Origin of the sequence: Dorea hominis (genome assembly GCF_014287705.1) — a bacterium.
GTDB lineage: Bacteria > Bacillota > Clostridia > Lachnospirales > Lachnospiraceae > Dorea_D > Dorea_D hominis.
The window spans coordinates 1-57,671 of record NZ_JACOOY010000017.1; the positions used below are offsets into that span (position 1 = coordinate 1).

Here is a 57,671-nt window from a genome sequence, read left to right on the forward strand (position 1 = left end):
AGACCCCTTGAAGACGACGAGGTAGATAGGTCAGAGGTGGAAGTGTGGTAACACATGGAGCTGACTGATACTAATCGGTCGAGGGCATGACCAAGCAAGGTGATAGGTAAAGGATGAAGAATATTTCTTGTATGCAGTTTTGAAGGTACATAACCTTTATATGGCCCAGTGGCTCAGTTGGTTAGAGCGCCGCCCTGTCACGGCGGAGGTCGAGAGTTCGAGTCTCTTCTGGGTCGTTTATATGGGATCATAGCTCAGCTGGGAGAGCATCTGCCTTACAAGCAGAGGGTCATAGGTTCGAGCCCTATTGGTCCCATAGATATGGATGGATTCCCGAGTGGCCAAAGGGGGCAGACTGTAAATCTGTTGGCAACGCCTTCGAAGGTTCGAATCCTTCTCCATCCATTAGCCAACATGGCTTGTGCCGATGTGGCTCAATTGGCAGAGCAGCTGATTTGTAATCAGCAGGTTATCGGTTCGAGTCCGATCATCGGCTTTATCATGAAAATGATAGAATTAAATATTATCGCGGGGTGGAGCAGTCTGGAAGCTCGTCGGGCTCATAACCCGAAGGTCGTAGGTTCAAATCCTGCCCCCGCAATTCTGCCCAGATAGCTCAGTCGGTAGAGCAGAGGACTGAAAATCCTCGTGTCGCTGGTTCGATTCCGGCTCTGGGCATTTGTCTTAGTAAGACATTTGGTACGGGCGTGTAGCTCAGGTGGTAGAGCACTTGACTTTTAATCAAGTTGTCCGGGGTTCGAATCCCCGCACGCTCATAGGAATGAGAGAGAAGTAGTATTAATTTAATACTGCTTCTTTTTTATATATGAAATCAAACAAGAGAAAATCTGCATAATTGTTTATAGAATTATTATTGACAAAAAGAAAAAATTTGTATATTCTAATAACACAATGATAAAAGGGAGTAACTGGCATCAATTAATGATGTTTACGACGTCGTCAGTACGATGAGTGATCATCCGTGTCGTAATGAAATGGTGAGACTTTTATTGCATATTTTATATGCAATAAGGTCTCTTTTTTGTTATGGCGACGAGGAAAATGCGCCATGCTTGCATGGCAGCATTTGACGACCGCTAATCAGCGAATAAAACTCGCAGAGCGTGTTTTATCGCTGTTATAGCGACGAGGAAATTTATGAAGAAAAGCATTTAACATCATAAAAAAGTGAATACTAAAAGAGATATTATTGCAGGAAAGGTAGAATGAATATGTTGACAAATGAACAGGCAAAAGAAAATCAAAAAAAATATGGATGGAACGAATTGGCAGAGGGAAGGAAAAAAAGCTGTATTACATTATTTTTGGAGCAGTTTAAAGATTTTCTTGTAATTATATTGATCATATCTGCAATAATATCCGGAATTCTGGGTGATGCAGAGAGTGCTGCAGTTATTTTCCTAGTTATTACAATGAATGCCATTTTAGGAACAGTACAGACATTAAAAGCGGAACAATCTTTAAAAAGTCTGAAACAATTGTCAGCACCGGAAGCGAAAGTAGTCAGAGACCATGCGGTGATACAGATCCCGGCAAAAGAAGTTACGATAGGGGATGAAGTGCTTATTGAAGCGGGGGATTGTATTCCGGCAGATGGTAAATTGATAGAAACGGCAAGTTTAAAAGTAGATGAGAGTGCATTGACGGGAGAAAGTCTGTCGGTGGAGAAGAATCTGGAAGATGTTCCGGAAAATGCAGCAATCGGGGATCGGACGAATCAGGTATTTTCAGGAAGCTTTGTGACGTATGGTCACGGACGTTATGAAGTGACAGCAATTGGAATGAATACAGAGATGGGAAAGATTGCTTACCTGTTGAAGAATACTTCTGAAAAAATGACACCATTACAGAAGAATCTGGATGATTTCGGAAAGAAGTTATCCATAATGATTTTAATATTATGTGGAATATTATTTATTTTAAGCATTTTACGTGGGGATAACATTTTAAATGCATTCCTTTTTGCTGTAGCATTGGCGGTTGCAGCAATCCCAGAAGCTTTAAGTTCTATCGTGACAATTGTTCTTTCATTTGGTACACAGAAAATGGCAAAAGAACATGCAATTATAAGAAAATTACAGGCAGTAGAAGGACTTGGAAGTGTTTCTGTAATCTGTTCTGATAAGACCGGAACCTTAACACAAAATAAAATGACAGTAGAAGACTATTATATTTATCCAAAGCGAATCTCCGTGTCTGAGCTCAATTTTGAAAATGATTCGGAAAAGGAATTGTTGATTTCCAGCATTTTGTGTAATGATGGAATGATCACAGATGGAGAGCAGATTGGAGATCCTACGGAAACGGCATTACTCGCAGTTCTGCAGGAAAAAAAGTATATAGAATATTCGTTTTCTGATGTCAGAGCAGCCTGTCCGAGATTATCGGAGATACCATTTGACAGTGACCGGAAAATGATGTCAACGGAAAACAAATGTGATGGAAGATATGTAATTTATGTAAAGGGTGCAGTAGATGTTCTTTTAAAGAGAATTACACATATCCGAAAATATGGAAGTGAAAAGCCGGAATTGATCAATGAGGAAGACAGATTATATATTGAAAAACAGAATCTTGAATTTTCACGAGAAGGGCTTCGTGTGCTGGCATTTGCGTACAAAGAATTAGATGCAGAGAAAGAACTTACTTTAGAAGATGAAAATAATCTGGTATTTTTAGGATTGATTGCAATGATGGATCCGCCACGGCAGGAGTCAAAACAGGCAGTCAAGGAGTGTATTAAAGCGGGAATCCGCCCGGTCATGATTACTGGTGATCATAAAGTGACGGCTGCTGCGATAGCAAAAAGAATTGGTATTATTAAAAATGAATCGGAGGCATGTGAAGGGGCAGTTATTGAAGAAATGTCAGATGAAGAACTGAGGACATTTGTAGAAGGAATTTCAGTATATGCGCGTGTTTCGCCGGAACATAAGATCCGGATCGTGCGTGCTTGGCAGGAACGTGGAAATATTGTTGCAATGACCGGTGACGGTGTGAATGATGCACCTGCATTGAAGCAGGCTGATGTCGGAGTTGCAATGGGAATTACGGGAAGTGAAGTATCTAAAGATGCTGCCGCAATGGTGCTTACAGATGACAATTTCGCAACGATTATAAAGGCAGTGGAAAATGGAAGAAATCTTTATCAGAATATAAAAAATGCCATTCAGTTTTTGCTTTCAGGAAATTTAGCAGCAATTCTTTCGGTATTATATGCATCTGTTGTTAATTTACCAGTCCCATTTGCACCGGTTCATTTACTTTTTATCAATCTGCTTACGGACAGCCTTCCGGCAATTGCACTGGGGTTGGAGCCGCACACAAAAGCGGTGATGGAAGAAAAACCAAGACCAATGAAGGAGTCAATTTTGAATAGAAAATTTCTTACAGATATAAGTGTAGAAGGTCTGGTTATTGGAATTATGACGATGACGGGATATTTTATTGGCTATAGTGAGAGCGGTGCGCTGCTTGGAAGTACAATGGCATTTGGAATCTTGTGTACCAGCCGTCTGATACATGGATTTAATTGTAAATCCAGAAAACCAATTTTATTTACAAAGAAATTTTTTAATAATCCATATCTGATCGGAGCATTTGGAATGGGATTGCTATTGATCACAGGAGTATTAATGATCCCTGGATTACATGGGATTTTCCAGGTGGCAGCATTAGACTGGCAGCATTTATTGATAGTATACGGTCTGGCATTGCTTAATTTACCGGTTATACAGGGAATAAAATTAATTCGTGTGGGACGAGTTTAATTTTCATATCACTGTTAGCTGCCTTATCATTCGGAGAAAGGTGTCGGTGGCAGATTGTGTGTGTATAAAAGAGATTATGGAATGAAGGAAAATTTTAGGAGCGCAAAAGTAAAGAACATAAGGAGTAAAGAAATTATATGGAATTAAACCGGGAGAATATGAAAAAAATACGAGAATTAATTTTGTTTACAGCAATTGTAATTGTCTGCTTGTGGAAATTTAATATGGTATTGCAAGTGTTATTGAAAGGATTAAATATATTCATTCCTTTTCTTTTAGGCGGAGCAATTGCATTTGTGTTAAATGTCCCGATGAATTTTGTGGAAAGACATTTATTTTCAGAGGATAAAAGAAAAGGAAAACGCTACATGCAAAAGGCAGCACGACCGTGTAGTATGATTCTTGTATTGATCTTTGTATTTGGAGTTGTAGCTGCGGTGATGTTTGTTTTAGTTCCACAACTGGGAAATACTTTTTCAAATCTAGGGAAAAATGTTCAGATATTTCTTCCACATGTACAGGCATGGGCAAAACAAGTTTTCCACAATAATAAGGAAATTATGAACATTGTGAATAATATTGAATTTGACTGGGATAAGATTATGAATACCGGAATCGGTTTCTTTAAAAATGGTGCCGGAAGTGTGCTGGATTCCACGATAACAGCGGCAAAAAGTATCGTGAGTGGAGTCACAACATTTTTTATTGCATTTGTATTTGCTATCTATATCCTTTTGCAAAAAGAGAAGCTGGAAATCCAGGCTAAAAAAGTATTATTTGCTTTTGTACGAAAAGGACGTGCAGAGGCAATAATTGAAGTATGTTCTCTGACATATAAGACATTTTCCAGTTTTCTGACAGGACAATGTCTGGAGGCAGTGATTTTAGGTTCTATGTTTGTTGTTGCAATGACAATTTTCCGTCTGCCTTATGCATTGCTGATAGGAATTGTGATAGCATTTACTGCACTGATTCCGATATTTGGAGCATTTGTTGGGTGTGGAATAGGAGTTTTACTTATTTTTATGGTAAATCCGGCAAAAGCAGCTATTTTTATCGTACTGTTTCTTGTATTGCAGCAGATAGAAGGAAATCTTATTTATCCACATGTTGTTGGAAATTCAGTGGGGCTTCCGTCTATTTGGGTACTTGCAGCGGTTAGTGTCGGGGGAAGTCTGATGGGAATTACAGGAATGTTGATATTTATTCCAATTGTATCTGTGCTATATGCATTGTTTCGGGAAGTTGTATATTTAAAATTGAAGAAAAATAAGATCGATCCGGGGAAGATCCGCTAGCAGGAAAAAGATTGTCTGAGACATTGGTTTTGCAGAAATAATGCGATATAATATACTCCAAAGTAGTAATTTGGGAGGTATTTATGAAGAAGAGAGTAATTACAGTGCTTTTGTCAGGAATGATCGCCATGGCATGTACGATTGGCATGAATCCGGTAGAAAGTCAGGCGCAGGAGAAAGTTCATACAGAGAATCAGATTGCAGTACAGGATGCAGAAGAGACGGATGACAGTGTCATTACTGTAAGTGCAAAGAATGGATCTGATATAGCAAGGGAATTAGATAATGCTTTAAAAGAGGCAAGAGATACAGCTACAGACAGCAATCCGGTTACAGTAAAGGTAGTGGCAGGAAGCTATAAGCTGAGCTCCACGTTACATATTTACAGCAATACGACACTGGATCTGACGGAAGGCGTAACATTTACTTATTCAAGAACATCCAGTAATATGATAGAGACAGGAACAAATGGTACTTATAAAGGACATTCAGATTTTAATGCAAGTTTAGCTTGTAAAGGATATAGCGGATTCCGAAATATTTCTATTATAGGTGGAAAATGGCTTGGAAATAGCAATTGTGATTCTTCTTTGATTCGTCTTTTTCATGCAAAGAATATTAAACTGGAAAATGTAACAGTATCAGGTGGAGGATGTGCACATCAGGTAGAACTTGCTGCAATTGATGGACTGAAAGTTAATAAATGTACGTTCAAAGATCTGGCAAGGAGAAAAAGCAGTGGCAATTTAAAACAGGAAGCTTTGCAGTTTGATATTCCATGTGATACATCTATTTATAAAAGTACATATTTGGATGGAACAACAATGAAAAATGTGGAAGTTACGAATTGTTTGTTCCAGAATGTACCACGTGGAGTAGGTACTCATACTCTTCTTAATGGCGCTTACCATGAAAATATTAAGATTACGGGAAATATTTTTAAAAATATACAGGAAGAAGCAATCATTGCATTAACATATTATAACTGTGAGATAAAAAATAATGTCATTGAAAATTGTGGCGGTGGTGTGTTAATTCAATATTTCAAACCACTTTCCAGTTCGGTAATGTCTACAATCTTTGATGGAAAGAAAGTTTACAAAGGACAGGTTCGCCATAATGCTAAAATGGTCGTTGAAAACAACCGTATGACGATCAAGTATACGAAATACAGTGATGAAGTATGCGGAGTTAAAGTTTACGGCAGAAAAGTTAGTACTACAGAAAAAGATAAGAAAAATAAAACAATCCCGAAAAAAGATTATTATATTAGTGGAGTAAAAGTAAGAAATAATGTAATTACTACAGCCGGACATGGTGTCCATATGATGGATGTACAGGATAGTGAGGCAACAGGTAATAAAATTACAGGAAAAAATTATTATGCTAAAGATCCAAGAAGGAAGAAATATGATGGCGTATTTGTAGATTTAGGATCAAAAAGAATTACTACAAATTCTAATATAATAAAAAATATGGCTCGAAGCGGTGTGTTTACACAGAATTACAGTACATCAATGATTATTACAAATAATCAGATTTCCGGCTGTAAACAGCATGGTGTACAGATGTTCAATAAGAGTACCTGCGGAAAGCTTTCCAGAAATGTGATCAGTAATATAAAAGAGCATGCAGTACATATTACAAAATCAACAGCCAATATTAGTGGAAATACAATCTCCGGAGTACCATATGGAGTATTTGTATCTTCTGATGCAAAAGGAAAGATTTATCAGAACACATATAAGAGTGGTGTAAAGAAAAAGGTTTATGTTGGTGGTAAGACGTCTGGAATAACATCAAAAGCGCCAAAGATAACAAAGAAATCCGGAAGTAAGACTTCTATGACTGTGAAATGGAAAAAAGTATCCGGTGCAGGAGGATATGAAGTGCAGTACAGCACGGATCCGAAACTTGTTTCGGGTGTGAAAAGTGTATCCTTATCTGCCAAGAAGACATCTGCTTCTATGAAAAAGCCGGCAGCAGGAAAGACATATTATGTGAAGGTGCTGTCTTATAAGAAAGTGAAGGGAATGCAGATGTATAGTTCTGCGAAAGCGATGAAATTATAAAGCCATTCGGAATGCGCTACGGCTACTTCCTCATGACGGCTGTTGCCCAATAAGCCAAAGCCGAGCCAGCTCCAACGCGAAAAACGCGTCGTCGCTGTAGGGCTGTCGCCCAATAAGCCTAAAAATAAAGACGCTGGGAATTGGATGTAAGTACATCCTTTCCCAGCGTCTTTATTTTTATCCTTACTCGGCTTGTAGCTTAGCCAAAGTATCTCTTAAGCAGTCCTTCGAATGCTTTTCCGTGACGTGCTTCGTCTCTTGCCATCTCGTGTACCGTGTCGTGGATTGCATCCAGATTTGCAGCTTTTGCACGTTTTGCAAGGTCGAATTTACCAGCTGTCGCACCGTTCTCAGCGTCTACTCTGAGCTCAAGGTTCTTCTTAGTGCTGTCTGTGATAACTTCTCCGAGGAGCTCAGCGAATTTAGCAGCGTGTTCAGCCTCTTCGTAAGCAGCTTTTTCATAGTATAATCCAATCTCCGGGTATCCTTCTCTGTGAGCAACTCTTGCCATTGCCAGGTACATACCAACTTCTGAACATTCTCCTTCGAAGTTTGCTCTTAAATCAGCAAGGATGTCTTCGCTTACACCTTTAGCTACTCCTACTACATGCTCAGCAGCCCATTCTCTCTCACCTGTCTGCTCTTTGAACTTGTCAGCACCTACTCCGCAGACTGGACATTTCTCCGGTGCAGCTTCTCCTTCGTAAACATAACCACATACTGTACAAACAAATTTTTTCATAATGTTGATCTCCTTTTCTTATAATTAATTTTTATTGTGTTTTGCAATATCAATATTAGTAATTGTTACTGATATTAATCTACCATACTTATTGAAAAATGTCAATCATTAAATTAACTTTTTTCATTAATTTTTGCCTTTTTTGAAGCATGCTGGACAAATACCAGAAAACAATGTTGTGTGAGATTCTATCAAGCCATCAAAGTTCTTACCTGCAGCTTCGTTCATCTCGTGGAAATACTTTACATCCATATCCAGATCAATGACTGCACCACAGGAAGTGCAGGTAAAATGATAATGTGGCTTCGTACATCCATCAAAACGATCTCCGCCATCCAGCGTAGTGATCTTGAGTGCTTCGCCCATGTCGGCTAAAAGATTCAGATTGCGATATACGGTACCAAGGCTGATGCGCGGAAATTCTTCTTTTACATGCTCATAAACAGTATCTGCAGTAGGATGTTCCGTTGTATGCATAAGATATTCTTTGATACACTCTCGCTGCCTGCTATATTTTAATGTAGCCATAAGCAATCTCCTTTCAATAATAGTAATAATTATTATAATTAGTATAAGATAATGATACAAGATTGTCAACAAGCAATCTGAAAATGTAACAATTTGTAACAAAATACTACATGGAAATGTCGTAGTATATCAAATACTGTAGTGTGATAGAAGCTTAAAAAAGCGTAAATAAGGTTGACATGATTGCGTTTGATGATATAATAATCACGTAACATATGTAACAATTCTGTAATATTTACAAAAGATAAGAAAACATAAAGGAGGGAGTTTATGGATTCTGTTCTTAAGAAAGGATTGTTCTTAGTTACTATAAGTAGCCTTGTGATGGGAATTTCTCCGGAAGTACAGGCTGCGGATACAGATTCTGTTTTACCCGGTGCAGGGATAGAGGAAGTTTTGAATGATTATGATGCTTCTGATCATAAAGTACAGGTAAAAGAGTATCTGGTTCCAACAGAGAAGGGTGAGTATTCAGATATGGCATTTGCGAATGTTCATTCGTTTCTTTATATAAGAAGTGAACCAACAAAGCAAAGCAAGTGGGTCGGCAAGCTTTATCCGGATTATGCAGCGAAAATAAAAGGTCCGGTAGGAGAGTGGACGAAGATCAAATCTGGTGATGTAACCGGATATGTATATTCACAATATATTACAATAGGAAAAAAAGCCCAAAAAAAAGCAAAAGAGATGAAAAAATTTCATTATGCGAGATCCAGAAAAGAGGAAGAAGCAATCCTGGCAAAACAGCGGGAAGCAAGTACAGTCGAAACGAACGATGCGGACGGTGGCAGAGCAGGCAGTGGACAGGCGGTTGTGGAGTATGCCAGCCGTTTTATCGGAAATCCTTATGTATGGGGTGGTACAAGCCTTACACATGGTGCTGACTGTTCGGGGTTTGTACAGTCGGTATATAAGCATTTCGGTATACAACTTCCAAGAACATCGTCTCAGATGCGCAGTGCGGGAAGAGCCGTCAGCTACAGCAATGCAAGACCTGGAGATGTTATCTGCTATAATGGACATGTAGGAATTTATAAAGGAAACGGGCAGATTGTAAATGCGATTAACCGGGCGCGGGGAATCGGAATCTTGTCGGCTACTTATGCTAATATTATAACAGTAAGAAGATTGTTATAAATTATGAAAATGTAAGACAATAAAGGTGAAAGAAATGAATAATTTCTTTCACCTTTTTTTTGTGCTGTAAAGGAAAAAATCAGAAATAGCAAATTGTACAAAAATGTCATATTTTGAAAAAAGCGACGAAATAAAGTTATCCAAGTTATCCACATCAAAATATTGAAAAAAGGTGGAAAAATCGTACTTTGTTGCAATTTATCCACATTATCCACATTATTCACATCGAAAACGGGGGATTATTTTATGTTAAAAAAAGAACGAATGTTTTGTGGAGTTATAATAAAATTCGATTTTTGTCGAAAAAACTCGGCAAAAATGTTGACATTTAAGATGTCAAATATTAATAGTAAATTATAGGAAAATGTTTATACAATGGGAGCGAAAAGAAATGAGAATATCCAGAAGAGGAATTTACACGAGGAATTACACGAGGAAATCCCCTGAAAATGTTTACATGATGAAGAAAAACGGATATAATAAATACCACTGAAGAGAAAAGGAGGTGTCATGATGGCACAGGTTTCTAAAGATATGACAATCGGTGAAGTTCTTGCTATGAACCCGGAGGTAGCTCCGATCCTTATGGAGATTGGAATGCACTGTCTTGGTTGCCCGGCTTCTCAGGGAGAAAGTCTTGCTGAGGCTGCTATGGTTCACGGAATCGACAGCGATTTATTAGTAGAAAAGATTAATGCATTTCTGGCTGCACAATAAGCCAGAATATAAAAGCAGTTTTCGATAATTATCGAAAACTGCTTTTTTCATGCTTAAAATTCCATATTCAAACTGTAATCTGTGGGATGTACAATTAAATAGCTGCGAGCAGCTGGATTGCATTGTCTGCAACAAGTGCTTCGCAATGTTCTTCGAGAAAAGCAAGGATAACTCCGGATGTCTTCTCGGAAGTACCGTATTCTGTCAGCATATTACAGATACGGTTGAAATCGTTAGCAGAATGTTCAGACTGGGATAATGCCAGAATATAAAGGTCTTCTGCCTGATCTTTGTATAAGGTGTTGGAACCGGTGTACATCGTGTTCAAAAGACGAGATGCTAAAAGCACATTGTCCATTGTGGCAAATGAAAACAAGCGAATCTTTGCTACCGGAGAATCTTCAGCAGCTACATTGCTTTCGGAGTTCTCGTCAGTGGCAGAAGCTACATTTGCAGAATCTGTTCTGGCAGAAGAATCTGTTGCCTGTGCATCGGACGGAGAATCTGTCTTGTCCCTGCTTTCGGCTACATCCATCTTCTCTTTTACTTTGCCAAGAAGGTCCAGAAGTGTCTCTGCTCCTTCGAGCTTATTCACTGTTTCGGATTTTTTAGTATCGTTCTCACCCGCCGGTGACGGAGAAAACTTAGAAAATCTGGTGTCAAGTTCTTCCGGATCTTCTACTTTAGTAATTATCAGCACGATAGAATCGGAAGAAGCCGGAATTGCCTCGATCATAAGAGGAATGTCGTTGGCTTCAAATCCAAATTCAAAGGCTGCCTGTTGCATCATATCATGGAAAAGTGATTTTGCTTTTTCGGTTCCATAAGCCAGTTCGCTCAATTGAAGCTGGCGTTCGGCCAAGTCAGCACGTGTTAAAGTACAACGTATCTGATTGTCACTTATTTTCTCAATCTTCATATTCATCACTTCCTTCTAGTTTAGTATAGCATAGAATTTTTTGTATGTTAAATAAAATAAATATAAAATGAAAAAAGGACTTGCTTTTTAAAAAGCTGTCCGCTATAATGACGTTACTAAAAGATAGTTTTCCCGAATAGCTACATTCTTAGAACAAAGGAGGGAAATTTTTTTAACTTTTCTGATATAGCATCTTTATTTCAAAACTATCAACAGATCAATAACATTATCGAACGTCGTTTCAGACAGACATTATCACAGAAATTAAGATCAACATCAACCTATTATGTAAATGAATACAATGCCTTACTGTCTTTTGGTTAAGCTGCAGGAGGAGAAAAGTGTATCACAATTACAGCATTTTCTTTTGGAGTCTCTGGCATATGCAGCCGTAGTTATTATATGGGAACGGGCATTGAGAAGGAGGAATCCATGGGAGACCATCAGGAACAGCAGGTTCATAGTCTGTTTTCTGAGTTGACAGATTATGAAAAAGAAGGGATTCATATATTGCTGAATGGTCTGCCCGCAAGCCCTATGCAAGTCGTGCAGGCGCATATTATGCGGGAAGACTCAGTGTATATGCGAGATTATGTGTTGAATGAAAAAGGAGACATCAAGGAGCTGTGTTTTAACAACGTGGATCAACGAATTTCGGAACACGAATACCCCTCAAACTAGATTTTGTCAAATAAATAATGACGGGGCACATCTGTTTTGCTATAATAAGGTCTGACAGGAGGTACAGCATGGAAGAAAAAGATATGCAGCCGATGCAGCCGGAAGGCAGCTCACTGACAGGCAGACGAATCAAGGATGGTGCCAGAACGCCAGTTGCGGGCAGAAGAAGTAGCGCTTCAGAAGAACCAGGGATTTCCGGCAGAACAGGAAATTCCGGAAGATCAAGGATTTCCGGAAACAGAAGACTGGTAAGAAGAAAACCGCAATCCAGACGGAGAAGACAGCGGAATCTTATCATTAAGATGAGTGTCGTCCTGATATTACTGATCGTAGCCGTTGTAGGGACATTTTTGTGGAAAAAATACAGCCCTTCCAAGGAGAAAGCTGATCTGAATAAATATTATGGAATAGAAAAGAAAGGCCAGGTGGCGATCACAGTAAATAATAAGGTCGTGGATCCGCATGGTATGATATCCGATGGAAAGCTCTATGTGCAGTATGATGTGATCAGGGATTATGTAAACAGCAGATTTTACTGGGATCCGAATGAGAATATTTTATTGTATACACTGCCGAATGACATGGTATCAGTCGAGGTCGGAAGCAAAGACTATATGGTGTCCAAGGAACGTAAGAGCGAGAAATATGTCATTGTTAAGACAGAAGGAAATACAGCTTATATTGCGCTTGATTTTGTTCAGCAATATACAAACATTGAGTATGAGGTATATGATAACCCGAGCCGTGTAATGATCGTCAGCGACTGGGGCAAGAAGAAAGTTGCCGAGGTTAAGAAGGATACTCAGGTTCGTTACCGCGGTGGTGTGAAGAGTCCGATCCTTTCAGATGTCAGCAAAGATGATACAGTTACAATTATTGAAAACGAAGGATCATGGGAGAAAGTCCGCACAAAAGACGGATTTATCGGCTATGTGAAAGACAGTGCACTCAGGACACCGGAGACCAAGAATGTAACCAGAAAATTTAACGAACAGAAATTTACCAGTATCAAGAAAGATTACAAGATTAACCTGGCATGGCACAATGTAACCAATAGTTCCGCTAATAACGGAGTGCTTGAAAAGATAGCAAAAAGTAAAGGGCTTACAACACTTGCGCCGACCTGGTATCATGTAGCAGATACGGAAGGTAATATAAAGTCAATCTCGTCGACAGATTATGTGAACTATGCACATAAAGCGAATATTGAAGTGTGGGCGACCGTCAGAGATTTTGACGGAGGAATCAATTCGCAGAAAGAATCTTATGAATTATTAAGCCATACTTCACGGAGAGAGAAGCTGATCAATCAACTGGTTGCAGCGGCATTGCAGACCGGAATTGACGGAATTAATGTTGACTTTGAAAAGATATCAAAAGAATGTGGTGAACATTATATTCAGTTTATCCGCGAATTATCTGTAAGATGCAGACAGAATGGTCTGGTATTATCCGTGGATAATTATGTTCCGAAGGGCTATAACATGCAGTATAACCGTAAAGAGCAGGGAATCGTAGCAGATTATGTTATCATTATGGGTTATGACGAACATTTTGCAGGATCACCGGAAGCCGGTTCTGTTTCTTCTTATAATTATGTAAAAGAGGGAATCTCTGAGACGTTAAAAGAAGTTCCGGCAAATAAAGTGATCAGCGGAATTCCATTTTTCACGCGTCTGTGGGAAGTAAGAGCGAAAACGGAAGATGAACTTGCACAAGATGCAGGTACAGCGAACGAAGAGTATACCAACAAAGTAACAAGCAAGGCACTTGGTATGGACAGTGCACAGGCTGTAGTCAAAGAAGCCGGTGTCAAGACGACATGGGATGATGAGACGAAGCAGAATTTCGCAAGCTGGACTTCCGGAGATACGACTTACAGCATCTGGCTGGAAGATGAGAAGTCTATGGAGTACAAGCTTCAGCTCATGAAGAAGAATAAGCTTGCAGGTACAGCTGAATGGGCACTCGGACAGGAAAATTCAGATATCTGGCAACTGATCCAGAAGTATGTAAATTAAATATTGAGAGAATAAACATATAAAATGCCTCCGGCAGACATATATTATGAAGAATAAAGTCTGGCTGGAGGTATTTTTTTGCATTTTCCAAATATCCGAAAGAACCGGCATATGACGGATGCGACAGGGAAGAAAATAGAATTTATACTGATTCTTCTGGCGCTTATGGTACTTGTACTGCTTAGCAAAAAATTGGAAAAATATGCATCAGGAGAGATTGTAAAACTGGCAGAAAAAGAGAAAAAATCGCAGGTGATTGTGCTGGATGCCGGGCATGGCGGAAGTGATCCGGGAAAGATCGGAGTACATGAAGAAAAAGAGAAAGAGATTAATCTGGAGATTGCTTTAAAAGTAGAGAAAATGCTGAAAAAGAAGAAAATAAAAGTAATCATGACAAGAACAGATGATCAGATGTTGGATGATCAATCGGATGCAGGACAAAAAGTCCGGGATCTGCGGGAACGGGTAAGAAAAATCAACGGGGAAAAGCCGGTATTTGCAGTTAGTATTCACCAGAACAGTTACCCGGACGCCGGAATCCATGGGGCGCAGGTGTTTTATTACCGCCATTCGGCAGAGAGTGAACAGGCTGCAAAGACAATGCAGGAAGCATTGCGGGCAGCAGATATCGGAAATACAAGACAGGCGAAAGCAAACGATACTTATTATCTGCTGAAACGGACGGAGGTGCCGATAATTATTGTAGAATGTGGCTTTTTAAGTAACCCGGAAGAAGCAAAAAAACTGACAACTCCGGAATATCAGGACGATGTTGCGAAAGCAATTGTAAATGGAATCGTAACTTGTATGGAGAAATAGAGTGTAGTATAATGAGACACATGGAAACGATTATAAAAAGAGTAAAAAAAGGACAATTGGATAAAGATAGTATTGAGATGGCAGGAGCCATTTTAAAAAAAGGCGGACTTGTCGCATTCCCAACAGAGACAGTATACGGACTGGGTGCAGATGCGTTGAATGAGAAGGCAGCAGAGAAGATTTATGCTGCAAAAGGAAGACCTTCCGATAATCCACTGATTGTACACATTACGAATCTTGGTGCATTGGAAAAAATTACAAAAAATGTTCCGGAGGAGACGAAAAAAATCGCAGATGCATACTGGCCGGGACCGCTGACAATGATTTTTGAGAAGAGCGAAGCAGTTCCGTATGGAACGACAGGCGGGCTGGATACTGTAGCTGTGCGTATGCCGAGTGATGAAGTAGCGCGTGCGCTGATTGATGTGGGCGGTGGATATATTGCAGCACCGAGTGCGAATACATCAGGCAGACCAAGCCCGACAATGGCAGAGCATGTAGAAGAGGATCTGACCGGAAGAATTGATATGATACTGGATGGAGGACCGGTCTCTATCGGACTGGAATCGACAATTCTGGATATGACGGTTACACCGCCAATGATCTTAAGACCGGGTGCGATTACAAAGGAGATGCTGGAAGCATGTATTGGCGAGGTGACAGTTGATAAGGCGGTCATTAAGCCGAACCAACGGCCGAAAGCACCGGGTATGAAGTACCGGCATTATGCGCCGAAAGCAGACTTAAGCATTGTAGAAGGTGAGATGTCAAAGGTTATTTCAAAGATCAATGAACTGGCAGCAGAGCAGGTGAAAGCCGGACATAAAGTTGGTATCATTGGAACCGAAGAGAGTGTAGCTAATTATATCTGTGGAGATGTGAAGTCTATCGGAACCAGGGAAGACGAGTCTACGATAGCCGTTCATTTATTTGCCATTCTGCGGGAATTTGATGCCGATCAGGTTGATTATATTTATAGCGAATCTTTTGATACCGAAGGAATCGGAAGCGCGATTATGAACCGTTTGTTAAAAGCGGCAGGACATCATGTCATAACGGTTTAAACAAACCAATATTATAAATTGATATTTTAAAATCAGAACAAGTGTCAAATGAGGAGGAAAAACATGTCTAAAGTACAGGTTATGGATCACCCATTGATCCAGCACAAAATCAATTGTATCCGCAAAGAGGATGTAGGAACAAAGGAATTTCGTCAGATTGTCAGTGAGATTGCTGCATTAATGTGTTTTGAAGCAACAAGAGATCTGAAGCTTCAGGATGTAAAAATCAAGACACCGATCTGTGAGATGGTGGGTAAAGAATTAAGTGGAAAGAAACTGGCAGTTGTTCCGATTTTAAGAGCCGGTCTTGGTATGGTTGATGGAATGTTAAGCATGATCCCGACTGCAAAGGTTGGACATATTGGTCTGTACCGTGATCCGGATACTTATGAACCGGTTGAATATTATTGCAAATTACCGGCAGACTGCGATGAGAGAGAAGTATTTGTCGTAGATCCGATGCTTGCTACAGGCGGTTCCAGTGTGGCTGCTATCCAGATGCTGAAAGACAAAGGCGTAAAACATATCCGTTTTATGTGCATTATTGCAGCACCGGAAGGTGTAGAACGTATGCAGAAAGAGCATCCGGACGTAGATGTTTATATCGGTGCACTGGATGAGCGTCTGAATGAACATAAATACATTGTTCCGGGACTTGGCGATGCAGGAGACCGTATTTTCGGAACAAAATAATTGTTGGAGGATGGCAGATGGGAAGCAAAAGAGAAGATTATATCAGCTGGGATGAATATTTTATGGGGGTTGCGCTTCTGTCTGGAAGACGCTCCAAAGATCCCAATACACAGGTGGGATGTTGTATTGTAAGTCAGGATAACAAGATTTTATCTATGGGATATAATGGACTTCCTACCGGCTGTTCAGATGATGAATTTCCATGGGTAAGAGAAGGCGACGATCCGCTGGAGACCAAGTATGTTTATACGGTTCACAGTGAATTGAATGCGATACTCAATTACCGTGGCGGAAGTCTGGAAGGCGCAAAATTATATGTATCTTTATTCCCGTGCAATGAATGTGCAAAAGCGATCATTCAGGCGGGGATCAAAGAAGTGATTTACGACAGCAACAAGTACAAGGGAACGCCGTCCGTGTGCGCATCTATGCGGATGTTTGATGCAGCGGGAGTTCGTTATCATCAATATCACCGGACGAACCGTGAGGTGCGGCTGGAGCTTTAAAGCATAGGATGACAGAATTGTGAGAATACGAAACAATTCGTAGGGCATCTTTTAAGAATAAAACTTAAAAAAGGACGATATACTGGAAGAAGAACAACCTTAATATCATAAAATGAGAAAGAAGGAATTACATATGCCGGGATATCGGACGCAGGTGCTTGTAAATTTTGTAGTCAGAGCTGTGATAGGAACAGCCTTGATCTTTTTTGTAAATCAGTTTTTAAACGCAAGAGGAATTGACATCCGGGTTGGAATGAACCCGGTGACAGTAGTGACTTCCGGTGTACTTGGTACACCGGGAGTTGCTTTATTATATGGAATTTCTTTTTATAGAGGATTCTGAACGCAGTAGGCGACACTGCAGAAATATTTATCCGGAGCCGGAAGTGCCTGAACACGCCAGAGCGGATATTTTGTGAGCTGGTACAGACCGGAATCTGAATCGATCTCATCAATACGGAAGGAATCTGCGGAAATGGTAAATCCGGTTCCGATTCCTTTTAAAAATGCTTCTCGTATCGTCCAGTAACGGAAAAAAAGCTGTGTACTTTCCCACTCCGGTAAATGTGCGAATCGCAGTTCTTCATCCGGGTGAAAGAAACGGTGGACAAGGTGGCTGCTGCGTGCATTTTCACGTATTTTTTCGATGTCGATACCGACCGGGGAAGAAAAGGAAAATGCAAACGCAATCTGCTCTTCCGAATGAGAGAGATTAAAGGAAAGCCGTGGCAGATGTCCCAGACCTCTGACTGTAAGTGCATCATAATCCAGATAAAGTTTGCCATGTGTGCCTGTACGAAGCACAAGTTCTTCCGGTGCGATGTGCAGATATTTTCCAAGCAACAGACGTAAGAGAAAGCGCGCAGTCTGATGCTGGATACGGTCTTTCCCCTGTGAATAACCGGCAATCCGGTTCCGTTCTTCTGTGGAAAGAATTTGCGTATCCTGTGCATCTGGTGGGAAATCTTCTGTTTTAAAAAACCAGACGTCTATCGTCTGCATTGGCAGGGTAAAAGCTGCCGAAGATAAATCTGAAAAGTGAAAAATATTTATATTCATGTTGTTATTTCCTGACTGTTTTTTATTAGTATTATATCTTTTGATGTGAAATTTGTATAGAATTTTAAGGAAAATGAAGGACGAAATTTTGGCAGAGTTTCACAAAGATAGAAATTTTCAGAAAAAAGGATAGACAGGAAATAACCGGTAGAGTATAATCGTCCTACAAGTCAAATCTAAGACTTGTGTTGATCTGTTGAAAATAATAATTCTAAGTAATTCGTGCCGTATCGGCGTAGGATTCAATGAAGTGCAACAAGTACATAAGAGTATCAAATCGCAGCGAAAGTGGGCGTAGAAGAAGTGTTTTTACACAGGAGGCAGGCATATGTGAGTAACGGGAATTTAATTATATGTGATCCGGAAGAAGGATATGCGCAGGCACTTGCGTATTATTTGATGCATAAGAAAGAATTTGGCATGGAAGTGCAGGTGTATGACCGGATAGAAAAAGTACAGGAAATTGCAGACAGAACGAAGATACAGATTTTATTTGTGGCAGCAGAGTACGAAGCAGAAGAACGGAAAAAAGTACCGGCAGAGCAGAAATTTCTGCTGACCGGCGCAGGGAACAGCCAGGTTCTGGAAGATGAGACGGCATTATATAAATATCAGTCGGGAGAGAAGATCGTAAAGCTGCTTCTGGAAAATGTTGATGCTCAGGAGTCGGAAAATATTCTCCTCGGACAGGCAGCAGGAAAGCAGGCAGTGAGACTGATCGGCGTGTATTCACCGGTTCACAGGATCGGAAAGACGTCTTATGCATTAAGGCTTGGAGAAGAACTGGCAGTGAATGCGAATGTATTATATCTCAACCTGGAACTGTATAGTGGTATTGGCGGACATTTTGCAGGAGAAGGACAGACGTTGTCGGATCTTTTGTATTATGCGAGACAGGAAAAGGGAAATCTTGGTTTATTTCTTACAACGATCGTGCAGCATAGAAGACATTTGGATTATGTACATCCAATGGCGGTCGCAGAAGACGTAAAGGCAGTAAGTGTACAGGAATGGAAAGATCTGCTTATGAAGATCGCAGAACAGAGTATTTATGAGATGATCGTACTTGATATTGATGAAGGACTCCCACAGGTATATCAGTTATTGCGGGTGTGTACAGAAGTACATGTTCCGGAGATAAGGGACTGTTATGCACAGGCGAAGATCAGGCAGTTTGAACAGGAACTTACGCTTCTGGGTTACGAAGATGTATTGCAGAAAATCAAAAGGAAGGATGTACATGATTGAGGCGGAACAGTTACATGCGAGGATTCTTGAAAAACTGGATCTGACAAGAGAAGTGGAAGATGAAGAACTGACCGGGATTATTTATCAGGTATTACAGGAAGCCGGGCAGAAAGAATATATTCCGTTGAAGATAAGGACAGCGCTTGGAAAGGAACTGTTTAATGCGTTCAGAAAACTGGATCTTTTACAGGATTTTCTGGAGGATGATGAGATTACTGAAGTGATGATCAATGGAGTACAGAGCATTTTCTATGAAAAACATGGAAAGCTGTATGAAGCAGAGAGACATTTCCTGTCCAGGGAGAAACTGGAAGATGTGATACAGCAGATTGTGGCGGGTTCAAACCGTATCGTCAATGAAGCATCACCGATCGTAGATGCGAGGCTGCCGGACGGCTCCCGAGTGAATGTCGTGCTTGCTCCGGTTGCGTTGAACGGACCGATCGTAACGATCCGTAAGTTTCCCAAAGATGCAATCACAATGGAGCAGCTGATTGCATGGGATTCCGTTAGCGAGGAAGTTACAGAATTTCTTGCTATGCTTGTAGTAGCAGGATACAACATATTTATCAGTGGAGGAACCGGTTCCGGGAAGACCACATTTCTAAATGCATTATCTCAATATATACCCAAAACAGAACGAATTATTACGATAGAGGACAACGCAGAGTTAAAAATACAGGATGTAAGCAACCTAGTCAGTCTGGAAGCCAGAAATGCAAATGTTGAAGGGAACGGAGCGATTACGATCCGTGATCTGATCAAATCGGCGTTGCGTATGCGACCGGATCGTATTATTGTCGGTGAGGTGCGCTCGGCGGAAGCAATAGATATGCTTCAGGCACTTATATGTACTATATAACAATTATATATATAACGTATATAAGGATGGAAAATATAGATTAGAGGGAAGGCATAGGAACGATATGAACATTAAGTATAGGTTATTGTGTAAAAGGTTAATAGAGGAAAGGAAGAGAGTAGGTGTCATTCAATATTATAATGTACTGTTCATAATGGAGTTATTGTCAGATAAAGACATATGGTTTTTTGAACAGTGGGTGAACGGTATAAATAACATATATATGAAGGATATACATAACTGGTGTAGAATGCATTTTGTTAAATATCACACTGTATTTGTTTACAGGAAAGAGTATCCGGTAAAAGCAAATATTTGGAATGGATATTCATATATAAGGTGGCGGATGGAGCGGATGATGAATTTGGAATAAGATAAAATAGTGCTTGCATGAAAGGGAGTCTTAGAGTAGGGTATTCTTTTGAAAGTATGGACAGAACGAAGGCTGAAGGCTCTGCGCTATTCGTTTGGCAGAGCCTGAGTATTGTCCTGATCCGTAGAAAATAAATCTAACTGACCTTCTGGAGTGGAACTTTGACCGGATTCATCTTCAGTTGATTGTTCTCTTTTTTTGGGTGTTTTATGAGTGTATAATTTCTCAAAAGGAAGTGAATACTTGGATTTTTTATTGTATTCTAGTAAAAGAGCTTCTGCAAACCCTAATGAACCGGCACGACGTTCTCTGGCAGTACGACTGATTTCTCTGACAGAGACACGTCCTACTTTTTCTTTAAATGTGTCATCTTTCATTGTTTCTCCATAAGCATTATCCAGACGGGCAATAGCATTAAGCATATTGGAGCTAAAGGACATAGGCGCGCCTTCCCATGTGGCAACGCAAAGGCGTAAAACACGATCAAGAGTGTGAAAACCATATTTTTCATAGATATTAATTAAAGTGGATACAGCACATATACCTCCGGGGCGAGAGGAAGAAGTAATAGAGAGATCATATGATTCAACAAGGTCACGAATAATAAGTTCTCTATCATTACCAGCTTCAATATTAGCCATGAATATTTCATAAGGTAGTAACGATTTGACATATTTCATCTGATTTGCAAAAATATCTGCTTCTTGAGTGTAAACAAGATCATCATAAACCATGCACCAGACAGGAGTTTCTCTTGATCCAGAGACGAGAGCGACAATTTCTATAGTGTGTTGTCCGTTGAACACATAATTTATCCCATCACGTCTACTTACTTTTACAGGGTTTATCTGATAAAGGTCAAAATTAGCTGCAGCACGCTGAACGTGTTTGATAGAAAGATTACGTTGGTAATCTTGATTTGAACATAAATTTTTAATAGGTATTTGCTCAAAATGCACTTGGGGAACAAACTTTTGTAAATCTTCGGTATTTCCATCCATAATTATATTTCCTCCAATTTTTTCAAAATATTATTTGTGGTTGATATTAGGCACATAAGCTGATATTTAAGCTTATATTTTGCTGTATCAGATGCAATTTTAAAATCTGAAACTTTTAATACTCTTTCGATAGAACTGTTCCATGAGGGAATCGTCAACGTAAGACTTGCAATTTCCGCATCTGGATCAAATTGTGGCAGATTGCGTATAGATGGAATAGAAACGGAAGATTCTTTCTTTAATATCGGTTTGGCGTAATTATTCCACAGTAATTCCCTTTTCATATCATGATAACTGAGATGTTCTATCTTTTCGGCAAGAAGGTAGTTATTTAGACTTAAAAGCTGCTCTTTTGATAATCCTGAAAGTTCAATAATATTAGCTTGGGAAATCCAAAGCTGACCAGAACGAACTCGTTTGACAAGATCCGGAACTTTTTCATCAATTATATCTAGTGCACTACTGTAAGCAGAATATTTGTAAACGGTAGCCATTGCTACATTACATTCTTCGGATATTTTTTTTGCTGCGATGCTTGCACCGGAAATATGAGATTTATTCGTAGATGAAAGTTGTCTTGAAACTAAAATTTTTTCAGCATCATATTTTTTCCCAATCAGGTATTTTTTATTGATATTGGTTAAATCCTCTCGTTTAAGTTGGTCAGTACATATCCATGAAATTACATCTTCTTTACTGGAAAAATGGAGTCTTTTTATTCGGAAAGGAATACTGTGTTTACGAAATAATTCATATGCTTCTATACCATTAATGACAATACCATTCCATGTGCAGATGGGGGTGTGATAGGAATGACATAATATCTGTTGCTCAAGTTGTTTATAATCTTTTTCACTGAGATATTGATACAAATTGGTGAATTCTAGTTTTGTTTTTAATGTATATATACTATAATTGCGCATACTCATCTCCCATTATTTCTGATTTGAATTCTGTTTGTGGCAGTTTTGTGATGATGTTATCCATGGAAAATAGAGCTATTTTCTTATCTGGGTAAATATTGCCTTCTAAACGAAAAATGTTAAATTTCTCCCAAGAAAGGTTAAGCTGGGAAAGTGAATATAGTAATTCTCGGCTGTACAATTCATAACTGTTACCATTGATGACAAAATAATCCTTAACTTTATGTGCCAATTTATCCTCTGCACAACTAGCCTTTATACCTATCATTTTTTGATCAGGATTAACAAGAAGTTGAATATATTCTGGGTTACCAATTTGACGGAGTGTATTGCGGTGGATTCGTATACGATTCTTTTTAAAGTCAATACATATTAGTGGATGGGAAGAGTGTTTGTTGTTCATAGGATTTTTCCTCACTTTCTGCTGTTGATGGTTCTTTTGCTTTTTCTATGGATTTATCAGTTGCCTTCTTCTTTTCTTGTATGTCAAATACTGCGTAGCCTTCAAATATATTGACTTGCATTGATTTCTGATGTTCTTCCACTGGAATACCGAATTGATTCTTCCATTCTTCAGGATAAGAAGGTGTCCTAGCAGTGGTTACAGTTCCATTGTCTTTTAGTGTACGAGGAAATATTTCAGGTGAAGTTAAATCGAAAATGAACAGTATTTCATTGCCAGAACGAATTAATTTGCCGAGAATCTTGTACCGATAATTAGGATTCCAATCCATGAGAGATATCACTTTAGCAAAGAAAATTCGACAGGTGATTTGTTTTGGCGAACGCTTTTTTCCAGAGGAACACCAACGAAAAGAGTCTTTTTCTTCTTCTCGACAGGGACGGACAGCCAGTTTTTTTTCAATGGGATTGACTAATATTTGCACATATTCGACATCGGGTAGCTTTTTTATGCAGGCGGTATTTACAGATACCTTGTAGTTATTAAACGTAAACGAAGGTTCGTAAATATGAGCGAAGAATTCGCCACGTACAACTTGATAACCGTCATAGCTGAAAGAATCATCGTCAATGACTTCCATTTGATTTGAGGGGCTGGGTGCGACTGTTATTGGCATAGGTGTGTTGATTTTCATCATATCAGAAGGTTCTGTAGTCATATTCCATTGATTTATAGGTTGCTCGCTCATTGGGTGTCTCCTTTAATTTCTGTAATAATATTCTTTATATTTTGTATAATGGTTTCTTTGGGAGTGGTTTGTAGCTCGGGTTCTTTATAAGGTTTACTTTCTGAAGCAGTTTGCCAGTTTTTGTCCACTGTAAATTCTGTTAATTCTGGCGCTTGAGACTGAGTATAGTAATTATTACCGAAGCTATTCATCCAGTCGGCAGGATAAGCTAACACACTCTTAGAATCAGATATTGTATCAGGCGTGTTGTTATTGGGGGCGGATACTTCGTTGGTACTTGTCGGGATTCGTATTTCTGTATCGTCCATGTTGAAAATAAGGACATTTTCATTATCTTTTTGGTGGGCAACTCCTAATATTCTATATTTGCATTTTTTGTCCCACTTAAATATCTCGTATAATGTTGGCAAAAATGCAGCACCGGAAATTGGTTTTGGAATAAGTTGACCATCTTTGAGACGTGACCACTGCACTTTATTTTTTGTTTCAGAGGAACATGGTCGAATAGCAAGTAGTTTTGAGCTCGGGTGTATTAGCATTTCGACAAATTTTATGTTTGGAAATTTCCGTATAGCATCTTTGTTAAAAGAGATCTGTTTATATGAAAAAGAAACAGAAATCCGACCAACCGAGGAGAAAAATTGTCCTCTAGCAACTTCATAGTCTCTTAAATCGAAGGAACCGGCGGAAGCAGTAATTGTATCAGGTGCATTCATATTTGCCGGTTTAAGGACGCTTTGAGATGCTTCAAAGTAGTCTCTGGATTTAAATCCAGACCATCTTGGATTAATGCTTATAAATCCACTTAGAGAGCCTTCTTGTATCACATGTAATTCTGGTAAAATCTCTTTATTTCCATATTTCGCATTTGTAATTAATTTTTGAACAGCTATGAAATCATCTCGGGAGATAATAGCTTCATGATGTCCGACTTTTCTGTATTGATTACGGTCTTGATTGTTTTTCCTTGATTTATGGTCAAGATAATTCGGAGTCCATGTTTTTCTCGCCAGAACATCCCCACAATGGCGTTCATTTTGAAGGATTTGTAGTATGGTACTGGATGACCAGACATCATTATTCTTTTTTGTTTTACAACCGAGTTCTGTCAAAGAATCAGCAATTTGTTGAGTACTACTTCCATTAAGATACATATAAAAAATAAGCTGCACAATTTTAGCTTCATGTGGATTGATTACAAGATCTCCATTTTCGTCTTGGTCATATCCGAGCAGAGGAGGTGTAAGGAATATTCCCCGACGAAAACGCATTTCAATGGAAGAATTCATAATTTCACTTTTGGTATGACTTTCTTCCTGCGCAAGTGTTGACATGAATGACAGAATCATTTCGCTTTTGGGATCAAGAGTATTTAAATGCTCTGTTTCAAAAAATACACCGACGGGTGGACGGAGTGAAGAAAGCTCTCGTACATATCGGATACAGTCAACAACGTTTCTTGCAAATCGGGATACACTTTTTGTTATGATTAAATCAATTTTTCCGCCTTCACAATCTTCAATCATTTTTTTGAATGCATCTCTATGTTGAAGCGAAGTGCCGGAAATGCCTTCGTCGGCATATATTTCTACAAGCATCCAATTCGGATTTTTATTTACTACATCCTGATAATGATTTTTCTGTAATTCATATGAGGATGTTTGGCGTGGATCATCCGTAGATACCCTTGCATATACAGCTACTCGTAGTTTTTTTTCTGTTTTAAAAATATCCTCTGGTGGAAGTGCCGGAATTACTTCCAGTTCTTCTGGATCAATACCTTTGTATCTTTGCCGGATTCTGGCTTTCTGTTCATCAATATTACTGCTTCGTTCTTCACTTTCTTTCATCAATAGCGACATCCTTTATAGTTGATATAACTATCATAGAATTTTTGGATTGAAAAAGACATAAACCATCGGTTAAGTGATTAACGGATGGTTTATGTAGAAATAGATATTTGATTGTTATTGAATGATTTAATAATCATTCGGGTTATCAGCATCGTAATTGTGTTTTGAGGATAGATGCCAATCATTGATTCGTAAAATGTTTTTTATGGCTGAAAGAACCTCGAATATGTAACGTTTTTCAGTGCTGGTACAATCTGCCATTAATAAATCAATGTCAGTTTGATATTCCGTAGGATTGTATAACAAGTTCCCATAGAGTAATTCATCAATAGTAATTTCAAGTGCGTTGCTAATTTTGATTAAAGATTCTAAACTGGGTTTACGCTTGGCATTTTCAATATAGCTTATATAAACAGTAGAAAGATCAGCAATTTCAGCCAGCTCCTCGGCAGATAATCCTCGTTGTTTGCGGGTTTCTCTTATACGTTTGCCTATAAGTGCATAATTTATTTCCATGTCCTCACCTCCTTTCCATCACAACTTGACTTTCTTGTGTTGTAGATAGAAAAAATGGTGAGCTATACAACAGCAATTGGTTGTATAAAGAGAAGTATATCATATGTATATAGCAAAAAGAAGATTGTCGATTGATGGGAGAAAAAGGCGATAAGTTGTAATTGAACAACAGCGAAAAAAGGGTTATCATTTATGTATTAAAAATTATGTCTGGGAGGAAAATACATGGCAGATAAAGAGGAAATCAAAACACTGGAGGAATTAGAGGAAAAAGGAAGAGTACTGCGGGAGTACAAAGAAAAATTCCGGCAGATGTGCCAAGAGAATAAAATGATAAAGGGTTCGACAGTGCTGAAACTATATGATAAAATTGAAGAAATACAAAGAGAATATGAGCATTTAGATAATAAGCTGACATTAATGGAATACAACTTTATATAGTTCTATTTTTTTTGTTTTAATACTACTGTTTCCCTTAGTAAATACTTGTAAGATACATCTCTAATAATTTTGCGGATTTCTAGTTACAATTAAGGTAACTACTATCGGAAAGAGGTGTATTTACTTGCGTACAGAGGATTATATTGCGGACAATATTATAGCTTTATGTAAAAAACGTGATATGAGTAAATATCGGCTGTCACAATTGACTGGTATATCTCAATCTTCGATTGGAAAAATTATTGCTAAAGAAAGTTTACCAACTATGCCTACTGTAGAAAAGATATGTGATGCACTGGGAGTAACAATGGCACAATTCTTTGCCGGAATGGATGTTCCAGTAAGCTTATCAGAATCACAACAAGAGGTTCTGAATATTTGGAATAATCTTGATGAAAAAGAACAGAATGTAGTGATACAAATACTCCGGGGACTTCAAAAATAAAGGAAACAGTTGTAACGAAAATGTTGACTGTTTCTTTTTTTATGGAGTTGAGAGATTATGGTGATTGAAAAGAAATATTATGATATTGCACAGCATGAATTGGAAGAAATGCAAAGAGAAATTAATGAAGAAAAAGCGCAAATGTCAGAAGAAGAGATACTAGAGGATAAAAAATGGCATGATGAACAATTGGAAACAATTATTAAAAAGGCAGAAGCTCATATGCGTCGTTTTAAGAAAGTTCCAGATCCTCAAAAAGTAGTGAAATTCACTTTTTTACAAAAAGATGCATTGGAAATTGCACGAAATATGCAGATGAATATAAAAACTGAGCGTAAAGAAGATGATTTATGGGGGACGATAGAAATGTCATTTAATAATATGTGGTTTTTAGATTCGGCTCCTAGTGAATGGAAAGATATTTGGAATAACTTGCTGAAAGAAGCTCAGAGAGTGTATATAGAAGCAAAAGATAACATGATTATGTATCAATATTATTATGATTTGGCGGTAGAAGTTCCTTGTGTGCAGACACAATACAAATAATGATATATGAATGCTGTTCTGTAATAATTTTATGATATACTGTGGATATGATATGTAAAAATAGTCGGAGAAAGATTTGTGAATGCACGATTATTTAGGAGGAAAAAAGCATGACAGATGCAGAACAAAGAGAGGCTGCCCGTCAATTTGTAAACCGATGGATGGGAAAAGGGAAAGAAGATGAAGATGGACGTTCTTATTGGATTGATTTATTGACGAATGTTTTGGGAATGGATAATGTGACAGAACGTTTGAACTTTGAAAAGAAAGTTGTAATTGATGGAAATACAAAACGTATTGATGTGTATATTCCTGAAACACGAGTAATTATTGAACAGAAGAGTCTTGGAAAAGCATTGGATCAGAAAATCAGGAATTCAGGAGATGTTGATCTTACTCCATTTGAACAGGCAGACAGATATAATGGAAAGCTGACTTTTGATGAAAGAGCTCGGTGGATTGTTACGTCAAATTTTGCTGAAATTTGGATTTATGATATGAACCAGAAACAGCCAGAACCGACAAAGATTGCTTTAGATGAATTACAAAGCAAATATCCATTGTTGGACTTCTTGGTGAAAAAGGAAGTAAAGACAATATCGCATGAAATGGAAGTATCAATAAAAGCAGGAGGTATTGTTGGGCTTATTTATGATGCGTTTTTAAAACAATATCGTATACCAGATATTAAGGAAAAGGATGAAACACTTGAGCAGAGAGAAAAAAGAGAGCATAAACTAAAGAGCCTGAATGCTTTATGTGTGCGAATTGTTTTTTGCTTGTATGCAGAAGATGCTGGTATTTTTGGAAAGAGAAATATGTTCCATGATTATTTGGAAACATATGAAGTAAAGGATTGCCGGAGAGCTATAATAGAATTATTTAAGATATTGGATACACCTGTATCAGAGCGAGACGAGTATTTAGAGGAAGAACTTGCTCAGTTCCCGTATGTAAATGGTGGGTTATTTGCTGATGAAACTATTGAGATACCACCTTTTACAGAGAAAATTAAAGAATTACTTCTTACAAAAGCGTCAGAAGATTTTGACTGGAGTGATATTTCTCCAACTATATTTGGAGCGGTATTTGAATCTACATTAAATCCTGAGACCAGACGTTCAGGAGGAATGCATTATACATCTATTGAAAATATTCATAAAGTTATTAGTCCTCTTTTTTTGGAAGATTTGCAGAAGGAATTTGATAGTATTAGAGCAATTCAAGTGAAGCGTACCAGAGATAAAAAATTGGAAGAATTCCAAAATAAATTGGCATCACTTACATTTTTTGATCCTGCGTGTGGTTCCGGAAATTTCCTTACAGAAACATACCTGTCGCTTCGTCGTTTGGAGAATGAGGTGATAAAGGAAAAAGTTGGCGGACAAATGACATTGGTAGAGGTAAATAATCCAATTAGAGTTTCTATTCAGCAATTTTATGGAATAGAGATTAACGATTTTGCAGTTACAGTTGCGAAAACGGCTTTATGGATTGCAGAATCTCAAATGTTGGAAGAAACGAAAAATATTGTGTATGGATTTAATGACGATTTTCTTCCTTTAAAGACATATGTAAATATTACAGAAGGAAATGCATTAAGAATTGATTGGAATGATGTAATTCCTGCAGAAAAATTATCGTTTATAATGGGAAATCCGCCATTTGTAGGAGCACGTTGGATGGCGTCGGAGCAGAAGGAAGATGTTGAGAAGATATTTGAAGGATGGAAGAGTATAGGAAATCTTGATTATGTTAGTTGCTGGTATAAAAAAGCGGCTGACTATATGGGAAATTATAATATCAGAGCAGCATTGGTATCAACTAATTCAATTACACAGGGAGAAAGTGTTTCGATTCTCTGGAAACCGCTTTTTGAATCAGGTGTACACATTGATTTTGCATACAGAACATTTATATGGGATAGTGAAGCGTCAATAAAAGCGCATGTTCATTGTGTAATTGTTGGCTTTAGCAGAGCTGTAAATAATAAGCAGAAAATAATTTATTCAGGTGAGAACGCAATTCCGGCGAATAATATTAATGGATATTTGCTTGATGCAGAAAATATATTCATTGAAAAAAGAATGAAGCCATTGTGTAATGTTCCTGAAATAGCATTAGGTGGGCAAGCAATTGATGGTGGATTTTTAATATTGACGGAAGAGGAAAAGGAAGAGTTTTTGGAAAAAGAACCACAGGCTTCTCCGTTTTTTAGACATTATATGATGGGAAAAGATTTTATTGATCGAAAGCCGAGATATTGTATTTGGCTTGTTGGAGCTGATCCTGGATTATTAAAAAAATGTCCGATGATATTAGAACGAGTGAATAAAGTACGTGAATTTAGACTTAGTAGTACAAGAGCGAACACAAAAAAAGCGGCTGAGAATCCAACTTTATTTGCATCAATACTTGAACATAAAAATCAATATATTGCGATTCCCAAAGTTTCTTCTCAGAATCGTAGATATATTCCAATGGATTATTTAGATGGTGAAATTATTCCGGGAGACAAATTATTCACTATGCCCAATGCATCATTTTATGAATTTGGTGTATTGATGTCGAATGTTCACATGGCATGGATGCGAGCAGTGTGTGGAAGATTAAAAAGTGATTATAGTTATTCAAACACAATAGTGTATAACAATTTTCCGTGGCCTGTAGTAACGGAGAAGAATCGGGAACAAATTGAAAAATCGGCACAGGAAATTTTGAAAGCAAGAACATTATATCCTAGTAGTAATCTTGCGGCTTTATATGATCCTTTAACAATGCCAGCCGAGTTACGACGAGCACATACTGCAAATGATAAAGCTGTTATGGCTGCGTATGGCTTTAGTACAAAAATGACGGAAGCAGATTGTGTGGGAGAGTTGATGAAATTATACCAGAAAATGCAATGATAAAAGTTTATAGAGCTGTTTTTTGCTCAAAGTAAAATATTTGAAAACATAGAATATTCCAAATCCATAAAAGATGAATGAAAACCAATATGGGAATTTTACATGTGTTACAAAATTTGTAAAATTTTCATATTGGTTTTTTTGTAATCTGTAAAAATTATAAATTTGGATATCGAGTAAGGTTTCGGATTTTTGATTTTTATGTATTTTTCAATTTTGGATATGGCTCCGAAATTGGCAATTTTGCGGAAGTGTATCCACACTTCCTGTCCTTGCTATTTTTTAATCACATGGTGATTTCACAGGGATATAGGGCTGTTTAGCCTATTTTTTCTCCCTGTGCTGTGACCGAAGAAATTCGAGGAACCAATTATATATTTATGCTGAATGTGAGGAACTGGGGAGCACAATCCTCAGCAAGATTCCAACATCCGAAAAATGCCGTATTGCTAAAATAGCGATATGGTATTACCGGGGTGGATCTTGCTCTAATGTGTACAGTAACCTCGGCATAAATAGAAAGAATGGGTTTGGGGAATCCCCAGCAAGATAAAAACCTGATGAAAGAACATTTGTCGGAAAGACAATATTGTTAAACACAGGTGGATCTTGCTTTAGAAAATGATTTGCCATAATGAGTTAGAATATGGGAGGAGGAAGCGTTAAAAAAAGAGAGAGCCATAAGCAACTCTCTCTGTGATAAAATCAAAAAGTTATAGTATCAGTGATTCGGTAAGATTACAAAAATCCTTAACAGGAATATTTTCTTTAAGTGGTAAAGCTGTCTCTAAAAAGGTTTCGTCTGCAAATCTTTCGAGTTCAGAATCAAAATATATAATTGAAGCATTTGTATTTAATTGGTATGGTGGAATTGTAACAAAATAATCATAATCTTCGTAAGAAGGAGTGGCGCAAGAAACTTTGATTTTTCCGCCCAATTTCAATTTTGCAAATTCTCCATAAATGGCAGTTAAGGCTTTTTTTCTTTCTTCATCAGAAGTAATTCTATCTACATATCTAATATACCAATAATCTATATTTCCCTCTTTTAATTCAATTAAATAATCGTATGATCTGGGTGTTCCGGATTTTATTGTCCATTCAACTTTATGCAGACTTGTCATCATGGAAAGTCCACGCATTAAGGTAGAAAAAAATTTTTCATGCACCTGAACAGTAGAGAGATCCAGAGAAAATCCATTGTCTGCAATTATCTTTTTCCGTTCCCGTATTTTCTTAGAAGAATATCCCGTTGCATCATATAATTCTTGGATAAGTTCTGGATCATCAATGGCTTTTGCAATTTTATCAATAGTGCTTTTATATGGTCTTCCAGATCGGGCACCGTTGAGCATTCGTGAAATGGTTGCATTATTTAAGCCTGTTTGTTCAGATAATTCTTTTTGTGTTTTTTTCTGTAAAATGATTTGAAGTATATTGATGAATCTTTCCTGATCGTAAACGCTGTCAGGATTTATTAGTGTGCCTGAATTTGATATAAATTCGTTCATTCAAATCTCCTCTTGACTTCTTTGACTTTGTATAAATTGACTTCTTGTATTTTATCTTATCAATTATATCCCTAAAAATCAATTTAAAACATAAAGAAATCAAAAAATGCTTTATTGATATTCCTTTAAAAGTCAAAGAAGTCAAAAACGTAATTGACATTTTGACATCTTTGTGTATAATGTAAATAAAGAAGTCAAAGAAGTCAAACAAATCGAAAAGAAAGGAAGGAGGGCTGTGGATTGAAATATAGGGTTGTTTCGGTTTTGAAAGATAATAGACCACGTTTTTTGATTATTTCTGATATTGAAGAAATTGAAATCCTTCCATCAAAGTATTTGAAGCATCTGGATCAGATTAATGCTTCTCCGAATACTGTAAAATCCGCAGCCTTCGCACTTTCATATTATTACAATTATCTGCAGGAGCAAACGATAGGATTGGATGAGATTACATTGCTATCCTATTCAGAGCAGAATAAACATTTTATTGATTTCTTGTATTGGGTTAAGAGTGGAAAGCATACTGAGCATAATACACAGACGAGCAATAAGACCTGCAATATGTATCTTGGTGCAGTCTTCAGATACTACCAGTTTTTGGCACTGGAAGATGTCTTGCCAATGCTTAAAGTCTTACGAGTAAAAAAAGTATCATATTTTGACAGTATGGGAGTAAATCATCAAAATGCAGTGAATTCGTTTAAAGGTTTCTTCAAAGAAGAAGAATCTAATCTGGAAGAAATAACATCCGAAGAAATACAGGAGCTGATAAATGCCTGTACGAATGATAGAGATCGATTGCTGATAGCAATGATGGCAGAAACCGGTCTTAGATTAGGGGAAATTCTAGGAATCCATTATACCGAAGATATTGATTTTGAAAGAAGGACGGTTTGGGTAAGGTATCGTGAATCTAATACCAACTTGGCAAGAGCAAAAAATGCAGAATATAGAATGGCTTTGTTAAGTAATACAACTTTTGAGTTCTTGGTTAAGTACATTTCTGATAATCGAAAAAGTCTGATGAACTCGGAGTATCTATTTACAAAATTAACTGGAAAAAACAAAGGAGAGCCATTAGATGCGGATTCTGTGTATAGCATGTTGAAAAGGCTATCCAAAAAAACGGATATCAATTCCCATCCGCATCAGCTCCGACACTATTTTGCGGAGGAAAGAAGAAAAGAAGGATGGGATTTGAATGACATTCGTTTTGCCTTGGGGCATAAGAAAGTTGAAACTACCATTAAATACTTGGGTGAAAATAATGAACGATTGATAGAAGCGACAGATCAATACTACTCAAATAATGAAGATTTATACCAAATTGCAGATTTTCTGTAAAAGGAAGGAGGGATTACCTTGGCAGTATTAAAAATTGTTCCGAAGTTATATCAGGAAAAAATATCTGAAAAATTAAAGGAAGAAATATCTTTAGTTACGACTGGAGAAGCAAAATACTATAACCGGTTATACAAATTTTTTCAGTATACAGATATACAGTGTACTGCAGATATTAACTATGAAACGAGAAAAATGTATATGGATTCTCTTGAAAAAGAGGATATTTCAGAAAAATATAAAGCGGAATTACTGAGCTTATTTGATCGTTTAAAAATAGAAAATATGCCGAATGTCTATTCACAGGGAAAGCCCTTCTCTGTAGAACAGGAGTTTTTTAAGCAAGACAAATTGTTTTTGCTGTATGTCCCCAATAAGAAGAAAGCACAATCTTTCCGTCAGGTGGTCGATAAGAATGATTTGTTATGGGACTTAACGAGGATACATTCATCACAGTTGGTGCGACAGACAAAAATATTGCTGTGTGAAATTCTGAATATGGATAAGGTACAAAGACATCGAAGATATTTTTTAGAACCATTAAAAGCACTTGTACGGTTTTGCGATAAGTACGGAATAGATGATATTGAAGAAATGGAACAGGCAGATGAAAACAGATTTTATCTGTATTTAAACAAGGAGTCAGAAATTATAAAAAAACAGGCTTCTAAGATTGTTGAGTTTGCGAGAAGAACGTTATTTCTAACAGATTCAGAGATAAATTGGCAAGCATGTATCTGGTATATGGATAGGTTTCAGTTTGATAAATCAAGAATCAATGCCAGTTCACCTGTTAAAAGTCTTTCATTTATTAATATTTACGAAAAAGAAAATCGTTGGTATTTACAATTATACGCAAAATATTTAGTTGGGATATCTGATCTGTCTTTATCAAATATCCGAAATACAATAAGTTTTATTTCACAATTTTTAAAATATCTGGATGGACAGAGTAAGAAAGTAACTGAACTGGAGATACAAGATATAGCGGATTATGTATCTATTTTGGATGTGTCCGATATTAAATATTCCACGTTTAACCGATATATAACTCATATACATACATTTCTACAGTTTTTGAAAATGAAAAATATTGAAGTGTTGAAGTTTTATCCGGAACGATTTTTAAAAAAAGGTTTTCCAGAACACAACGAAAGAAGTGTTCCAGAAAAAACAATTGCTCATCTGATTAAGGAGTTGCCGGCATTCCCAGAGCATTTACAGTTGATGTATTTGATTTTGTTTTGCACAGGAATTAGGAAAAGCGAGGTTTGTACAATAAAATCGGGAGCCTTTTATTCACAAGGCAATGAGAATTGGATGCGCATATATCAAAGCAAAATGCGGAGGGAAAAAGTCATTCCTGTTCCGAGTTTATTGGTTGGACTGGTGAACGATTATGAAAAAAAGTACGGAATAAAAAATGGGGAGTATTTATTCAAAAATAAAAAAGGTGGTGCATTTAATGGACAGACATTTTCAAATCAGATGATTCGGGAGTGTAAGGCTCGTGGGATTGCCTGTGGAGATTATATCTTTAGAGCACACGATTACAGACATAACCTTGCAACTTCAATGTACGGAAATGGAGTTTCTATACAAGGGGTACGAGATTATCTGGGACATTCAAGTGAGAATATGACAAAACAGTACATTGATTTCATGCCGGAACGTATTGTATCGGCTGAAGATAAATATTTTTCAAGAAATCAGTCATTTAAATTGAAAGGAGTAGAAGATGATGAAAGGTAATATTAATTTGATTTCTTATGACTGTTATCAACAAGCTACAGAAAAACAGTTGGCTGGGCTGAAATGGAAGGAAAACAGGGTGTACTACATATCAGAGATTCGTAATGAAAAGATACAGGATGAGATTTATGGGTATATCGATGATAGATGTAGACGTTTATCATTATCAACAGCCGTAAATGATATTTACAGATTTGATCTGTTGAAAGAATTTCTGAATGAGAAGTGTACAAGCTGTAGCAGCATTACTGATAAAAAATGGGAAGAACTGGAGAGAAGCTATAAAGCATTTTTATATAAAAAAGGATTGGCGCTGTACGTTAGAAGAAATAGACCGGATAGGCGGAATGTTGAGCAACAAAATAGCGCTCAGGTTTCTTTTCTGAAAATGTATTATGAGTATGTTGTGAAGTGTAAAACAGCAGATATTCCAGAAAATGAAAAAGATGTATGGGATATGAGAAAGCTGGATATTGTGCCAAGGAGTAATCCGATTCGTGGAAGATATAGATTAGATTTTCGTGAGATTAGGCAGAGAGAATTTAAAGAGATAATAAAGAGAATATTGTATAGCCACTGCCAGACAAAAGCAATGGGTAGTATAAAAGGCGAATTGTGTGGATTCCGTCGGTTTGCTAGATTTATGTATGATCGGTTTCCAGAAGTAAAGCATTTTACAGAAATTAGCAGGGATATGATAGAAGATTATCTGGTTTATATAAAAACGGATACCGGTCTTACATCAGTCAGTTACACAACAGAACTGTCGGTTTTGGATAATCTGCTGGATGAAATTGGGCGGGAACTGGAAATAGAAAATTTATGCAATCTTTTTCTGTCCAGTGATTGCAGAGCATATGACAACGCTTTGCCAGAAGCGTATTCAGATGCAGAAATCAGGAGATTTAATAGTGCATTAACAAAATTAAAGCCCCAGTTAGGAAGATGTCTAATAATACATCAGATGCTCGGTACAAGAATAGAGGATACGTTGACTTTGCGAAGGGATTGCTTATCTGAGAAATCTGGGCATTATTTTATAACTATTCTCCAGCATAAAACAAGGAAATACAAAAGACCAGTCAGCAATCAGCTGGCAGAAGTGATTAGAAAAGCAATAGAAGTTTCAGAAAAGGACCATCCAGATTCAGAATATATTTTTTTGCAAGATAATGGGAAATTATATACAGATTCAATGCTGAAATATCATGTAAATATCATGATTTATGAAAATGATATCAGGGATGATAATGGAAATTATTTTGAGTTTCGTACACATCGTTTTAGACACACTTTTGGAGTAAAACTTACAGAAATGAAATTAGATGATGATAGCATTGCAAGGCTGTTGGGGCATAAGGATACACGAACCATACCACATTATCGGCGGTTAAGAAACGAAGCATTAGCGGAGGATACAAAGGCTGTACGAGATGAAATGAATGAATTATTAGCACAATACAGGAGGGAAAAGGAAAATGCAGAAACACGATAAAATGGTAGCACTGGCAAAAGAAAAAAGTGCGGAAATGACGGAAACAGCAATAACAGCTATTGAAACAATGTATAGAAAAAATATAAAAATTTCAGTTGCTGAACTTACAAAATTAACAGGACTTTCCAGAGGTTTTTTCTATAATAATCCGAATGTGAAACAGGTCATGATGGAATTGAAGGAAAAACAACAGGGAATGATATTGCGAAATCCTAAAAGCGATGCTATTGCAAAAGCACAGGAAGCACGGATTAAGAGTTTAGAACAGAAATTATTCGATAGTGTTCCGAAAAACGAATATGAGAATCTACAGAAAAAATATGAAGAATTACAAGTGAAATATAGTCAAATGAAAAAGGGAACACTGTTGAAGATGTACGACCAATTATAGGAAGAAAAGGAGAATATTTTATGCAGAACGAAATTTACGATGAGAAAAATGGACTTACTTATATGTTATGTGGTGATTATTATTTGCCGGAATTGGCACTTAAAGATATTGAACCAACATATGGGAAATATGGGATGCTTCGTAAAAGCTATTTACAGGAACACAGAAGGGCAAAATATCAAATATTGTTGTTACAAGGAAAACTTGTTGAGCATTTGAATCAGATTGATGCAGAAGCAAGGGATAGGGAAGAACAATTAGTAAAACAGATGATGGAGAAACAAGGAATTACAGAGAAATTAAAAAGACAGGACAACATGGAATGGACTAGGAGGATGAATACCATTTGTCATGATGCAGAAGAGATGATTTTGACGGAAATGATATACACGAAAGGATAATGAACTGTATTGGATAGCAAGAATTTTGCAGCCCGGATAGCAAAAAAGTGGAAGTCCGGATAGCAAAAAAATGGAAGTCCGGATGGCAGGATTCTTGCTGTCCGGAAAGATAAAAAAGTGAGGGATTAAAAATGTTGGTTAAGTACATAATAAAAGTGTTTTTGTGTTTGATTCTTGTAGTAATGACATTGATTTGCTGGTTATTAAAAATTCCTATGATGTTGGGAAATATTTTTCTTTACTTTTTATCAATTATATTTATTCTGACAGGTGTTTTGAGCTATGGATTTGCATTGGAATCTGCAAGAGAATGTGGTCGAATGATAATAATTGGGATGGCATTTGGTGCAATACCAGACTTTGTCCCATTTTTGGGAAAAAGTTTAGAGACATTGGTTGACAAACTGTTGAGTATGATAAATGAATGAGAAAGTCGATATGAAAGAGGGCTGTGAAAGGTTCTCTTTTCTTTTTGCAACTGTGAAATGGCAAGATAATAACGTTATATACATTGTGTATTAAGTACAGATATTGTATTTCTGCATGATGGGAACATAGGGAGTCCATATAATGGTCGGAATATTAACTACCTATTATGGGGTGAGTATAAGGTGTATAGGGTAAAAATGTGTGGACAAATAGAACTGGATATACAGTGAGAGGTGGAAAGTGTGTATGAGGTCAAAGGAAAAAATAACAAAAGAAATTGTATTGATTAGATACTACAATGTATTATTTTATTTGTTTTTTGAGATAGGGATAGACGATTTTAAGAAACAATGTTTAGTAAGCTGGGTGGCATCAGCAGAAGGTATGAGAATGAAACAGATAAAGGAATGGTGCTATTTCCAGCATATTTCATTTAAGACTAAATTTATTTATAGAAAAGATTTCCCATTTAGAGCTAATTTATGGAATTTATATTCATATGGAAGATTTAAGATTGGTTTAATGCATAGAAAAATAATTTGTTTGTTTTAAACTAAAAGATATTGAAAATCCACTTTTTTTATAAGATAATGATAACATGATTTATTAAGGATTAAAATTTTGGAGCATCTTCAATTAAAGTGAAAGATTCAGAGAAATCTTATATTATGTACTAAGTGGATATAATGTTAAAAGAAGTTGTGTGTGTAAATTATTAATATAGAGTGGAGAGGGATAGGAGCTGATTTTGTGAATAGTAATTTGAAAATTCTTGGTGCGTTTGAATCTGGAATTAAAACCGATGTAGCAGAGCAATTTGTTCAGAAATTTTTGAAAAAATATGAGAATGTTGAAGGTGAGTTATATTTAGGATATCCAATATATATTGATGAGGTAGCAAATAGAAGAGTATGTGTGGATATGGCATTAGTGTCTAAAATCGGAGTTTATATCATCAATATTTTAACAGAGCCTGTAGTGAAATATGGGGAAATTCAAGATGATATTTATGCTAAAGTAGAAACTAAATTTAAAAAGCAGAATTTTTTATTTAAAAAGAGAAAACTTATTTTTGATTTTTATACTTTAACGTATTCTGTAACACCGATTAAAGAAGAAGAAGATTACCCATTAGCTCAAAATGTCGATGATATAATGGATTTTATTGAGCAGACAAGAGAAGAACAAGAATATGGGGATGATTTATACAGAAAAATTTTGTCGGGACTTCAGGAAGCGTATGGGATAAACACCTATAAAGAAAGAGAAAATGTAGAAGAAGGAACCAAAGCCTATGCAATTAATCAGATGGCATCGTTAATCGAAAAATATGATAGTGCACAAATGGAAGCTATTTTGTCGGATGCTACGGGAATTCAACGTATTAGAGGAATGGCAGGTAGCGGTAAAACAATTATTTTAGCAAGAAAAGCTGTAGAATTGCATACAGCACATCCAGAATGGAATATAGTTGTTACCTATTCAACCCGATCTCTTAGAGGTCAATTGGAAGCTCTAATAGAAAGGTTTTATGCTGCAAAAAATGATGGTGCTAAATATAATCCAGAAAAATTGAAAATTATGCAGTCGTGGGGATCAGCAACTTCCAAAGGAGTATATTATGAAGTGTGTTTACGTCATGGTATTGCACCGATGAATTTTTCAGAAGCTAGAGCGAAATATGGGAAAAGTGCAAATCATTTTTCAAGATTATGTGGAGAATTGTTATCATCAATTAAAAATTTTCAAAAAATGTATGATTGTATTTTGATAGATGAAGCACAGGATTTTGATAAAAATTATTTACAATTGTGTTTGAAAATATTGGATAAGAATCAGCGATTAGTATATGCGTATGATGAGTTACAAAAGTTGAATGAAGAGGCAATGCCCAATCCAGAGCAAATATTTGGGAGAAATATTGATCATGATACCCCATTGGTTGTTTGCTATAGAAACCAAGGGAATGCAATAGTAACTGCACATGCCATTGGTATGGGGTTATATCGAAAAGAGGGATTGTTACAATTACCGAGTTCATCATCTGTGTGGGAAGCAATTGGATATGTTAGTGATACTCCTATTATAGAGGGACAAGAAGCAACTTTATATCGGACAAAAGAAACAAGCCCGGAGTTGTTAAAAACCAATCCTAACGAAGTTATTCAATTTTGTGGATATAAAAATTATAAAGAAATGTATAAAGCTCTTTTGGACATGTTGAAATCAGATTTAGAGCAAGAACAATTGCTCCCTAGAGATATCATGATTATTGATATGGATACGTTTGAATACAGTAAAAATTGTATAAGGTTATCTAATATCCAGTCGGAGTATAATTCGGTTGCTTGGGATGATGAATTTAATTATGATGAGGATAAAGAAATATATAAATTTAAAATTCATACAGCTGGAGCAGCAAATCCAGAAGATTTTTTTAGAGAAGATTCGGTTGTTTATTCTAGCGTAAGAAGAGCAAAAGGTAATGAAACATATATGGTATATATTGTAAATGCTCAAAAATGTGTTAATTCTTTACAAAGAAGGTCGGATAGGAATGCGCTGTTTACTGCCGTTACACGTTCTAAGGGTTGGGTAAAAGTTTTGGGATATGGAGAAGATATGACGGTCTTGCAAGAGGAATTTGAAGAAATAAAAAGACAAGATTTTAAACTCCATTTTGATAAATATCCAACTAAAGAAGAACAAAAGCAAATTTTCTTGAATAATCAAGATGTAGCGGCAAAAGACATACAGACTATCGATAAAACAAAAAATTTAATTGGAAAGCTTACGGGAAATGGTAATGTTACAAAAATCCAATTAATGCAAGAGTTATTTGGAATGAGTAAAGAGGAATTGGCTAAGCTTCTTGAGGGAGGCGAATAACATGCCTGCCTCTAAGATGGTAAAGCATATCTTAGATGATATGAAAAAAACAAATGAAGAATTATGGAAAAAGGGAATTGTGCGTGATGCAAAAGGAGCATCTGTAAAACAAACAGGAAGTGATTCTTGGGAAATATCTTTTTCGGGGAAAAACGATAGTGGAAGTATTATATTGGATAAGCATATAACTGCAACAAGAATTATTGAAGTATTACTTGAAAATTTACAGTATACATTGCTACTATATGATAAAGGCATAATTCAAGCAGAATATGAAATTTCAAATGATAAAATTGTAAAAGAACGATTAGTTTTTATGAAGAAGCATAATAAAATTTGGGACTTCAAAGAAATTGAAGCATATGAAGCAGAAGATAAAGATTGGTTTATGGAGGAAGAAGGAGTCCCGATTATGCTTAGAATTGATTATGCTCCAGATGATCATATTGAAGGCGAACATGCAGCCACTCATTTAACATTATCCAATCAAGAATGTTGTAGAATTCCAATTAAAGGAATTGTGACGTTCTCCGAATTTGTTAGATTTGTTTTATTACATTTTTATGATATAAAACTGGATAAAGCGGTTTTCCGTTTTGATGAAGAAGATACGATTACTAGTTTGGAAAAACAAATGATGCATATAAATTGGATTTGATTATTGCTCTTGTGATAGGAATTACATGGCGATTAAAACAAAAAGATATTTCGGTATGATGAGATATCTTTTTTATAAAAGATTTCGGAAATTTAGATAGTGGATTTTGGGGTTGGTAAACGCCAAACCATTCGTCTCTAATCTGCGTAAATGCTAGTTTTTCCTATATTTTCAAGTAGTTTTCAACTTTTATTGAGTTGCACTTATTTCTGGGAATTTATACTAATCTGCTGGTTTCAAATTTTGCATAATTTGTAAATGAAAATTTTACTGGTATCTGGTATCAATGCTAGACTTTACTTACGCTTATGTGAGATATTTATCTTTTTATTATTTTAGTATAGATAATATAAATGAAAAAAATGAATAAGAATATTACTTCTCCCGTTGCTATTCCATAAATAATTTGATTTACTATATCATTGTATGATGAAAAGCAAAGAAAGAGCAAAATGACAAAAACAAAGCTACTTTCTAAAATCATTTTGACATCTTTTGATGTCTTTTTAACACTATCGATATATTCCGTTAGTAATACTATAAGAGATTTATTTTTTAAAAAAGTTTCTACAGAAATATACGAACCAATCAAAACACTTATAGCAATACTGGAAACAGTTAGGTATTCACTTGAACCACATTGTATAGATATTATTCCTCCCGATATTGCAACACAAATATAAGATAATATTATCGCCCAATGCTTATCGCTCACTTTTAATTCGTTTTTTGGACATATCTTTTCAAAAAATATATTAACTGTCCAAATACTAAACAACAAGTATAATGCACTGAATATGGAACTAAGTTCACTACATACATCATTAAATATCAAAGAAATAAAGATATATGCAAATGAAGACATAAACATAAAAAAACAATATAGTATTTTTTGTGTCGGTGCTTTGATACAATTAATCAGTCTATAGACTATTTTTACCTTTTGAAAAACGCAATAGGTAAATAAAAACATTATAAATAGTGTTATTATCAGTGATATAAAATAATATTTATTCATATATCTACACTCCATTCGCTATAAATATTATCAGAATACGGTAACAACTATAAAATAAGTTTATAAATGATCAATATGGATAAGTATATCATTTTCAATTTACAACTACCATAAAAATCCTTATAAATAGCTTACTTTTTCGGTGTTCTCTGTAACGTATAACTTTGTGAACTGTCTGCGCTTTGGTTTCTTTTATTCTTCAACCCAGCATCTTCTTGCCTTTACACACCATTCACCATCTGTATCCATATAGTTGTTCCTAATAGCTTTTTAGAATATCTCAGAAATGCGCAGACTAGGTCTAGGAGAGTGGTTTGACGTTTACATTGTTTGGGAGCTTGAAATATAGTATAATTTTTAGAAATATTATATAAGGAGAAATTTATATGGAACACAAATTTAGAAAAGTAGTGGTAATATTTATTGATATATTAGGTTCTCAAAGTAGGAGTAACTTTGAAGAATGGTATAATATTATGAGCATTTTTAATAAAATGGTAAAACGAGAAAAGGATTTAGACGAAACTCATACATATCTTTCCGACTCTCTTCAATGCCATCCTTATAATCATAAATGATATACGCACAATCAGAAAAAACATGAATTTCTCTCTTATAAACAACCCTTGTATGAGTTAATGGGAATTGCTTGTTATAATACTGAAAAAGTGTTGTATGAATTTTTGAAAAATGAATTTATTGCTCGTGGTGCAATTACATATGGTGAAATGTTCTATGATACTGAAGAGAATATTTGGTTTGGTCCGGCAATGAATCGGGCTTATTTTTTGGAATCAAAGGAAGCAAGTGTTCCAAGGGTGATTATAGACCCGGAATATGCGGAAGAACTGTATGCATTTAACGAGAAAAAATATCGTGGAGATAGTATACAAAAGATGTTTAATGGTGAAATTCTTCTTCGTGATACAGATGAGGTTATATATTTGAATTATTTAAATACTGTGAAACAAGGAATGAATCAGATGGAAAGTGAATGGGTTATAGAAAAAGCTCTAGAATTATGTGATAGAGAAAGAGCCATAAAGAGAGAGTCAGAAAAACTACAGCAATCTATTAAAAAAAAGTATGATTGGTTAGAAAGATATTTGTTACAATGAATAAGAAAGAGGAAGATTCAACAGAGGCAGACTTCGATTAAGGGGTCTGCTTTTCTTTCGCTATTTTTGAAGGAGGTGATGCAGGTGGAGGTAAGTATCCATGAACTTTTAGCGGCGGCAAGGGAGGCGGTGAAATCGGATTATATCAAAGGCGAAAGCATTTTATGTGAAACCAGATATCATCCGGATACCCATTACATGGTAGAAATAGAGATGTTAAAAACAGATAACACGCTGGGGAAAAAAGGAGCTTATATCCGGAAATTTTTGACGGAAGATGAGTATTCTGCCATGCTACAAAAGCAGGAAGAACATCTCATAAAAATAAAAAGACAGGCTATTGTTCAAAAAGGAACATTGCGATATATCCCTCTCCCGGACAGGCTGGACAGCCACCGGGAGAGGGATATTTTTTAACCGGCTGGGAAAGAACAGGGAGTGTTCCTCAAGCAGCAGCGATATCAGAACCCCAGAGTTTCCGCAGGTTTTGGGGGGTGGAAACTTAGAAAAGTGTTCAAAACAGGCACTTTTGCAACGATCCGTTGCAGTAGAAAAAGGGTTCTTGGCTTTATGCCAGACGAAAAAATGAAAGAAGGATGTGATTGTGATGATAGTAGGAATTGATCATGGGTATTATGCGATCAAGACAAAACATGTGTCTTTTCCCAGTGGCATTATCAAGTATGATTATGAGCCGTATACGATGCAGAATGTTCTGCAGTATCGGGGAAAGTATTATGTCTGCGGTACAGGGAGACAGACGCTGGTAAAAAATAAAACGTCCAATGATAATTATTATCTGCTGACGTTGGCTGCGATTGCGGAAGAAATCAAGCACCGGAAAGCGGAACGAAAGACGGAAGTCATTCTGGCTGTTGGACTGCCTTTGTCCAGCTTTGGAAGGGAGAAACAGGGATTTCGGGAGTATTTGTTGCGGAAAGAACAGCCAGTGCGCTTTTTATATGAAAGTGAATGGTATGAGATACAGATTAAAGATGTGAAACTGTTCCCACAGGGGTACTCTGCCCTGGCTCTGCACCCAGAGTACCTGAAGAATGAACCATCTGTTCTTCTGGTGGATGTTGGTGGCTGGACGGTTGATCTGATGAGACTGGATAATGGTGTTCCGAATGCGGCAACCTGCAGGAGTCTGGAACTGGGTGTGATTCGGTGTATTGATGAGACGGCAGAACAGGTGAGGAGAAATACCGGACTGTCTGTAACGGAAACACAGATCGAACGTGTACTTCGTGGGGAAACCTGCAGCATGGCAGAAGATGCAAGAGTTGTCATACAGGAAAACGGACGGAAATACATCGAGAGAATCTTGTCTGCGGTAACGGAATCCGGGTTTGATCTCAGGGCGGTGCCGAGCGTATTTATGGGTGGAGGTTCTGCGATTTTAAAACGCCACGTGACCGCACAGGACGCGATTTGCCGCCCTGTTTTTATCGAGGACGTCCATGCGAACGCTGCCGGGTATGAACGGATTGTAGAGCAGATGTGGGCAAAATGACACGTCCGGTATATTCGTTCCGTCCAAACCTGAAAAATCCGGAACACCAGAAAGCATGGAAGAAATTCCAGAGTGTTCCGGAAGGACAGAAAAACCAGTATCTTGTTCAGGCGATTCTGGAAAAAGAGGACCGAAAGTGGATGGAAGAAATCATCCAAAAGACGATCAAAGAAAGTGTTCGGGAATTAAACATTTGTGGCGGTGCGGAACAAAGTGGAACAAATCCACCGGCTGAGGATATCCCGGATCAGATGATGGATTTCCTATCTCAGATGGAAAATATGTAAAGGGGGTGAGGCCTATGATTGTGCGATACATACATTGTTGGATCTGCTAGGGGCAGGAGCAAAACAGCATTGATATCTTTGGTAGGTATTGTGAATAGCTTTCCATGCATCTTTGGAGTATGTTGTGTGTAGCGAAACGGAAAGGAGAAACGCTATGACAGAGATGAAGAACATATGCGGAAAGATCCCGAAGGACTTACACGAAAAAGTAAGAGAAGAGATTGAACTGACAGAAAGCAGCACACAGAAATTTATACAGCAGGTCATCGAAGAACATTTTGAAAGACTTGCAGGAAAAGGAGAAATGAGCATGGGAACAGCAAGAACAATCGCAGTACAGGTATCAGAGGAATTATTCCAGAGATTAAAAACAGTCATCGCAAAAAAAGGCATGAAACAGAAAGACTTCTTAATTCAGATCATCGAAGAGGCACTGGAAAAGGCAGAGGGCGAATGGCAGAACAAAGACAGCATGGAAGAAGCTGAACCTGCAACCGGAGAATCTGGAACAGAAGAGACTCAACCGGACGAGGAAACCGAACCGGAAGGAGAAAACGAACCGAGCGAGGAAAGCGAACCGGACGAGGAAACCGAACTGAAAGAAGAAAGCGAACTGGACGAGGAAATTCAACCGGAAGAAGAAACCCAAGCAGAAGAACCAACAGAATGGTAATAAACAGATACAGAGAAATGCAAGGCGGTATGAGAAAATCATGCCGCCTGTTTTTATCAGCAAAGGAGGTTGATAACCGCAACCATTCAATTTTTTGATCTCTTTAGCGGAATCGGCGGATTCCGAGAAGGCTTAAGACGTGCAGGGGGATTTACCTGTGTCGGACACTGCGAGGTGGATACTTATGCGGATAAGAACTACCGATTGCTGTTCGACACAGAAGGGGAGTGGTATTGTAGTGATGCACGAACAATTGAACCAGAACGAATGCCGGATTTTGATCTGCTCTGTGCAGGATTTCCTTGCCAGGCATTCTCTATCGCCGGAAAGCGAGAAGGATTTGCAGATGCAAGAGGAACCCTCTTTTTCGAGATTGCCCGGCTTCTTAAAGCTAAAAGACCCCAGTATTTTATCCTTGAAAATGTTCCCGGTCTGCTTTCGCATGACAAGGGGTGGACATTTTGCACCATCCTCAGTACGCTTTCGCAACTGGGGTACCATGTCGAATGGAAAGTGCTTAACAGCAAGGATTTCGGAGTCCCCCAAGCAAGGAAACGGGTGTATATTGTCGGATATCTTGATTTCCGATGTGCCGGAAAAATATTACCTGAACCAGAAACAAATGGAGCAGCTCTTATTCAAATCCGGGCAGGAAGTCAGGGGAAAAGAGTCTACAGTCCCAAAGGACTAAGCTGTACCCTGACATCACAGGCAGGTGGAATGGGCGGCAAGACAGGATTATATGATGTAGGTGTTCCAATCAAAGAGAATACAAAGCTCGGCTACAAACTTGCAAGAGAAGGGGACAGCATCGATCTGGGCTATGCGAATCTCAACAGCAGGAGAGGAAGAGTCGGACATCAGATTGCACACACCCTGACTACAGGTGTTCAACAGGGAACACTTCATTTTGTAGATTTGTCTCCGCCACCATTGGTAACAGAACATTGTAGATGCCTGAATACCAGACAATCAGGAATTCATAATCACAAAGGAGAATGTTCCGGTGTATTAGCAGAGGATGGAGCAAGAGCAGTCTTAACACCAGCAAAAGAGAATGTCCGGCAGAACGGCAGACGCATGAAGGAACCGGAAGAACCAATGTTCACGATTACTGCGACAGATCGTCATGGCATCTTGTATCACGGAAGAATACGCAGACTGGTTCCAAGAGAGTGTCTGCGTCTGCAGGGATATTATGACTGGCAGATCGATAAGATCATAGACTGCACATCGGATGCACAGCTATATAAACAGGCTGGGAACGGGGTAACTGTTACGGTGATCGAAGCAATCGGAGCATTACTGCGAAAGGCAGATGCGGAGCGAAAAGAACTGGAACTGTCTGAGAAAGGATAGTGTCGGTGATGATTGGAATTCAGGATCAGTACTTTGGTACGGAAATCGAGATGACAGGGATCACCAGACAACGGGCTGCAGAAGTTGTAGCAGAACTGTTCGGAACAGAAGCCGTTTATGAAGGTGCGTATTACGGAATATGGTCAGCGAGAGATCGGGAAGGAAAAAAGTGGAAGTTCATGTCTGACGGAAGCATTGATACACAAAGAAAATCAGGTGGTCGAATCGTATCAGCAGATAGAGAATATTCAACAGAGATGGTATCACCGAAATTATCCTATGATGAGATGGGGAAATTACAGGAAGTTGTACGCTGTCTGCGGAGACATGGAGGTTTTGTCAATGAGTCCTGTGGTCAGCATGTTCATGTAGATGCGGCGAACCATACACCGCAGAGTCTGAAAAATGCGCTGACCATTATGTACGCAAAGGAAGATATCCTGTTCAAAGCACTGAAAGTGCAGGAAAGAAGAGAGTACAGCTATTGTCAGAAGGTGCGTCCGGAGGTATTGGAAAAAATCCGAAAAATGCCAAACAAATCCATTACGATGGACCGGGTAAGAAATGTCTGGTATGGAGGCAGGGATGGAAGTCATAATCATTATGACAGTACCCGGTATTATGCGTTAAACCTCCATGCTGTATTTTCCAAAGGGACATTGGAGTGGCGCTGTTTTGAAAGTACCCTTCATGCAGGAAAAGTGAGGGCAAACATTACACTGGCACTTGCGATTTCCGCACAGGCGATCAATCAGAGATCCACCCAGATGAAAAAGACACCGATCTCAGAAAACCCGGCGTTTACATTCCGAACGTTTTTGTTGCGGCTCGGATTAATCGGAGAAGAATATAAAAATGTGCGGAAACATCTGCTGGCAAATCTGGAAGGTGATCTGGCATGGAGATATGACAAAAGCACGTATGAGTGTCTGAAGAAAAAGCAAAGGACGGATGACGTCAGATCGAGGTGAGAAAAATAGAAGAGAGATATTATTTTGCATATGGCAGTAACATGAACCTGGGGCAGATGAGATTCCGCTGTCCGGATGCGGAAGTGGTTGGAAATGTCCGGCTGGAAGATTACCGGCTGGCATTTCGTGGCAGAGCTCCGGGAAATGGCGTTGCAACTGTGCTTCCGGAAAAAGGAAGCTGTGTGGATGGAGTTTTATGGAGGATCACAGAAGCTTGTGAAAAGAATCTGGATTTTTATGAAGGATTTCCAAATTTTTATGGGAAAGAAACCATTCAGGTAAAGGATCAGGCTGGAGCTTTAAGGGAAGTATTCGTATACACGATGAACTCCCCTCATAAGGATGTTCCGGCAAGACCATCGAAATTTTATCTGGATGGAATTCTGGAAGGATGTCTGGAAAATGATTTGCCGACAAAGGCAGTGATGGATGCAGTAAAACGCACCAGACAGGAAATGAAAAAAGCAGAAAAGCAATATACAAGATAAATGTTACCGCAGAGGGAGAACCTTCTGCGGTATTTTACTGAACAATGTATTTATTATCAGAAAGGAAACACACATGAAGGTGAAGAATTTAAAAACCAGAATCGCAGCCTTTGGACTGGCTGTCCTGATGGGCGTCAGTACCTTAAGCAGTGCCAATGCGTTCGCTGCCGAGCAGACGGATGTGGGGCAGGAGGTACAGGCATCCGAACAGGCGGTTACGAGTCAGAAAGAACAGGCAGTTACGGCAAACGATATTACGAAAGAGATTTCGGATGAAACATTTGCAGTGGAAACCAGTATGGAAGGAATCCATTATGATGCAGAAAAAGAGGATGTTACGCTTGTAAGTATCAAAGATGAGAATGGTGGAGAGTATCATTCTGACAAAGCAGGAACATATATTGCCACTTATATGGTCGTTCCAAAAGATAAGAGTGACAGCTATACCATCACCCGGAAAGTGACTCTGACGGATACAGAAGGTCAGGCACATTCCGAAGAAAATGGTGGAGAGAAACAGAAGTCAGATACAGAATCTGAAGATGATTCGGATTCGCCTGTGCAGAACTACACAGATGTAGAAATTGAAACATCCGAAGAAGATGCATCTGCACAGGCAGTCAAAGAACTGAAAGAGGACATTGAAGAGGGAAATGTGATGGTATTGTCTGCGGCTGAAAGAGCTACAAGCAGCGGTTCCACAGTTACATTGACAAAGGGGAGAACTATTTATTATCCAAGTTATATTGGAAATTATCTTACTTGCCTGTTTACAGTCAATGGAAAGATTGCATACTGCCTTCAGTCCCAGAAAGCATCCCCACCGAGTGGAAGTTATGTAGCACAGGTACTGGACAGCAATAAAAATCTGCAGAAAGTCCTTTATTATGGTTATGGCGGGGCAGGAGATCTGACAGGAAGTTATCTGTCTGGAAAAACGGAAGATGAAAAGTATGTGTATACACACATTGCAGCCAGCTACGCTTATGCAGGAGAAGCCGGATTTACAGGATGTAATTATAATGACCTTGTAAATGCAGGGGTTATCGCATATATCAATTATCTGTTTGGACAGGAAGAACCGCCAAAAGGTGAACTGAGCCTTTCAAGTACAAAGCTGAATGCAGTACGGGATGGAAACATCCAGAAAACACCAAATATCACACTGTCCGGGGATCACAGAAACTATGTGACATTGAGTGTACCGGAAAATGTGACAGCACATAATCTTTCCAAAGGAACAAGTGTTACAAATGGAAACATCCAGATTTATGGTGGAGATACATTCTATCTGTCTGCGGATTTATTACTGACAGGCAGTTATGCTTCCGGCAGCTTATATGGTTCTGTCGGAAAGACATGGAGAACGCTGGTGCTGACAACCGGAGATTCCAAGCAGGATATCGGTGTATTTGAAAGCGAAACAGCAGCTCCGGTAAGTTTCAGTGTACAGTGGCTGAATATGACACGCATTGAGTTGACGAAGAAAGATATCAATACACAGAACCCACTATCTGGAGCAGTTTACGGTATTTACACCGATAAGAAGTGCGAAAATCTGCTAATGACGATGACTGCAACCGGAACAGACGGAAAAGCAGTCAGCGATTATTTTGACTCTGCACTGAAAACAGTGTACGTGAAAGAGATCACTGCTTCGACAGGATATAAATTGAATACAGAAGTATATAAAGTAGATGTTGCAGCCGGTAAGACATTGACGGTAACAGCAACCGATGAGAGAGTCACCGGAAAAGTAAAAATCGCAAAGATCGATAAAGAAACACTTGTATTTAAAGCGCAGGGGGACAGTGCTCTTCGTGGTGCGGTGTATGGTCTGTATGCAAAAGAGGACATAGTGCATCCGGATGGCACAACAGGAGTTCTGTATAAACAGGACAGCCTGATTGCACAGGGAGTCATCGGAGATGACGGAACACTGGAATTTTCAGAATTATACCTTGGAGAAATGTATGTAAAAGAAATCACTCCACCGGAAGGATATACACTGGATACTACCAAATATGAGGTATCCGTAACTTATGAAGGTCAGGATGTTGCCGAAGTGACAAGAGACCTTACGGTAAAAGAGCAGGTAAAGAAACAGGCATTCCAGTTAATCAAAATCAGTGAAGATGGAGAGCAGACAGAAACAGACCTGGTTGCAGGAGCAGGATTTCAGGTATATCTGATCAGCGACCTGACACAGGTGAAAAATGGGAAACTGAAACCGTCCAATGGAGAAAGCTATACAGCAAGGGATTTCAAAAATTATGACTTCAGCAAAGAGCAGGTTGCAGTTACTTACGAGAACGGAACAGCCGTACCAGTACCGGAATTGATCACTGATACAAAAGGATATGCAGTCAGCCCAGAACTGCCGTATGGAAGCTATGTTGTAGTAGAAAGCACTACTCCGGAGAATCTGAAAACCATTGATCCGTTTGTTGTAAATGTGGAAGATGACAGCAGAGAACCAATGCAGTGGCGAGTCTTTGATGACCGTCCGTTTGAATTTTTGCTGAAAATCGTAAAGAAGGATGCACAGACTGGAAATACCGTTTTAAAGGCCGGAGCTTCTTATAAGATTTACGATGTGACAAATAAGAAATATGTGGAACAGGTTGTTCAGTATCCGAAGAAAGAAAAGATCAGTGTATTCAAAACAAATGAGGAAGGATATCTGATCACACCGCAGGAACTGAAGTGCTCTACCTACCGAATCAAAGAAGTGAAAGCACCGGAAGGATTTGTAAGACAGGGAAGCGAAGAGTCCCTGTATGATGGAACAACGATTATTTCACCATTAGAGCAGACTGCAAAGGGAACTTATAAAGAAAATCCACAGAGTGCCATTGAGATCACTGTATCCTCAAACACTGCACATCAGATTGATCCAGATACAGGAGCAGCGATTGTAGAGGTAGAACAGAAAAACGATGAACAGGTAGGAAGCCTGCTCCTGACGAAAAAAGGAGAACAGCTTACCGAAGTAACAGGAGATTCTGTTCTGGCAAAAGTAAAAGCACTGGTCTCTAAAGTAAGAAATGCTGTATCTGGTAAAGAAGAAACAGGTATCTATAAAGATTTTAAATATGAAGAAACCGGAGTAGAAGGTGCCCAGTTTGAAGTATATGCCAAAGATACCATCTATTCACCGGACGGAGCAAAGGACGAAGAAGGAAATCCAGTTGTCCGTTATGAGAAAGATGACCTGGTAGCCAAACTGACTACAGATGAAAATGGAACAGCAGTTATCAATAATCTGCCACTGGGAACGTATTATCTGAAAGAGGTTGTAGCAGGAGAGAATTTTGTCCTGAATACAGAACAGAAAGAATTTACCCTGACAGCAGAGGATGATACACAGGCAGTTGTTTATGAAGGCGTTACCTATAAAAATGAAAGACAGAAAGTTTCCGTATCGGTAGAAAAGAAGGATTCTGTCACAGGAGAAAAGCTGGAAGGTGTTATTTTTGGACTGTATGCTGCGGAAGATATTCTTTCTAATCAGGGAGAGGTTCTCGTAGAGAAAGATACCCTGCTGGAAAAGAAAGCAACAGATACAAAGGGAACACTTACTTTCGACAGTGATCTTCCACATGGAAAATACTATGTCAAAGAGGAAGTCAGAAAAGCCGGATATCTTCCAAATGAAGAAGTATGGAATGTAGACGCAACCTATGAAAATCAGAATCTTGCAAAGATTGAACTGAACAAAGAAGTTGAGAATCAGCCGACAGAAACACGTATTACCAAAACAGATGCAACAACCGGAAATGAGCTGGAAGGAGCAAAACTGCAGGTCATTGATAAAGACGGAACTGTTTTGGAAGAGTGGATCAGTACGAAGGAAGAACATGTCATTTACGGACTGCCGGAAGGAAGTTATACCTTACATGAAGAACTGGCTCCTTATGAAGATGGTTATGTGTCTGCCAGCGATGTGACGTTTGAAGTCAAAGAAGATGGCAGTGTGACAAAGGTTGAGATGAAAGATGAATATTCCAAAGTGGAAATTTCAAAAACAGACCTAACAACCGGAAAAGAACTGGAAGGGGCAAAGCTTCAGATCATCCGCAAAGACGGAACTGTTTTGGAAGAGTGGATTACGGATGGAAAGCCACATTCCGTTGCAAAGCTCCCGGTCAATGAAGAACTTACTCTGCGTGAGATCACAGCGCCGGATGGTTACGAGATTGCGGAAGATGTTACATTCACATTGAAAGATACAATGGAAGTCCAGAAAGTAGAAATGAAAGATGCCAGAACACCGGAGAAAACAACAGAAAAAACAAATGCACCAAAAACAGGTGATAACCAGAAAGTATGGCCGTTTGTTCTGCTTGCACTGGCATCTGCCGGAACAGCTACAGGAGTGACTGTATACCGCAGAAAGAAGTCAAAAATGACAGACAACAAAGAAGAAACAGAAGAAAAATAAAATAAAAATTACAGGATAAACCAATCTGACAGGGCAGGAGATGTGCATAAGGCAGCGCCTGCCCTGTCTGTAGATAAGGAGAAGAAAGATGAGACGTTTTTATACAGCAGAATCAGTAACAGAAGGACACCCGGATAAAGTATGCGATCAGATAGCAGATGCAATCTTAGATGAATGTCTGCGTTACGATCCATCTTCGAGAGTGGCGTGTGAAGTCCTTGCTACAAGAGGAAATGTGTTTGTAGCAGGAGAAATCACCAGCGGATATGAACCACCAGTGTTTGATGTGATCCGAAAAGTTTTAGAAGAGTGTGGATATTGTACAGATGGGATAGAAATGGATACGTTTGTACACCAGCAGAGTCCAGATATTGCGAAAGCAGTGAGTGTGTCGAAAGAATTTCGGGATAATATCGGCGCAAAATTAAGAGATAGAAGCAGGGGAGCTGGAGATCAGGGTGTTATGGTCGGATATGCGTGTGATGATACTCCGCAGCTTATGCCAATGCCGACTGTTCTGGCACACCGGATCACACGTGAACTTTCGGCTTGCAGAAGAAGCGGATATATCAAAGATATCTTTTCGGATGGAAAAGCACAGGTAACCGTAGAATATGAAGATGGAAAACCAGTGAGACTGGAAAGTGTTGTTGTTTCCTGCCAGCATGGTGCAGAAAAGAACCTGAAGAAGTTAGATGCCGAGATCAGAGAGAAAGTGCTTCGCTCAGCACTCAGATTACTGCCGCCGGATGAGGATACGAAGATTCTGATCAATCCGTCAGGAAAATTTGTGTGCGGAGGATTTGATGCAGATACCGGACTGACCGGAAGAAAGCTGATGGTGGATACTTATGGCAGTATGGTTCCGCATGGCGGCGGTGCATTTTCGGGAAAAGACTGTTCGAAAGTAGACCGTTCGGCAGCTTATATGGCAAGGTATATCGCTAAAAATATAGTAGCTGCTGAGTTTGCAAGCAAGTGTCAGGTGTCTTTGGCTTATGCAATCGGAGTAGCAGAGCCGGTTATGATTGAGGTAGACACCTTTGGTACAGGAAAAGTGTGTGCGGATGATTGTCTGGCGGCAGCAATCCCACTGGTGTTTGGAGTGACACCCGTTCAGATCATGGAATCCCTTCGACTGAATCGTCCGATTTTCCGTCAGACGGCAGTTTTTGGTCATTTTGGAAGAAAGGAGTTTCCTTGGGAGCGGACGGATAAGGTACTGGCTCTTCAGGATGCAATTCTGTAATGCCCTGGGTAACGGAAGAAGAGATTCAGGCAGCAAAAAATATGACTGCGTATGAGTATTTGCGAACGCATCAGGCACAGCGACTGCAAAAGACAAGGACCAGAAATGAATGGCAGTTGACGGATCATGACAGTTTTAAAATCAATGAACTGTCCAGCAAATGGCATTGGAAATCCAGAGATATCGGTGGCGTGTCCGCACTGCGGTTCCTGATTGAAGTAGATGGAATGAAATTTACAGATGCCGTAAAACTGTTGTGCGAAGAGAGTCCGTCTTTTATTCCGACACAGGCTGTGGAAAGGGAAAAACTGCCATTTAAGTTGCCGGAGAGGTATTGTAATTGCAGACGAATCAGGGCTTATTTAAACCACAGAGGAATCAGCGATGAAGTGATCACATATTGTATTTCACATGAAATCCTTTATGAAAGTGTCCCGTACCATAACGCTGTTTTTGTTGGGAAAGATGAATCCAGAAAAGCAAGATATGCATTCCTGCGAGGAATCTATGAAAAAAACGGGAAGGGATTCAAGATGGAGCAGACCGGGAGTGAAAAAAAGTACAGCTTTTGCATTCCACCTGAAAGAGAAACAAAGCGAGTTGCCGTATATGAAGCGTGTATTGATGCATTGGCACACATGACACTGGAAGAGGAAAATAGGGATAAATATCGTCTTTCCCTTGGGGGAATCGCTGCTCCGAAAGAAAACGCACAGATACAGAGTGAACGTTTTAAAAAGCCGCCGGACGCACTGGAAGAATTTCTGAAGAATCATCCGGAAATCAAAGAAATTGAAATCTGTACCGATAATGACTTTGCAGGGAGATGGGCGAAAGAACAGATGAAAAAGCATTACGAGGGAACGTATCAGATTATTTGCAATCTGCCGGAAAAAGAAGGGGCAGATTATGCAGACCTTGCGAAAGAAAAAAAGCAGGCAAATAAATGCAGGGACAGACCATTAGAAAGAAGGTGATAGAGAATGGAAGAAAAAGGAACGATACACATACATCTGTTGACAGAGCTGACTGGAAATCTTTATTCAGAAGAATCCGAATGGGAAGAAGATTGGTCGGAGAGTGATGAATATGGAATGCCGTTAGATGGAACAGAACTTGCCGATTATGAAGAAGTCATCCGAGAAGAACTGAAACGCTATGGGGAAGATGATCTCATGCAGTATTTTGATGGAAGTGAGTCCATTCAGGGAAAGATACAAAGTGCAGTTGTTACGATAGAAAACAAAGACGGAATCCTGTACGGATGTACCAAACTGGAATTAAATGAACTTTTAAGTCAGGAAGAACTACAGGAATTCACTGAATACATTACAGGACAGTACAGTGACGGTTGGGGTGAAGGATTTGAGCAGAGGGATATCAAGGTAGATGGAGGAACGCTGAATGTGCATTTTTGGCATCCTGATATAGAACAGCCGAAAATGTATGAGAAGAAAACAGAGCAGATTCCGACAAAGCCTGAGAAACAACGTCCCAAGTTACAGCTCCTTGGACATAATGGGAATATTTTTTCCATTATGGGCGATGCCTCAACTCTTTTGAAAAAGAATAAACAGACAGCAGCAGCAAAAGAAATGTGTAAAAGGGTATTGGAAAGTGGGGACTATTACAAAGCACTTTTGATTATCAGTGAATATGTGGAAACCGAGTTGAGTCCACCACCAAAAGAAAATAAAAAGACAAAGAAGAAAAATCAGCCGGAACGCTGAGAAAAGAAAGGATGATGCCTATGACAAATGGCCTGAGTTTGGAAGAACTTATGAAAGAGGGAACATACCCAGAGGAATATGCCGAAGGGGAAAACTGGAGAATATTACATGGAGATACATTAAAACTGGTCAAAGCATTCCAGCCGGGAATCTTTGATGCAGTCATTACCGATCCACCGTATGCGTCCGGTGGAACAAAGCAGAATGAAAGAAATCGTACTACAAACCAGAAATACAGCAGTATGAGTGCTGCGAATGCACTTCCGGATTTCGATGGAGATAATAAAGACCAGAGATCTTGGACACACTGGATGGCTGAGTGGCTTTATGATGTGCGGAAAGCCTGTAAGAAAGGTGCTCCGATCTGCCTGTTCATTGACTGGCGTCAGTATCCATCGATTACCGATGCATTGCAGTGGGCAGGATGGATCTGGAGAGGAACAGCGGTGTGGGATAAGGGAAACTCCCGTCCACAGAAAGGGCGTTTCCGCCAGCAGGCTGAATATATCGTGTGGGGCAGTAACGGACCGATGCCGATCAACCGCCCGGTCTCCTGTCTGCCGGGTGTTTTCCGATATGGAAATCCGCAGAACCGTATCCATGTGACAGAGAAACCATTGCAGCTTATGAAAGATGTGATCCAAATCTGTGAGCCGGGAGGTCTGATCCTGGACCCGTTTGCCGGAGCAGGAACAACTGTCCTTGCAGCGGCTATGACAGGGTATCGTGCCGTAGGAATTGAAGTGACGGATGCCTACTATAAACTGGGAAGTGACAGAGTGAAGTTTGCGTTAGAAGCAGAAGAAAACGAGGATGAAAAGTAGCCTGGATGTCCAATAGGACATCTTGTTTTTATAGAGAAAAAGCAATGGCATCCAACTGGATGCAGGAAGGAGATGGAGCGTATGGAACAGGCTCTGGCTTATGTGTGCTGTTCAGCAGAAGAAAGCCGGGTAAAAGTGCAGAAATATTGCAGGAAAATCTATGAACTGGGTTATGTACCGATCTGTCCGAGGTTTGGATTTTCACCGTTTCTGGAAGAAGGAGATGCGGAAGATATGCAGGGATATGGAAGGATGTCTCATATCCTTTTACGGAGATGCCGGATGGTCGTTGTATGCGGAAAAGAAGTGACAGGGACGATGAACACGGAAATCAGCATGGCAGACAGACTCCATATCATTTGTACGACACTCGATGGACTGGTACAGATCAAAGAATCGAAATAAATCAGAGGCGGGTCTGCCGGGTGATACAGAGACTGGCGGTACTCGTTTTGCAAGCATAGCGTTTGGATATCCAAACGCACTTTGGGGAGAACCCCAATCCCCCGAATATAAAATGAACATGGAAAGGAAGGATAAGCTATGTTAAGAGACGGAGTCATGATTATGATCGCATTGATGTTTGGAGGTTGTTTCGGAGTCGTGGTGACCTGTTGCATGGTGACTGCGAAACGGTCGGATCAGGAGCTTGGCGATATGATGAAAGAGAAAAGAGAAGGGACGGTGATGCAATGCGAAAACGAAACCATGTGATCCCAGTGCGGTTAAATGCAAGGGAACTCAGGGAATTGGAGGAACAGGTGGAAAAAAGCGGACTGAGCCGGGAAGAGTTTATGCGTTCGCTGATCTTA

55 protein-coding genes, 7 tRNA genes, 1 rRNA gene and 1 pseudogene (1 of these 64 running past the window's edge) are annotated in these 57,671 nt (G+C 38.6%); 52 read left to right on the forward strand and 12 right to left on the reverse strand.

The window, feature by feature from the left end:
• The 11 genes from H8S07_RS15075 to H8S07_RS11855 form a co-directional block, all read left to right on the forward strand.
• Window positions 1-94, forward strand: a 23S ribosomal RNA gene (locus tag H8S07_RS15075); the annotation flags it as partial.
• 68 nt (window positions 95-162) lie between these two features.
• Window positions 163-236: transfer RNA gene (locus H8S07_RS11810), tRNA-Asp, on the forward strand.
• A gap of 7 nt (window positions 237-243) precedes the next feature.
• A tRNA-Val gene (locus tag H8S07_RS11815) sits at window positions 244-316 on the forward strand.
• A 7-nt stretch (window positions 317-323) separates the two neighbouring features.
• Window positions 324-405 (forward strand) — tRNA-Tyr (locus tag H8S07_RS11820).
• An 18-nt stretch (window positions 406-423) separates the two neighbouring features.
• Window positions 424-496, forward strand: a tRNA-Thr gene (locus H8S07_RS11825).
• A 31-nt stretch (window positions 497-527) separates the two neighbouring features.
• Window positions 528-601 (forward strand) — tRNA-Met (locus H8S07_RS11830).
• Window positions 602-605: 4 nt separating this feature from the next.
• Window positions 606-678 (forward strand) — tRNA-Phe (locus tag H8S07_RS11835).
• A gap of 25 nt (window positions 679-703) precedes the next feature.
• Window positions 704-776: transfer RNA gene (locus tag H8S07_RS11840), tRNA-Lys, on the forward strand.
• A 456-nt stretch (window positions 777-1,232) separates the two neighbouring features.
• Window positions 1,233-3,791, forward strand: coding sequence for a cation-translocating P-type ATPase (locus H8S07_RS11845; RefSeq protein ID WP_186856104.1), 2,559 nt, complete (start codon window positions 1,233-1,235; stop codon window positions 3,789-3,791).
• Between the two features lie 137 nt (window positions 3,792-3,928).
• Window positions 3,929-5,089, forward strand: a complete 1,161-nt coding sequence (locus H8S07_RS11850; RefSeq protein WP_118288149.1) for an AI-2E family transporter — start codon at window positions 3,929-3,931, stop codon at window positions 5,087-5,089.
• 83 nt (window positions 5,090-5,172) lie between these two features.
• Complete coding sequence (locus tag H8S07_RS11855; RefSeq protein WP_186856084.1) at window positions 5,173-7,161, forward strand: right-handed parallel beta-helix repeat-containing protein; 1,989 nt, start codon at window positions 5,173-5,175, stop codon at window positions 7,159-7,161.
• A gap of 199 nt (window positions 7,162-7,360) precedes the next feature.
• On the opposite strand, the gene H8S07_RS11860 is transcribed toward H8S07_RS11855, so the two are convergent.
• Both H8S07_RS11860 and H8S07_RS11865 read right to left on the reverse strand, forming a co-directional pair.
• A complete protein-coding gene (locus H8S07_RS11860; RefSeq protein WP_021859852.1) occupies window positions 7,361-7,903 on the reverse strand; it encodes an NADH peroxidase in 543 nt (180 codons plus the stop codon).
• A 126-nt stretch (window positions 7,904-8,029) separates the two neighbouring features.
• Complete coding sequence (locus tag H8S07_RS11865; RefSeq protein WP_021859853.1) at window positions 8,030-8,431, reverse strand: Fur family transcriptional regulator; 402 nt, start codon at window positions 8,429-8,431, stop codon at window positions 8,030-8,032.
• Window positions 8,432-8,701: 270 nt separating this feature from the next.
• Between H8S07_RS11865 and H8S07_RS11870 the strand changes: the two genes are divergently transcribed.
• Entirely contained in the window at window positions 8,702-9,568 is an 867-nt protein-coding gene (locus H8S07_RS11870) for a C40 family peptidase (protein ID WP_118288147.1), read from the forward strand.
• Between the two features lie 510 nt (window positions 9,569-10,078).
• Window positions 10,079-10,285, forward strand: coding sequence for a DUF1858 domain-containing protein (locus H8S07_RS11875; RefSeq protein WP_117537434.1), 207 nt, complete (start codon window positions 10,079-10,081; stop codon window positions 10,283-10,285).
• Between the two features lie 94 nt (window positions 10,286-10,379).
• Here the strand turns inward: H8S07_RS11875 and H8S07_RS11880 are convergent, their stop codons facing one another.
• Window positions 10,380-11,204 (reverse strand): adaptor protein MecA, encoded by an 825-nt coding sequence (locus H8S07_RS11880; protein ID WP_186856085.1) that lies wholly within the window; start codon window positions 11,202-11,204, stop codon window positions 10,380-10,382.
• A gap of 432 nt (window positions 11,205-11,636) precedes the next feature.
• Here H8S07_RS11880 and H8S07_RS11885 point away from each other — a divergent pair, with 432 nt between their 5' ends.
• The 7 genes from H8S07_RS11885 to H8S07_RS11915 all read left to right on the forward strand — a co-directional run bounded on the left by H8S07_RS11885 (window position 11,637) and on the right by H8S07_RS11915 (window position 17,331).
• Window positions 11,637-11,885: a hypothetical protein gene (locus tag H8S07_RS11885; RefSeq protein WP_021859857.1), complete on the forward strand. Its 249-nt coding sequence runs from the start codon at window positions 11,637-11,639 to the stop codon at window positions 11,883-11,885.
• 68 nt (window positions 11,886-11,953) lie between these two features.
• Window positions 11,954-13,906 (forward strand): glycosyl hydrolase family 18 protein, encoded by a 1,953-nt coding sequence (locus H8S07_RS11890; protein ID WP_243176022.1) that lies wholly within the window; start codon window positions 11,954-11,956, stop codon window positions 13,904-13,906.
• 78 nt (window positions 13,907-13,984) lie between these two features.
• On the forward strand, window positions 13,985-14,725 hold the full coding sequence (locus tag H8S07_RS11895; RefSeq protein WP_318532597.1) for an N-acetylmuramoyl-L-alanine amidase: 741 nt from the start codon (window positions 13,985-13,987) through the stop codon (window positions 14,723-14,725).
• A gap of 11 nt (window positions 14,726-14,736) precedes the next feature.
• Window positions 14,737-15,789 (forward strand): L-threonylcarbamoyladenylate synthase, encoded by a 1,053-nt coding sequence (locus tag H8S07_RS11900; RefSeq protein WP_318532596.1) that lies wholly within the window; start codon window positions 14,737-14,739, stop codon window positions 15,787-15,789.
• A gap of 63 nt (window positions 15,790-15,852) precedes the next feature.
• Window positions 15,853-16,482, forward strand: a complete 630-nt coding sequence (gene upp, locus H8S07_RS11905) for a uracil phosphoribosyltransferase (protein WP_021859861.1) — start codon at window positions 15,853-15,855, stop codon at window positions 16,480-16,482.
• Between the two features lie 17 nt (window positions 16,483-16,499).
• Window positions 16,500-16,988, forward strand: coding sequence for a deoxycytidylate deaminase (locus H8S07_RS11910; RefSeq protein WP_021859862.1), 489 nt, complete (start codon window positions 16,500-16,502; stop codon window positions 16,986-16,988).
• A gap of 133 nt (window positions 16,989-17,121) precedes the next feature.
• Complete coding sequence (locus H8S07_RS11915) at window positions 17,122-17,331, forward strand: pro-sigmaK processing inhibitor BofA family protein (RefSeq protein WP_021859863.1); 210 nt, start codon at window positions 17,122-17,124, stop codon at window positions 17,329-17,331.
• On the opposite strand, the gene H8S07_RS11920 is transcribed toward H8S07_RS11915, so the two are convergent.
• A complete protein-coding gene (locus tag H8S07_RS11920; RefSeq protein ID WP_118288144.1) occupies window positions 17,316-18,047 on the reverse strand; it encodes a 4'-phosphopantetheinyl transferase family protein in 732 nt (243 codons plus the stop codon). The genes H8S07_RS11915 and H8S07_RS11920 overlap by 16 nt on opposite strands.
• A gap of 330 nt (window positions 18,048-18,377) precedes the next feature.
• Here H8S07_RS11920 and H8S07_RS11925 point away from each other — a divergent pair, with 330 nt between their 5' ends.
• Together H8S07_RS11925 and H8S07_RS11930 are read left to right on the forward strand one after the other, a co-directional pair.
• Window positions 18,378-19,295 (forward strand): P-loop NTPase family protein, encoded by a 918-nt coding sequence (locus H8S07_RS11925; protein WP_186856086.1) that lies wholly within the window; start codon window positions 18,378-18,380, stop codon window positions 19,293-19,295.
• Window positions 19,288-20,142, forward strand: a pseudogene (locus H8S07_RS11930) (CpaF family protein); the annotation flags it as partial. The gene H8S07_RS11925 and the pseudogene H8S07_RS11930, both read left to right, overlap by 8 nt.
• 474 nt (window positions 20,143-20,616) lie before the next feature.
• Here the strand turns inward: H8S07_RS11930 and H8S07_RS11935 are convergent.
• The 6 genes from H8S07_RS11935 to H8S07_RS11960 form a co-directional block, all read right to left on the reverse strand.
• On the reverse strand, window positions 20,617-21,531 hold the full coding sequence (locus H8S07_RS11935; protein WP_117592861.1) for a DUF6551 family protein: 915 nt from the start codon (window positions 21,529-21,531) through the stop codon (window positions 20,617-20,619).
• Window positions 21,532-21,533: 2 nt separating this feature from the next.
• The gene (locus H8S07_RS11940; protein ID WP_117592863.1) at window positions 21,534-22,454 is read right to left on the reverse strand and encodes a hypothetical protein; all 921 of its coding nucleotides are present in this window, start codon (window positions 22,452-22,454) and stop codon (window positions 21,534-21,536) included.
• On the reverse strand, window positions 22,441-22,857 hold the full coding sequence (locus H8S07_RS11945; protein ID WP_044999283.1) for a hypothetical protein: 417 nt from the start codon (window positions 22,855-22,857) through the stop codon (window positions 22,441-22,443). The genes H8S07_RS11940 and H8S07_RS11945 overlap by 14 nt, the downstream gene beginning before the upstream one ends.
• On the reverse strand, window positions 22,817-23,605 hold the full coding sequence (locus H8S07_RS11950) for a hypothetical protein (protein WP_055145192.1): 789 nt from the start codon (window positions 23,603-23,605) through the stop codon (window positions 22,817-22,819). Before H8S07_RS11950 ends, H8S07_RS11945 begins: the two co-directional genes overlap by 41 nt.
• Window positions 23,602-25,455: a recombinase family protein gene (locus H8S07_RS11955; RefSeq protein ID WP_118213163.1), complete on the reverse strand. Its 1,854-nt coding sequence runs from the start codon at window positions 25,453-25,455 to the stop codon at window positions 23,602-23,604. Before H8S07_RS11955 ends, H8S07_RS11950 begins: the two co-directional genes overlap by 4 nt.
• Window positions 25,456-25,584: 129 nt before the next feature.
• On the reverse strand, window positions 25,585-25,974 hold the full coding sequence (locus H8S07_RS11960; RefSeq protein WP_008374249.1) for a helix-turn-helix domain-containing protein: 390 nt from the start codon (window positions 25,972-25,974) through the stop codon (window positions 25,585-25,587).
• Window positions 25,975-26,199: 225 nt separating this feature from the next.
• Between H8S07_RS11960 and H8S07_RS11965 the strand changes: the two genes are divergently transcribed.
• From H8S07_RS11965 to H8S07_RS11980, 4 genes are all read left to right on the forward strand, one after another.
• Window positions 26,200-26,415 carry a hypothetical protein gene (locus tag H8S07_RS11965; RefSeq protein ID WP_013976761.1) on the forward strand — a complete coding sequence of 72 codons (216 nt, stop codon included), beginning with the start codon at window positions 26,200-26,202 and terminating at the stop codon, window positions 26,413-26,415.
• A gap of 124 nt (window positions 26,416-26,539) precedes the next feature.
• Window positions 26,540-26,860, forward strand: a complete 321-nt coding sequence (locus H8S07_RS11970; RefSeq protein WP_186856087.1) for a helix-turn-helix domain-containing protein — start codon at window positions 26,540-26,542, stop codon at window positions 26,858-26,860.
• A gap of 57 nt (window positions 26,861-26,917) precedes the next feature.
• A complete protein-coding gene (locus tag H8S07_RS11975; RefSeq protein ID WP_117649579.1) occupies window positions 26,918-27,406 on the forward strand; it encodes a chemotaxis protein CheY in 489 nt (162 codons plus the stop codon).
• A gap of 110 nt (window positions 27,407-27,516) precedes the next feature.
• On the forward strand, window positions 27,517-30,315 hold the full coding sequence (locus tag H8S07_RS11980) for a DNA methyltransferase (protein WP_117592868.1): 2,799 nt from the start codon (window positions 27,517-27,519) through the stop codon (window positions 30,313-30,315).
• 713 nt (window positions 30,316-31,028) lie between these two features.
• On the opposite strand, the gene H8S07_RS11985 is transcribed toward H8S07_RS11980, so the two are convergent.
• Complete coding sequence (locus tag H8S07_RS11985; RefSeq protein WP_055219104.1) at window positions 31,029-31,826, reverse strand: helix-turn-helix domain-containing protein; 798 nt, start codon at window positions 31,824-31,826, stop codon at window positions 31,029-31,031.
• Window positions 31,827-32,066: 240 nt separating this feature from the next.
• On the opposite strand from H8S07_RS11985, the gene H8S07_RS11990 reads away from it, so the two are divergent.
• The 9 genes from H8S07_RS11990 (at window position 32,067) to H8S07_RS12030 (ending at window position 41,182) form a co-directional block, all read left to right on the forward strand.
• Window positions 32,067-33,170, forward strand: a complete 1,104-nt coding sequence (locus H8S07_RS11990; protein ID WP_118237237.1) for a tyrosine-type recombinase/integrase — start codon at window positions 32,067-32,069, stop codon at window positions 33,168-33,170.
• A gap of 18 nt (window positions 33,171-33,188) precedes the next feature.
• Complete coding sequence (locus H8S07_RS11995) at window positions 33,189-34,919, forward strand: tyrosine-type recombinase/integrase (protein ID WP_118635090.1); 1,731 nt, start codon at window positions 33,189-33,191, stop codon at window positions 34,917-34,919.
• Entirely contained in the window at window positions 34,906-36,414 is a 1,509-nt protein-coding gene (locus H8S07_RS12000; protein ID WP_243176023.1) for a tyrosine-type recombinase/integrase, read from the forward strand. The genes H8S07_RS11995 and H8S07_RS12000 overlap by 14 nt, the downstream gene beginning before the upstream one ends.
• Window positions 36,398-36,805 (forward strand): DUF6262 family protein, encoded by a 408-nt coding sequence (locus H8S07_RS12005; RefSeq protein WP_118237241.1) that lies wholly within the window; start codon window positions 36,398-36,400, stop codon window positions 36,803-36,805. Before H8S07_RS12000 ends, H8S07_RS12005 begins: the two co-directional genes overlap by 17 nt.
• A 20-nt stretch (window positions 36,806-36,825) precedes the next feature.
• On the forward strand, window positions 36,826-37,206 hold the full coding sequence (locus tag H8S07_RS12010) for a TnpV protein (protein ID WP_117592879.1): 381 nt from the start codon (window positions 36,826-36,828) through the stop codon (window positions 37,204-37,206).
• 131 nt (window positions 37,207-37,337) lie between these two features.
• Window positions 37,338-37,634, forward strand: a complete 297-nt coding sequence (locus tag H8S07_RS12015) for a hypothetical protein (protein WP_117698104.1) — start codon at window positions 37,338-37,340, stop codon at window positions 37,632-37,634.
• A 247-nt stretch (window positions 37,635-37,881) separates the two neighbouring features.
• Complete coding sequence (locus tag H8S07_RS12020) at window positions 37,882-38,187, forward strand: hypothetical protein (RefSeq protein ID WP_117598151.1); 306 nt, start codon at window positions 37,882-37,884, stop codon at window positions 38,185-38,187.
• Between the two features lie 198 nt (window positions 38,188-38,385).
• Window positions 38,386-40,524, forward strand: a complete 2,139-nt coding sequence (locus H8S07_RS12025; RefSeq protein ID WP_186856088.1) for a DEAD/DEAH box helicase — start codon at window positions 38,386-38,388, stop codon at window positions 40,522-40,524.
• 1 nt (window position 40,525) lies between these two features.
• Window positions 40,526-41,182 carry a DUF2290 domain-containing protein gene (locus tag H8S07_RS12030; protein ID WP_117598153.1) on the forward strand — a complete coding sequence of 219 codons (657 nt, stop codon included), beginning with the start codon at window positions 40,526-40,528 and terminating at the stop codon, window positions 41,180-41,182.
• 319 nt (window positions 41,183-41,501) lie between these two features.
• Here the strand turns inward: H8S07_RS12030 and H8S07_RS12035 are convergent, their stop codons facing one another.
• A complete protein-coding gene (locus H8S07_RS12035) occupies window positions 41,502-42,200 on the reverse strand; it encodes a hypothetical protein (RefSeq protein ID WP_186856089.1) in 699 nt (232 codons plus the stop codon).
• 386 nt (window positions 42,201-42,586) lie between these two features.
• Here H8S07_RS12035 and H8S07_RS12040 point away from each other — a divergent pair, with 386 nt between their 5' ends.
• The 17 genes from H8S07_RS12040 to H8S07_RS12120 all read left to right on the forward strand — a co-directional run.
• A complete protein-coding gene (locus tag H8S07_RS12040; RefSeq protein ID WP_186856090.1) occupies window positions 42,587-42,778 on the forward strand; it encodes a hypothetical protein in 192 nt (63 codons plus the stop codon).
• A gap of 60 nt (window positions 42,779-42,838) precedes the next feature.
• Window positions 42,839-43,318 (forward strand): hypothetical protein, encoded by a 480-nt coding sequence (locus tag H8S07_RS12045; RefSeq protein WP_186856091.1) that lies wholly within the window; start codon window positions 42,839-42,841, stop codon window positions 43,316-43,318.
• A 78-nt stretch (window positions 43,319-43,396) separates the two neighbouring features.
• Entirely contained in the window at window positions 43,397-43,735 is a 339-nt protein-coding gene (locus H8S07_RS12050; RefSeq protein ID WP_181978390.1) for a DUF5720 family protein, read from the forward strand.
• A 190-nt stretch (window positions 43,736-43,925) separates the two neighbouring features.
• Window positions 43,926-44,834: a ParM/StbA family protein gene (locus tag H8S07_RS12055; RefSeq protein ID WP_186856092.1), complete on the forward strand. Its 909-nt coding sequence runs from the start codon at window positions 43,926-43,928 to the stop codon at window positions 44,832-44,834.
• Window positions 44,831-45,121: a plasmid segregation centromere-binding protein ParR gene (locus H8S07_RS12060; protein WP_139010013.1), complete on the forward strand. Its 291-nt coding sequence runs from the start codon at window positions 44,831-44,833 to the stop codon at window positions 45,119-45,121. Before H8S07_RS12055 ends, H8S07_RS12060 begins: the two co-directional genes overlap by 4 nt.
• Window positions 45,122-45,275: 154 nt before the next feature.
• On the forward strand, window positions 45,276-45,794 hold the full coding sequence (locus tag H8S07_RS12065) for a hypothetical protein (protein WP_139010014.1): 519 nt from the start codon (window positions 45,276-45,278) through the stop codon (window positions 45,792-45,794).
• Window positions 45,795-45,863: 69 nt separating this feature from the next.
• Complete coding sequence (dcm, locus tag H8S07_RS12070) at window positions 45,864-47,153, forward strand: DNA (cytosine-5-)-methyltransferase (protein ID WP_186856093.1); 1,290 nt, start codon at window positions 45,864-45,866, stop codon at window positions 47,151-47,153.
• Window positions 47,154-47,161: 8 nt separating this feature from the next.
• Window positions 47,162-48,124, forward strand: a complete 963-nt coding sequence (locus H8S07_RS12075; protein WP_055155833.1) for an amidoligase family protein — start codon at window positions 47,162-47,164, stop codon at window positions 48,122-48,124.
• Window positions 48,121-48,612: a gamma-glutamylcyclotransferase family protein gene (locus H8S07_RS12080; RefSeq protein WP_329753537.1), complete on the forward strand. Its 492-nt coding sequence runs from the start codon at window positions 48,121-48,123 to the stop codon at window positions 48,610-48,612. The genes H8S07_RS12075 and H8S07_RS12080 overlap by 4 nt, the downstream gene beginning before the upstream one ends.
• Before the next feature lie 73 nt (window positions 48,613-48,685).
• Complete coding sequence (locus H8S07_RS12085; RefSeq protein ID WP_186856094.1) at window positions 48,686-53,056, forward strand: SpaA isopeptide-forming pilin-related protein; 4,371 nt, start codon at window positions 48,686-48,688, stop codon at window positions 53,054-53,056.
• Window positions 53,057-53,144: 88 nt separating this feature from the next.
• Window positions 53,145-54,305 (forward strand): methionine adenosyltransferase, encoded by a 1,161-nt coding sequence (gene metK / locus H8S07_RS12090; RefSeq protein ID WP_128125100.1) that lies wholly within the window; start codon window positions 53,145-53,147, stop codon window positions 54,303-54,305.
• The gene (locus H8S07_RS12095; RefSeq protein ID WP_186856095.1) at window positions 54,305-55,282 is read left to right on the forward strand and encodes a DUF3991 and TOPRIM domain-containing protein; all 978 of its coding nucleotides are present in this window, start codon (window positions 54,305-54,307) and stop codon (window positions 55,280-55,282) included. Before metK ends, H8S07_RS12095 begins: the two co-directional genes overlap by 1 nt.
• Window positions 55,283-55,288: 6 nt before the next feature.
• Window positions 55,289-56,035 carry a hypothetical protein gene (locus H8S07_RS12100; RefSeq protein WP_186856096.1) on the forward strand — a complete coding sequence of 249 codons (747 nt, stop codon included), beginning with the start codon at window positions 55,289-55,291 and terminating at the stop codon, window positions 56,033-56,035.
• Window positions 56,036-56,055: 20 nt separating this feature from the next.
• Window positions 56,056-56,859, forward strand: a complete 804-nt coding sequence (locus tag H8S07_RS12105) for a DNA-methyltransferase (protein ID WP_330598577.1) — start codon at window positions 56,056-56,058, stop codon at window positions 56,857-56,859.
• Between the two features lie 81 nt (window positions 56,860-56,940).
• Complete coding sequence (locus H8S07_RS12110; RefSeq protein ID WP_172590495.1) at window positions 56,941-57,264, forward strand: DUF7768 domain-containing protein; 324 nt, start codon at window positions 56,941-56,943, stop codon at window positions 57,262-57,264.
• A 138-nt stretch (window positions 57,265-57,402) separates the two neighbouring features.
• On the forward strand, window positions 57,403-57,573 hold the full coding sequence (locus tag H8S07_RS12115; RefSeq protein WP_171054422.1) for a DUF3789 domain-containing protein: 171 nt from the start codon (window positions 57,403-57,405) through the stop codon (window positions 57,571-57,573).
• On the forward strand, window positions 57,552-57,671 hold the beginning of the coding sequence (locus H8S07_RS12120; protein ID WP_024852688.1) for a plasmid mobilization protein. 189 nt of this gene lie beyond the right edge of the window; 120 of the gene's 309 nt are visible here — the first part of the coding sequence; the start codon lies at window positions 57,552-57,554; its stop codon lies beyond the right edge, outside the window. Before H8S07_RS12115 ends, H8S07_RS12120 begins: the two co-directional genes overlap by 22 nt.

Bases quoted from the DNA above. Each gene is read 5' to 3' on its own strand.
- H8S07_RS11845 (WP_186856104.1), top strand. From the start codon at position 1,233: ATGTTGACAAATGAACAGGCAAAAGAAAATCAAAAAAAATATGGATGG.
- H8S07_RS11850 (WP_118288149.1), top strand. From the start codon at position 3,929: ATGGAATTAAACCGGGAGAATATGAAAAAAATACGAGAATTAATTTTG.
- H8S07_RS11855 (WP_186856084.1), top strand. From the start codon at position 5,173: ATGAAGAAGAGAGTAATTACAGTGCTTTTGTCAGGAATGATCGCCATG.
- H8S07_RS11860 (WP_021859852.1), bottom strand. From the start codon at position 7,903: ATGAAAAAATTTGTTTGTACAGTATGTGGTTATGTTTACGAAGGAGAA.
- H8S07_RS11865 (WP_021859853.1), bottom strand. From the start codon at position 8,431: ATGGCTACATTAAAATATAGCAGGCAGCGAGAGTGTATCAAAGAATAT.
- H8S07_RS11870 (WP_118288147.1), top strand. From the start codon at position 8,702: ATGGATTCTGTTCTTAAGAAAGGATTGTTCTTAGTTACTATAAGTAGC.
- H8S07_RS11875 (WP_117537434.1), top strand. From the start codon at position 10,079: ATGATGGCACAGGTTTCTAAAGATATGACAATCGGTGAAGTTCTTGCT.
- H8S07_RS11880 (WP_186856085.1), bottom strand. From the start codon at position 11,204: ATGAAGATTGAGAAAATAAGTGACAATCAGATACGTTGTACTTTAACA.
- H8S07_RS11885 (WP_021859857.1), top strand. From the start codon at position 11,637: ATGGGAGACCATCAGGAACAGCAGGTTCATAGTCTGTTTTCTGAGTTG.
- H8S07_RS11890 (WP_243176022.1), top strand. From the start codon at position 11,954: ATGGAAGAAAAAGATATGCAGCCGATGCAGCCGGAAGGCAGCTCACTG.
- H8S07_RS11900 (WP_318532596.1), top strand. From the start codon at position 14,737: ATGAGACACATGGAAACGATTATAAAAAGAGTAAAAAAAGGACAATTG.
- upp (WP_021859861.1), top strand. From the start codon at position 15,853: ATGTCTAAAGTACAGGTTATGGATCACCCATTGATCCAGCACAAAATC.
- H8S07_RS11910 (WP_021859862.1), top strand. From the start codon at position 16,500: ATGGGAAGCAAAAGAGAAGATTATATCAGCTGGGATGAATATTTTATG.
- H8S07_RS11915 (WP_021859863.1), top strand. From the start codon at position 17,122: ATGCCGGGATATCGGACGCAGGTGCTTGTAAATTTTGTAGTCAGAGCT.
- H8S07_RS11920 (WP_118288144.1), bottom strand. From the start codon at position 18,047: ATGAATATAAATATTTTTCACTTTTCAGATTTATCTTCGGCAGCTTTT.
- H8S07_RS11935 (WP_117592861.1), bottom strand. From the start codon at position 21,531: ATGGATGGAAATACCGAAGATTTACAAAAGTTTGTTCCCCAAGTGCAT.
- H8S07_RS11940 (WP_117592863.1), bottom strand. From the start codon at position 22,454: ATGCGCAATTATAGTATATATACATTAAAAACAAAACTAGAATTCACC.
- H8S07_RS11945 (WP_044999283.1), bottom strand. From the start codon at position 22,857: ATGAACAACAAACACTCTTCCCATCCACTAATATGTATTGACTTTAAA.
- H8S07_RS11950 (WP_055145192.1), bottom strand. From the start codon at position 23,605: ATGAGCGAGCAACCTATAAATCAATGGAATATGACTACAGAACCTTCT.
- H8S07_RS11955 (WP_118213163.1), bottom strand. From the start codon at position 25,455: ATGAAAGAAAGTGAAGAACGAAGCAGTAATATTGATGAACAGAAAGCC.
- H8S07_RS11960 (WP_008374249.1), bottom strand. From the start codon at position 25,974: ATGGAAATAAATTATGCACTTATAGGCAAACGTATAAGAGAAACCCGC.
- H8S07_RS11965 (WP_013976761.1), top strand. From the start codon at position 26,200: ATGGCAGATAAAGAGGAAATCAAAACACTGGAGGAATTAGAGGAAAAA.
- H8S07_RS11975 (WP_117649579.1), top strand. From the start codon at position 26,918: ATGGTGATTGAAAAGAAATATTATGATATTGCACAGCATGAATTGGAA.
- H8S07_RS11980 (WP_117592868.1), top strand. From the start codon at position 27,517: ATGACAGATGCAGAACAAAGAGAGGCTGCCCGTCAATTTGTAAACCGA.
- H8S07_RS11985 (WP_055219104.1), bottom strand. From the start codon at position 31,826: ATGAACGAATTTATATCAAATTCAGGCACACTAATAAATCCTGACAGC.
- H8S07_RS12000 (WP_243176023.1), top strand. From the start codon at position 34,906: ATGATGAAAGGTAATATTAATTTGATTTCTTATGACTGTTATCAACAA.
- H8S07_RS12005 (WP_118237241.1), top strand. From the start codon at position 36,398: ATGCAGAAACACGATAAAATGGTAGCACTGGCAAAAGAAAAAAGTGCG.
- H8S07_RS12010 (WP_117592879.1), top strand. From the start codon at position 36,826: ATGCAGAACGAAATTTACGATGAGAAAAATGGACTTACTTATATGTTA.
- H8S07_RS12015 (WP_117698104.1), top strand. From the start codon at position 37,338: ATGTTGGTTAAGTACATAATAAAAGTGTTTTTGTGTTTGATTCTTGTA.
- H8S07_RS12020 (WP_117598151.1), top strand. From the start codon at position 37,882: ATGAGGTCAAAGGAAAAAATAACAAAAGAAATTGTATTGATTAGATAC.
- H8S07_RS12030 (WP_117598153.1), top strand. From the start codon at position 40,526: ATGCCTGCCTCTAAGATGGTAAAGCATATCTTAGATGATATGAAAAAA.
- H8S07_RS12035 (WP_186856089.1), bottom strand. From the start codon at position 42,200: ATGAATAAATATTATTTTATATCACTGATAATAACACTATTTATAATG.
- H8S07_RS12040 (WP_186856090.1), top strand. From the start codon at position 42,587: ATGGAACACAAATTTAGAAAAGTAGTGGTAATATTTATTGATATATTA.
- H8S07_RS12045 (WP_186856091.1), top strand. From the start codon at position 42,839: ATGGGAATTGCTTGTTATAATACTGAAAAAGTGTTGTATGAATTTTTG.
- H8S07_RS12050 (WP_181978390.1), top strand. From the start codon at position 43,397: ATGCAGGTGGAGGTAAGTATCCATGAACTTTTAGCGGCGGCAAGGGAG.
- H8S07_RS12055 (WP_186856092.1), top strand. From the start codon at position 43,926: ATGATAGTAGGAATTGATCATGGGTATTATGCGATCAAGACAAAACAT.
- H8S07_RS12060 (WP_139010013.1), top strand. From the start codon at position 44,831: ATGACACGTCCGGTATATTCGTTCCGTCCAAACCTGAAAAATCCGGAA.
- H8S07_RS12065 (WP_139010014.1), top strand. From the start codon at position 45,276: ATGACAGAGATGAAGAACATATGCGGAAAGATCCCGAAGGACTTACAC.
- H8S07_RS12075 (WP_055155833.1), top strand. From the start codon at position 47,162: ATGATTGGAATTCAGGATCAGTACTTTGGTACGGAAATCGAGATGACA.
- H8S07_RS12085 (WP_186856094.1), top strand. From the start codon at position 48,686: ATGAAGGTGAAGAATTTAAAAACCAGAATCGCAGCCTTTGGACTGGCT.
- metK (WP_128125100.1), top strand. From the start codon at position 53,145: ATGAGACGTTTTTATACAGCAGAATCAGTAACAGAAGGACACCCGGAT.
- H8S07_RS12095 (WP_186856095.1), top strand. From the start codon at position 54,305: ATGCCCTGGGTAACGGAAGAAGAGATTCAGGCAGCAAAAAATATGACT.
- H8S07_RS12100 (WP_186856096.1), top strand. From the start codon at position 55,289: ATGGAAGAAAAAGGAACGATACACATACATCTGTTGACAGAGCTGACT.
- H8S07_RS12105 (WP_330598577.1), top strand. From the start codon at position 56,056: ATGACAAATGGCCTGAGTTTGGAAGAACTTATGAAAGAGGGAACATAC.
- H8S07_RS12110 (WP_172590495.1), top strand. From the start codon at position 56,941: ATGGAACAGGCTCTGGCTTATGTGTGCTGTTCAGCAGAAGAAAGCCGG.
- H8S07_RS12115 (WP_171054422.1), top strand. From the start codon at position 57,403: ATGTTAAGAGACGGAGTCATGATTATGATCGCATTGATGTTTGGAGGT.